This window comes from Burkholderia sp. WSM2230, from assembly GCF_000472445.1.
Taxonomy (GTDB): domain Bacteria; phylum Pseudomonadota; class Gammaproteobacteria; order Burkholderiales; family Burkholderiaceae; genus Paraburkholderia.
This window is the reverse complement of sequence record NZ_AXAJ01000014.1, coordinates 111258-167091: the sequence shown is the minus strand read 5'-3', so window position 1 is coordinate 167091 and position 55834 is coordinate 111258. Positions and strand designations below refer to the sequence as shown.

The window sequence follows — 55834 nt, the reverse complement described above, 5'->3', positions numbered from 1 at the left end:
GCTCACTCAACGTACTGACGAATGATCTCTCCATCTTCCGACAGAAAAACCTTCCTTTCATTACTGTGTGAGACTTGATACTTTCGCTTTAACGCCCGGCTCCGAAGAACCCGGCTCGCGTCGCGCATCAAGCGCCCACACTTATCGGCTGTTAGTTTTTAAAGATCGGTCCGCATACTCCGCAAGCGCCTGTTTCAAACTACCCGGCACTGCTTCGTTCTGCGTCGCTGCATCAGCAGCAGAGAAGCGGGATTATGCAGAACTTCCGCTGCGCCGTCAACAGGTTTTTGCTACTGCCTGAACCTGCCGCCACCGCCGGAAGCCTTGCCACTACTGGCTTTCCCGCTTCCCGTGCCCCGGCGTCCGGAGCACGAAAGAGCGAGATTCTAGCGAGACGGGCGACGCCTTGCAAGCGTTATTTTGACAAGCGTATTAACGGTGCTTGAAAACCGGTTTGCGCTTCTCGACGAACGCCGCCATCCCTTCCTTTTGATCTTCCGTCGCGAACAACGAATGGAAAAGGCGACGTTCGAAATGCACACCCTCCGCGAGCGTCGTTTCGTACGCGCGATTGACCGACTCCTTCACCATCATGACCGCCGGCAGCGGGAACTCGGCGATCGTCGCGGCCGCGGCAATCGCCTCGTCAATCAAAGACGCCGCGGGAATAACGCGCGACACCAACCCGGAGCGCTCCGCTTCCACCGCGTCCATGAAGCGCGCGGTAAGGCACAGGTCCATCGCCTTCGCCTTCGACACCGCGCGCGGCAAGCGCTGCGTTCCGCCGGCGCCCGGCATGATGCCGAGTTTGATTTCCGGCTGTCCGAACTTCGCCGTATCTGCAGCGAAGATCATGTCGCACATCATGGCCAGCTCGCAGCCGCCGCCCAGCGCAAAGCCGGCCACCGCCGCAATGATCGGCTTGCGAATCGAGCGAACCGTCTCCCAATTGCGCGTGATGTAGTCGCCCTTGTAGACGTCCATATAGGAATAGGTCGACATCATGCCGATGTCCGCACCCGCCGCGAACGCCTTCTCGCTGCCCGTCACGACGATGGCGCCGATGTGGTCGTCGGCGTCGAACTCACGCAGCGCCGTCCCTAGTTCGTCCATCAAGGCATCGTTCAGCGCGTTCAGCGCCTTGGGACGATTCAACGTGACGAGGCCAACCCGCCCCCGCGTCTCGACCAGAATGTTCTCGTAAGCCATGCCGCCTCCTTGTGATAAATCGAGCGCGAAAAACGCTTCGCGCGGCTATCTTAATAATGCTAACATTCCCCAACCAACCGGTCGGTCAATTATTCGACGGGCTCCTTCCAACGTACAGCCAAGCCTCTGCCATGACACATCCGTTTTTCACCAAGCACGAAGACACGCTGCAAAAGGCGCTCGCCGCGGCGGAAACGCGCGGTTACTGGAGCCCGTTCGTCGAAATGCCCAGTCCGAAAGTGTACGGGGAAACCGCCAACGCGGACGGCGAAGCCGCTTTCAAGGCGCATCTGAACACCGCCTTCCAGCTGGACCAGCCTTCCACGGGAGAAACGGTTGGCGCGGAAGTGTCTCCATTCGGTTTCCCGCTCGGTATCCGTTACCCGCAATCCGCTCCCGACGCGCTCATTGCGGCAGCCGCGACTGCTCAACGCGACTGGCGCGCCGCTGGCCCGCGGGCCTGGATCGGCGTATCGCTCGAAATCCTGGCGCGGCTCAATCGCGCGAGCTTCGAAATCGGCTACAGCGTGATGCACACGACCGGCCAGGCCTTCATGATGGCGTTTCAGGCCGGCGGCCCGCACGCGCAAGACCGGGCGCTGGAAGCCGTCGTGTACGCGTGGGACCAATTGCGCCGCATCCCCGCCGAAGCCCACTGGGAAAAACCGCAAGGCAAGAACCCGCCGCTCGCTATGCACAAGCGCTACACGATCGTGCCGCGCGGCACCGGCCTCGTACTCGGGTGCTGCACGTTCCCGACGTGGAATGGCTATCCGGGCCTTTTCGCCGACCTCGCCACCGGCAACGCCGTGATCGTCAAGCCGCATCCCGGCGCGATCCTGCCGCTTGCAATAACAGTGCGAATTGCGCGCGACGTTCTGCGCGAAGCCGGTTTCGACCCGAACGTCGTCACGCTGCTCGCCACTGAGCCGAACGACGGTGCGATCGTCCAAAGCCTGGCCGTGCGTCCGGAGATCAAGTTGATCGACTTCACCGGCAGCACGCAAAACGGCACCTGGCTCGAGCGCAACGCGCACCAGGCTCAGGTCTACACCGAAAAAGCCGGCGTCAATCAAATCGTGATCGACTCCGTTGACGACATCAAAGCCGCCGCCCGCAACATCGCGTTCTCCCTCGCGCTTTACTCCGGCCAGATGTGCACCGCGCCGCAAAATATCTACATACCGCGCGGCGGCATCCGTACCGCGGACGGCACACTCACGTTCGACGAAGTCGCGCAGGCCATTGCCGGCGCCGTACAAAAGCTGGTGGCGGACCCCGCGCGTGCCGTCGAGCTGCTCGGCGCAATCCAGAATGAAGGCGTCAGCCAACGCATCGACGAAGCCGCGAGGCTCGGCCGCATTCTTGCCCCGAGCCAGACATTGGAGCACCCCGTTTTTGCCGCTGCCCGCGTGCGCACGCCGCTCGTAGTCCAGCTCGATGCCGCAACCGACCGCGCGCAATTCACGCGGGAATGGTTCGGTCCCATCTCGTTCGTCATTGCTACCGACTCGACGGCGCAGTCTCTCGAACTCGCCGGCACGATCGCGGCCGAGCACGGCGCCCTGACTCTTTCGGTGTACAGCACAGATCAAGCCGTGCTCGAACAGGCGCACGAGGCGTCGTTGTGCGGCGGCGTCGCGCTTTCGATCAACCTGACGGGCGGTGTGTTCGTCAACCAGTCGGCGGCGTTCTCCGATTTCCATGGCACTGGCGCGAACCCGGCGGCAAATGCCGCGCTCACCGACGCGGCCTTCGTCGCCAATCGCTTCCGTGTAATCCAAAGCCGCGTTCATGTTGAACCGAAAGCGGTGCCGGCGGTAGTCAGCTGAACGTCATAAGACCGAAGCACGGTGTTCGGTTCGTCCTACGTCTTTTGGCCGAATAGACCCCGCCGTGCGCGCCAACTAACATGAGACATCGGATCGGCAGGCAACGCCGGTCCACCTCAGCAGGAACGGATATGAACGACGCCTTTATCTGCGACGCGATTCGCACTCCCATCGGCCGCTACGGCGGCGCCCTGAGAGACGTCCGGGCCGACGACCTCGGCGCCGTGCCGATCAAGGCATTGATCGAGCGTAACCCGGGCGTGGACTGGCGCGCCGTGGACGACGTGATCTACGGTTGCGCGAATCAGGCCGGCGAAGACAATCGCAACGTGGCCCGCATGTCGGCGCTGCTCGCGGGGCTTCCCACAGAGGCGCCGGGCGCGACCATCAACCGTCTGTGCGGCTCGGGCATGGACGCCGTCGGGACCGCAGCGCGCGCCATCAAGGCCGGCGAGGCCCGGCTGATGATCGCGGGCGGCGTGGAAAGCATGACTCGCGCACCCTTCGTGATGGGCAAGGCGGCGAGCGCGTTTTCGCGGCAAGCCGACATCTACGATACGACGATCGGCTGGCGCTTCATCAATCCGCTCATGAAGAGCCGGTACGGCGTCGATTCAATGCCGGAAACTGCGGAAAACGTGGCAGTCCAGTTCAGCGTTAGCCGCGCCGATCAGGACGCATTCGCACTGGCCAGCCAGCAGAAGGCAGCGCGCGCACAACGTGACGGTACGCTGGCGCAGGAAATCGTCGGTGTCGAGATAGCGCAGAAAAAGGGCGACCCCGTTCGAATCACACTCGACGAGCATCCGCGCGAGACTTCGCTCGAAAGCCTCGCAAAGCTCAAGGGCGTCGTTCGTCCCGAGGGCAGCGTCACTGCCGGCAATGCATCGGGCGTGAACGACGGCGCCTGCGCGCTACTGCTCGCGAATCAACAAGCGGCCGATCAATACGGCCTGCGCCGTCGCGCACGCGTCGTAGGCATGGCGACGGCCGGCGTCGAGCCGCGCATCATGGGTATTGGCCCGGCACCGGCCACGCAAAAGTTGCTCAAGCAACTTGGCATTAAGCTCGAGCAACTCGACGTGATTGAGTTGAACGAGGCATTCGCCTCGCAAGGGCTTGCGGTTCTGCGCACGCTAGGTTTGCGGGACGACGACCCGCGCGTCAATCCGAATGGCGGAGCGATCGCGCTCGGGCATCCGCTCGGCGCATCGGGCGCGCGCCTTGTCACGACCGCGCTGTATCAACTCGAGCGCTGCAACGGGCGCTTCGCGCTTTGCACCATGTGCATCGGCGTGGGCCAGGGCATCGCGCTCGTCATTGAACGGCTCTGACATAAAGCGCCGCAGTTCCGCGAAAAGTTTCGCGAACGGGACCTTGAGGAGACACCCGATGTCATACGAAGCGATCCGCCTGGAGTTTGACGAATCGAGCCGCGTGGCCACCATCACGCTGAACCGCCCCGACAAGTTGAACAGTTTCACGCGCGCGATGCACGAGGAACTGGCGGCCGCGCTGGGCGAAGTCGAGACGAACGGCGCTCGCGCTCTCGTCCTGACGGGCTCGGGGCGCGGCTTCTGTGCAGGACAGGATCTCGCCGATCTCGATTTCACGCCCGGCGCCATGACGGATCTTGGCGAGTTGATCGACGCGCATTTCAACCCGCTGATTCGCCGCCTGCAGTCACTGCCGTTGCCCGTGATAGCAGCAGTCAACGGCACGGCGGCGGGCGCTGGCGCAAACCTCGCGCTCGCTTGCGACATCGTGCTGGCGGCACGTTCGGCCAGCTTTATCCAAGCTTTCGTGAAGATTGGCCTCGTGCCGGATTCTGGCGGCACGTGGTTCTTGCCGCAGCGCGTCGGCATGGCGCGCGCAATGGGGCTCGCCATCACCGGCGACAAGTTGAGCGCGGAGAAAGCCGAAAGCTGGGGGCTCATCTGGCAGACCGTCGACGATCAGGAGCTCGCGGAAGCCGCGGCCAGACTGGCGGCACAGCTCGCGCAGCAACCCACACGCGCCATCGCTGCGATCAAGCAGGCCATGCGCGCGGGCACGACGCAAACGCTCGATGAGCAACTCGACCTCGAGCGCGACCTGCAACGCGAACTGGGTGCATCGCACGACTATGCGGAGGGCGTGCAAGCTTTCGTAGAGAAGCGCGCGCCGCGCTTCGAAGGGCGCTGATATGTCGACGCAACCTCTCTACCCTTCGGACATGATGCCCGACGAACTCGCCCGCGCAACCGCCGCCGCCATGTACGAGAACGACGCGTGCAGCCGTGCGCTGGGCATCGAAATTGTGGAAGTGCGCGCGGGCTATGCGCGTCTGCGGATGCCTGTACGTGCCGATTTTCTCAACGGCCATCAGATCTGTCATGGCGGCCTGATATTCACGCTCGCTGACTCGAGCTTCGCGTTCGCTTGCAACTCGCGCAACCTCAACACGGTGGCATCGGGTTGCTCGATCGAGTTCCTCCGTCCGGCGCATGGCGGCGATGTGCTCACCGCAGAGGCTGTCGAGCAGACATTGAACGGCCGCACAGGAATCTACGACATTCGCGTCACTAATCGCGCCGGCGAGACAGTCGCGATGTTTCGCGGCAAATCGGCGCAAATCAAGGGCAACGTGATTCCGCTTGCACCGTCGACCACGAAACCGGATTAAGACAAAGACTGCCGCGTCAAAAGCGCCCAAAGAAGGCTCACGGCAAGCGCTCCACGCGAGAGTCGCAAGTCCGTGGCAGTCATGAGCGGTGAGCCGGCAAACGGTCCACCGCATGGCGGCAGCCCGCAGTTCCAGCGCCGCCGCTCGAAGTTTTGCGCGCAAGCGCAGCCCATATCAGACCCAGCATTGAGGCAGCAAGGAGACAATCAATGAGCCCCGCCCTTCCGCTCGATCCAATCGAGACCGCCAGTCGCGACGAACTGGCCGCGCTTCAGCTTGAACGGCTCAAATGGTCGCTCAACCACGCGTACGAAAATTCACCCGTCTATCGTCGCAAGTTTGAGGAAGCGGGGATTCATCCGAGCGACCTGAAGACGCTTGCGGACCTCGCGCGCTTCCCGTTCACGACAAAGAAGGATTTGCGCGACAGCTATCCGTTTGGAATGTTCGCCGTGCCGCAAGAGCGGATCTCGCGCATCCACGCTTCATCGGGTACGACAGGCAAGCCGACCGTGGTGGGCTACACCGCGCGCGATATCGACACGTGGGCGAATCTCGTCGCGCGTTCCATCCGCGCGGCCGGCGCCAAACCCGGCGACAAAGTACATGTCAGCTATGGTTACGGCCTCTTTACGGGCGGTCTGGGCGCGCACTACGGCGCGGAGCGCGCGGGCCTGACCGTGATCCCGTTCGGCGGCGGCCAGACGGAAAAGCAGGTGCAACTGATCCAGGACTTCCGGCCCGACATCATCATGGTGACGCCGAGCTACATGCTCTCGATTGCCGACGAGCTGGAACGCCAGGGCGTCAACCCAGCCGATTGCTCGCTGCGCATCGGCATCTTCGGCGCGGAGCCGTGGACCAACGACATGCGTCGTGCTATCGAACAGCGCATGGGCATCGACGCGGTCGACATTTACGGTTTGTCGGAAGTGATGGGGCCGGGCGTGGCGTCGGAATGCGTCGAGACGAAAGACGGCCCGACCATCTGGGAAGATCATTTTTATCCGGAGATCATCGACCCCGAAACCGGCGAGGTCCTTCCGGACGGAGAACTCGGCGAACTGGTGTTCACGTCGCTCACCAAGGAAGCGTTGCCGATCGTTCGTTACCGCACGCGCGATCTCACGCGTCTCCTGCCGGGCAGCACCCGCAACATGCGCCGCATGGAAAAAATCACCGGGCGCTCGGACGACATGATGATCGTGCGTGGCGTCAACGTGTTTCCCACGCAAATCGAGGAACTGCTGCTCAAGCAACATGCTCTCGCTCCTCACTATCAGATCGTGCTGACCAAGGAAGGTCCGCTCGATGTGATGACGCTGAACGTGGAGCCCTGCCCGGAAACGGCGCCGGACGTTGCCGCCCTGAGCGCGGCGAAGCAGGCGCTGGCCTATGACATCAAGGCGCTTATCGGTGTAAGCGCGGTCGTCAATGTGCTGGCGGTGAACGGAATTGAACGTTCGGTGGGCAAGGCGCGCCGCGTCGTCGACAAGCGCAAGTCGGGGCAGTGAATAGAAGCTGCGGGTGTTTTGAGAGGGGCGCGCGGAAATTGGGCGGCCGGGGCGCTAGCTTGGCCGTGGCCTTGACTCGCCAGTGGCACTAACTTGGCCGGGGCGCTAGCCGGGGCGCTAACTTGGCCCGGGTACTAACTTGGCAGTGGCGATAACTTGGCCGGGACGCTAACCCGGCCGTAGTCTTGACTCGGCCGTGGCGCCAACTCGGCCGTGGCGCTAAACCGGCCGTCACGCGAGCTCGCCGTGGCCCCCAGCCCGGCCGTGTGGCGAACTCGGCCGTGTCTTTAGCTACTAGCGGTGGCGTCCCGCGCAAACGCCGCAGCCACGCCACACAGCGCCCCCCCCCCCCGCAATCCCGCACGCGCCGCCGCGCCTACGCGCGCAATGCGTCGTAGCTTCCGTCAGGAATTCGGCAGCAGCAACCACATCCGGCCGCCCTGCTTCATCTTCCCCGCAAGATCGCCTGCGTCGTCGCCGAGACCCCAGAAATAGTCGGCGCGTACTCCACCCTTGATCGCTGAGCCTGTGTCCTGCGCAAACACGAGACGGTTCATCGGCGAGTTCGTCAGCGGCCGGGTGGTCTGCAAAAAGACAGGCGTGCCGAGCGGAATCGAGGCCGGATCGACGGCGATCGAACGCTCCGGCGTCAACGGCACACCAAGCGCGCCGATCGGGCCGTCCGCGCCGCCCTTGGGCACAGTTTCCGCCGACGGCATCTCGCGGAAGAACACGAAGCGCGGATTCGTATCGAGCAGCGCATCCACGCGGCCGGGGTTCGCGCGCGCCCACGCCTTGATGCCTTGCATGGTGGCTTGCGCAGGAGTGAGCTCGCCGCGATCCAGAAGCCACCGTCCGATGGACTTGTATGGCTGGTTGTTCGTGCCGCCAAAGCCCACGCGCATCACGCTGCCGTCTTCCATGACGATCCGGCCGGAACCCTGCACTTGCAGGAAGAACGCCTCGATGGGGTCGTCCACCCAGACAAGCTCGTTGCCGTTCAACACGCCCATGCGTTCGAGCTGTGCCCGCGGCGGCATTGGCGTGCCGGGGCGATAGCTCGACGGCCAGCGATACAGTGCAGTCTGATAAACGCCATGCCGCGTGCGCGAGCCGCGCAACAACGGCTCGTAGTAACCGGTGACGAGACCGTCGAGCGTGCCGTCGTTGTTGGCTAGCTGGAAGGGCGTGAAATAGGCTTCAAAAAAAGCACGGGCGCTAGTGACGTCGAGATCGTCCAGTTGCGCCGCCGCAGCGCATGCCCGCGCCCAGTTCGGCTGGCGCGCAAGCCTCATGCAGTTCTGCCGCAACGCGGCCGTCGCGCCGATCAGCGAATCGTCCTGCCAGCCGGGAACCTGCTGCCACGCTACGGCCGTGAGCCGCGTAGCGGCGATCTGGCCAGGAATGATCGCGGCGCCGGTGGGCGGCGAAGCCACCGGCCGGACCGCGCCGCCGCCACCGCAGGCAGCGAGGATTGCCGCCACCGAAAGCGCGCCGAGCCAGGCTCCGGTCGCGCGGACAAAACGCATACAATGTTCGTTCTTGATGGAAACCGCCATGTCTGATCTGTTCGACGAATACCCAATGCTCATCTTCGCGCTGGAATCGCTTCTCGCGCTGTTCCTGCTCGTGTTCATCGTGGTGTGGACGTCGTCCGGTAAAAAGAAAGCGGCGCGCGCCAACAGCCGCGAGGCACCAAAGCCGCACACCCCCCGAAACCCCCAAAACCCGCAAAAACCGCTCTGACGCAGTGCCGTTCGCGCATTCCACGGCGCGCATTGCCCCGTTAAAGACCGCGGACCGCGCCCACGGTTCAATGCAGCGTACGCGGCATGCGCAGAATGAACTCGGGCACTGGCGCGTCGAAACGCTCGCCGTCCTCGGCCACGCAGAAATACTCTCCTCGCATCGTGCCGACCGGCGTGGCGATGACCGCCCAGCTCGTATATTCGAACTGCTCGCCGGGCTTGAGCAGCGGCTGGTGGCCGACTACGCCTAAGCCCTTCACTTCCTGCACGGCCTTTTCACTGTCTGTGATCACCCAATGCCGAGCGATCAATTGCGCGGGCACCTGACCGGTATTGCGGATGGTCAGCGTATAAGCGAACGCATACTGACGACGCTCCGGGTCCGACTCCTCGGGCAGGAACTGCACCTGCGCCGACACGCTGAATTCGTACTGGCTCATCCTGATTCCAATCTGCTGAAACGGGTGCGAGAAGATTGCTGGAAAGCCCGAACGCCAATGGCTTGAGGCTCATTGACGCCGCAGCGCCATGGTTTGGCATTCTGCGGCATGAGCGAGGCGCCCGCAACCGGACATAACCTTTGGACAAGGACACGTAAGACGCTGCGGACGCTTGCGGCTCGTCTCCGGCGACTTCCTGACGGGACGCCAATGAGCGCCGCGGCTTTGCAGGACGAAGAGCCGCGACCCGGATTGGGCGTAACGCCGCCAGGCTGCCCGCTTCGCACCGCTCAGCGTTCACTGCGCATCTTGCCCACCACCGCCAGGCCGCTCGCGCCCACCGCCTGCCTCCCCCTGCCACCGCGCTCACCGCGCTCACCGCGCTCACCCGCTCACCCGCACACCCGCACACCCGCACACCCGCTCACAAAAGGTAAAATACCGCTTTCCCGCTTGCATCCGCCCGCCGCCATGACGCAATTCCGCATCGCTCCCAGCATTCTGTCCGCCGACTTTGCCCGCCTCGGCGAAGAAGTCCGCAATGTCGTCGCCGCCGGCGCCGACTGGATCCATTTCGACGTGATGGACAACCATTACGTGCCGAACCTCACCATCGGTCCGCTCGTGTGCGAAGCCATTCGTCCGCATGTGGACGTGCCCATCGACGTGCATCTGATGGTGCGCCCCGTAGACCGCATCGTGCCGGACTTCGCGAAGGCAGGCGCGAATCTGATCAGCTTTCACCCGGAAGGCTCCGACCACATCGACCGCACGCTGTCGCTGATCCGCGATCACGGCTGCAAGGCCGGCCTCGTTTTCAATCCGGCCACCTCGCTCAATTATCTGGACCACGTGATGGACAAGCTCGACCTGGTGCTGATCATGTCGGTGAATCCCGGTTTTGGCGGCCAGTCGTTCATTCCGGAGGCGCTGAACAAGCTGCGCGAAGCCCGCAATCGGATCGACGCGTACAAGGAACGCACCGGCCGCGAGATCCATCTGGAAGTGGACGGCGGTGTGAAGGTCGACAACATCGCGGAAATTGCCGCGGCGGGCGCGGACACGTTCGTGGCGGGCTCGGCGATATTTGGCCAACCGGACCACAAGGTCGTGATCGACAAGATGCGCGCCGCGCTCGCCAACATCCAGCACTGAGACCGCGCCACATGACCGCTCCGTTCCCCGCCCCGACTTTCACCGGCCCGCGCCTGCAAGCCGCGATCATCGATCTCGACGGCACGATGATCGACACCGCCGACGACTTCACCGCCGGCCTGAACGGCATGCTCGCGCAGCTCGACGCAGAGGAAACCTCGCGCGAGGAAGTGGTCGGCTATGTCGGCAAGGGCTCGGAGCACCTGATCCGCAGCGTGCTCGCGCCGCGCTTCGAAGCGGAAAACGCGCAAGACCGTTTCGACGAAGCGCTCGCCATCTATCAGGCGGAATACGCGAAGATCAACGGCCTGCACACGCGCCTTTATCCCGACGTGGAAGCCGGCCTCGCCGCCCTGCGCGACGCCGGCGTGAAGCTCGCGTGCGTTACCAACAAGCCGCATCGCTTCGCGGTCGAACTGTTGCGGCAATATGGGCTCGAGCAATACTTTAGCGTTGTGCTGGGCGGCGACAGTCTGCCGAAAAAGAAGCCAGACCCGCTGCCCATGCTGACCGCTGCGGCGCAGCTTGGCGTCGAACCGCGCGCCACGGTGGCTATCGGCGATTCCGAAAACGACGCGCTGGCGGGCCGTGCGGCGGGCATGTCGACGCTCACTGTGCCGTACGGCTACAACCATGGCCAAGCTATACAAACAATAAAATCCGATGGTATAGTTGCCTCGCTGCTGGACGCCGCCAAGGCGATCGCAGCGCACCAATCCACGACTTGAAAAGTCCTTCATCCTCATGTTTCTGAATAAAAAACGGAGTCTGATTAGCATCGACCGGGGAGCCTGGCCCTGGCGTCGCTGGTCGCGCTAACCTCGCCTGAGGTACGCTGAAGCTCGTCTTCGGCAACCGTTTTTTACTTCGCTGCGCTCACGCGTTTTTCCATCTTTTCGGTTCGCTGCATCGGTTGGTTCGGCCTGTGTACTGGCAAAGTACATCTGTGCGCCGGAACTCCGTGCTTGCGTCGATGGGAAAATCGCGCCGGTCGGTTCATCATCGCAAATGTCGAACCAACGCCTGACCGGCTGCGCCATGCCCCGCTTTGTCCGACGCACGCTGCCGCCGGACCTATGAACAGGATCGGAACATGACCGAACTCGAATTCCAGTCCCTCGCCAACGAGGGTTTCAATCGCATCCCGCTGATCGCCGAAGCGCTCGCCGACCTTGAAACGCCGCTTTCGCTGTATCTCAAGCTCGCGCAGACCGAGCGCAACGGCGCAAACTCCTTTTTGCTCGAGTCGGTGGTGGGCGGCGAGCGCTTTGGCCGCTATTCGTTCATCGGCCTGCCGGCGCGCACGCTGGTGCGCACCCGCAACGGCGTGTCAGAAGTGGTGCGCGACGGCAAGGTGATCGAAACACATGAGGGCGATCCGCTCGAGTTCATCCAGCAATTCCAGAGCCGTTTCAAGGTCGCGCAGCGTCCGGGCTTGCCGCGTTTCGCTGGCGGCCTCGCGGGTTATTTCGGCTACGACGCGGTGCGTTACATCGAGAAAAAGCTGGCACACACGGCGCCCAAAGACGATCTGAACCTGCCGGACATCCAGTTGCTGCTGACCGAGGAAGTCGCGGTAATCGACAACCTCGCGGGCAAGCTGTACCTCGTGATCTATGCCGATCCGACGCAGCCCGAGGCGTACACGAAGGCGAAGCAGCGTCTGCGCGAGCTGCGTCAGCGTTTGCGCGCGACCGTTGAGCCGCCGGTCACGTCGGCGAGCGTGCGCACCGAAACCTACCGCGAGTTCGCAAAAGACGATTATCTGGCGGCCGTGCGCAAAGCGAAGGAATACATCGCCGCCGGAGAGCTGATGCAGGTGCAGGTCGGCCAGCGTCTGACGAAGCCGTACCGCGACAATCCGCTGTCGTTGTATCGCGCGCTGCGTTCGCTGAATCCGTCGCCCTATATGTACTACTACAACTTCGGCGAATTCCATGTGGTCGGCGCGTCGCCGGAAATTCTGGTGCGCCAGGAAAAACGCGGCGAAGACCGTATCGTCACCATTCGTCCGCTGGCCGGCACACGCCCGCGCGGCAACACGCCGGAACGCGACGCCGAGCTCGCCACTGAACTGCTGAACGACCCGAAGGAAATCGCTGAGCACGTGATGCTGATCGACCTTGCGCGCAACGACGTGGGCCGTATCGCGCAAATCGGCTCGGTGGTTGTGACCGACAAGATGGTGATCGAAAAGTACTCGCACGTGCAGCACATCGTGAGTTCGGTGGAAGGCAAGCTCAAGCCGGGCACGACCAATTTCGACGTGCTGCGCGCCACCTTCCCGGCCGGCACCCTGTCGGGCGCGCCAAAGGTCCGCGCAATGGAACTGATCGACGAACTGGAGCCCGTGAAGCGCGGCCTCTACGGCGGTGCGGTCGGCTATCTGTCGTTCACCGGCGAAATGGACCTCGCCATTACCATCCGCACCGGCGTGATCGCAAACGGCAATCTGTATGTGCAGGCGGCAGCGGGTGTCGTCGCGGATTCGGTGCCCGAATCCGAATGGCAAGAGACCGAGAACAAGGCGCGCGCCGTGTTGCGCGCGGCCGAACAGGTTCAAGACGGCCTCGATAGCGACTTCTGACCGGAGACCCACCATGCTGCTCATGATCGACAACTACGACTCGTTCACCTACAACCTGGTGCAGTACTTCGGCGAACTCGGCGAAGACGTGCGCACCTATCGGAACGACGAAATCACGCTAGACGAAATAGCGAAGCTGAACCCCGAGCGCATCTGCCTGTCGCCCGGCCCGAGCAATCCGCAACACGCCGGCATCACGCTCGACGTGCTGCGCGAGTTTTCCGGCAAGACGCCGATTCTCGGCGTGTGCCTCGGTCATCAGGCCATCGGCGAAGCATTTGGCGGGCGCGTGGTGCGCGCGCAGACCATCATGCACGGCAAGGTCAGCACGATCGAAACGGATTGCAAAGGCGTGTTCGCCGACCTGCCGAAGCACTTCGTCGTCACGCGGTATCACTCGCTCGCGATCGAACGCGAGTCGCTGCCCGACTGCCTCGAAGTGTCCGCCTGGACCGAAGACGGCGAAATCATGGGCGTGCGTCACAAGGAACTGGCGGTTGAAGGCGTGCAGTTCCATCCCGAGTCGATTCTTTCCGAGCACGGCCACGCGCTACTCGAGAACTTCGTGCAGCAGTCGAAAGCGAAGACGGCCCAACGCACCGCCTGATGAAGCGAGACAACATCATGACCATCACGCCCCAGGAAGCGCTGCAGCGGACCATCGAGCACCGCGAAATTTTCCACGACGAAATGCTGCATCTGATGCGGCTCATCATGCGCGGCGAACTCTCGCCCGTCATGGCCGCCGCGATCATCACGGGCTTGCGCGTCAAAAAAGAGACCATCGGCGAAATCACCGCCGCCGCCACGGTGATGCGTGAATTTGCCCGGCACGTCGATGTGCAGGACAACTCCAACTTCGTCGATATCGTCGGGACCGGCGGCGATGGTTCGCATACCTTCAACATCTCCACGGCCACCATGTTCGTGTCCGCCGCGGCCGGCGCGAAAGTCGCGAAGCACGGCAATCGCGGCGTGTCGAGCAAGTCGGGCAGCGCGGACGTGCTCGAAGCGCTCGGCGTGAATATCGACCTGCAGCCGGAACAAGTGGCGGCCTCAATTGCCGAAACCGGCATGGGCTTCATGTTCGCGCCGAATCATCACCCGGCCATGAAAAACATCGCGCCGGTGCGCCGCGAACTCGGCGTGCGTACCATCTTCAACATTCTGGGTCCGTTGACGAACCCAGCGGGCGCGCCGAATCAGTTGATGGGCGTATTCCACGCAGATCTCGTGGGCATTCAGGTTCGCGTCATGCAGCGCCTCGGCGCGAAGCACGTGCTGGTGGTGTACGGTATGGACGGCATGGACGAAGTGTCGCTCGGCGCGGCCACGCAAGTCGGCGAACTGCGCGACGGCGAAGTCCACGAATACGAGATTCATCCGGAAGACTTCGGCATGCAGATGGTGTCGAACCGCACGCTGAAAGTGGCGGACGCTGCCGAATCGAAAGCGATGCTGCTCGAAGCGCTCGACAACAAGCCGGGCGTCGCGCGCGAGATCGTCACGCTGAATGCGGGCACCGCGCTTTATTCTGCGAACGTGGCGTCATCGATTGCGGATGGCATTCAGCTTGCGCGTGAGGCCATCGCTAGCGGCAAGGCTCGCGCAAAAGTCGACGAACTCATCCGCTTCACGCAGCAATTCAAGCACTGATCACGTAGCAACCAACGTAGCGAGACACCTATGAGCGACATCCTCGACCGTATCATCGCGGTCAAACGCGAAGAAGTCCGCGCGGCCGAACAAAGCGCGCCGCTCGAAGAACTGCGCCTCGAAGCGTCGTCACGCGACATTCGCGATTTTGTCGGCGCGTTGCGTGCGAAGCACGCGGCGGGCCTCGCCGCGGTGATCGCGGAAGTGAAGAAGGCGAGCCCGTCCAAAGGCGTACTGCGCGAGGACTTCGTGCCCGCGCAAATCGCGCGTTCTTATGAGAAGCATGGCGCGGCCTGCCTGTCGGTGCTGACCGATGTACAGTTCTTTCAGGGCAGCGTCGCGTATCTCGAACAGGCGCGCGCCGCCTGCCAGTTGCCGGTGCTGCGCAAGGACTTCATTGTCGATCCGTATCAGATCGTCGAGGCTCGCGCGATGGGCGCCGACGCGATCCTGCTGATCGCCGCCGCGCTCGAAACTTCGCAGATGCAGGACCTCGAAGCGCTTGCGCATTCGCTCGGCCTCGCCGTGCTCGTCGAAGTGCACGACAGCGACGAGCTCACGCAGGCGCTCACGTTGAAAACGCCGCTGATCGGCATCAACAACCGCAATCTGCGCACGTTCGAAACCTCGATCGAAACGACAATCGGCATGCTGGAAGCGATTCCCGACGACCGCATCGTGGTGACCGAATCGGGCATTCTGTCGCGCGCGGATGTTGAACGGCTGCGCGCGAACAACGTGAATACGTTTCTCGTGGGCGAGGCGTTCATGCGCGCCGAGGAGCCGGGCGTGGAACTTGCCCGCATGTTTTTTCCAGGCGCGGCGTGAAGGGAGCGCCGCGCAGTTAGCGAATAAGCAGCGGAGCAGACAGGAGAGCAGCAATGGGCATGGAACGCGAGATCAAGTTGCTGCTGCCGGCCGCACAGGTCAAGGCGGCCTCGGCGTGGTTCGTCGCTCGTACCGGCGACGAAGGCCGCGCGATCAAGCTGTCGAACATCTATTTCGACACGCCGCAACTTGCGCTGGCAGCGTCGAAGAGCGCGCTGCGTTTGCGCCATACGCCGGACGGCTGGCTGCAAACCTTCAAAACCGTGGGCAAGGCGACGAACGGTTTGCATAGCCGTCACGAATGGGAAATGCCGGTTGCGGGCGAGGCGCTCGAAATCGACGCGTTGCTGCGCGAATGCGATGAGCCGGCCGCCGCGAAGGCGCTGCGCGACGCGGCGCCGCAGTTGACCGAACTCTTTCGCACCGACTTTACGCGCACGCTGTGGCATGTGAGCGTCGACGGCTCCCAGGTTGAGGCCGCGATTGACCAGGGCAACGTGCTTGCCGAAGTGAACAGCGAGCTGCGCCGCGCTCCGATCTCTGAAATCGAACTGGAACTCAAGTCCGGCGACGAAGCCGCGCTGCACGCGCTCTGCGCCGAACTCGGCAAGCAGATCGCCGGCCTTGCGCCGGAAAACATCAGCAAAGCGCAGCGCGGGTATCAATTGCGGGCGGGCTGAGAGCGGTGCCGTTTCATCGTTGCGCCATGTGGGCGCGCCGCGCCGTCACGCCGTCGCGCCGTCACGCCATCGCGCCGCCCCAAACTTGAGTCACGTCGCGTTTGCTGCGACACTTCTGCGCCATGACTTCCTCGCACCGTACTCGCCGTTCGCCCTCGCAGGCATCGCTATTTGGCGACGCCGCGGCGCCGGCCAGCGCCACGCGCGCCACATCCGCCGCGCCTGCTACGTCGCACCAGCCGCATCGAGCCGGCGGCGCACCGCTTACGCTCGAAGCACAGTTCGCCGCGTTGCCGGCTGCATGGCGTGCACATCTGAAGCCGTTCATAGAAAGCGACGCCTATGCGCCGCTGTGCCGTTTCGTCGACGGTGAGCGCGCGGCCGGCAAAACCGTTTATCCCGCCGACGTGTTCCGCGCGTTGCGCCTGACGAGCCCCGACGAAGTGAAAGTCGTGATCCTCGGCCAGGACCCGTATCACGGTGAAGACCGCGGCACGCCGCAAGCTCACGGGCTTGCGTTTTCGGTGGCGCCGAACGTGCGTACGCCGCCGTCGCTGCGCAATATCTTCAAGGAAATTGCAGCCAGTCTCGGCCACGAACCGCCCAGCCACGGCTGCCTCGACACGTGGGCGAAGCAAGGCGTGCTGCTGCTGAACACGGTGCTGACGGTGGAGCGCGATGCGGCGGCCAGCCACGCAAAACGCGGCTGGGAAAAGTGCACGGACACGCTAATTCACGAACTGGCGATGCGCCACGACGGTCTGGTGTTCATGCTGTGGGGCGCGCACGCGCAAGCCAAGCGCGCGCTGCTCGGCGGCAAATCGCATTACGTGCTGGAAGCGCCGCATCCGTCGCCGTTGTCGGCACATCGCGGCTTTCTCGGCTGCGGGCATTTCGCGAAGGCAAACGAGTATCTCGTCAAGCACGGCCGCGCGCCGATCGACTGGCGTCTGCCCGACGAAGCGCAAATGCTGGCTTAGGTCAAATCAAACACATCAAAACAAAAAACGCCACGTGAGCCAAAGTCACGTGGCGTTTCTTATTGCACCGCTGCAAGGGCGCCGCGGCGAAGCGGCGCGAATCCGCAAATTCAACCTAGCGGCCAGTTCAGGCACTCACTGAAGCCGCGCCTCGAACAGCGTCTCAAGCAGCGGCGATCGCTTCGCGTGCTGCGGCCAGCGCGGCGCTCGCTGCATCCGGGCCCATGTTCAGGCCTTCGGCATAGATGAAGTTGACGTCGGTCATGCCGAGGAAGCCGAGGAAGCTCTTCAGATACGGCGTCTGGCTGTCGTTCGGCGTACCGAGATACTTGCCGCCGCGTGCAGACACGACATACACCTTCTTGCCCGTCACCAGACCTTCCGGACCGTTCGCGGTATAGCGGAAGGTGATGCCGGCGCGCGCGATGAAGTCGAAGTACGTCTTCAGTTGCGACGAGATGCCGAAGTTGTACATCGGCGCGCCGATCACGACGATGTCGGCGGCTTGCAGCTCCGCGATCAGCGCTTCGCTGCGGGCGGCAATCGCGGCCTGCTCGGCGGTGCGCTGGTCGGCCGGCGTGAAGAACGCGCCGAGAACGGCGTCGTCCAGGTGCGGCAGCGGCTCGGCTTGCAGATTGCGGACGACGACTTGCGCGCCCGGATTCGACTGTTGCAGCTTTTCGGTCAGTTCGTTCACCAGCAGCGTGGAATTCGCGCCTTGCGAGCGGGCTGCCGAGTTGATTTGCAGGATCGTGGTCATGGTTGACTCCAGTAGGGGCGCGCAGTGTTGCGCGAGTGGAGCCATTGTGTTTTTTTACCGATCCGGGAAAAAGCCATCCGGCAGCGACGGATTGTTGCATTGGTAGAACAATCCGCCGCCGACAAAGTCAATTGAGGCCACCGCGGATTACAGTCAGCCTGCGAGCCAGCGTTCGCGCGCCTTTCGGGTGGCGGGCCGCTTGTCGCCGGCGGTGAGCTTGTAGCGCGACACTTCTGGGCCGTCCAGCTTGAGTTGAGCGGTGCGCAGTTCGTCGCGGCGGAACGCGTGCACTTCGACCTTTGCGCCCGGTTGATAGCGCGCGAGCAGCGCGTCGAGATTCGAGCCCGTCACGCGCAGGCCGTCGAGCGCGATCAGCACGTCGCCGGCCGAGAGCCCGGCTTTCTGCGCGGCGCTGCCCTCGTGAACCGCCGCAAATGTGCACTCCGCGCCGCCGCGCACGCGCGCGCCGAGCGACGGCTTGCCATTCTTGTCGGGTTCCGGCGCGATCGCCACACCGAACGGCGCGAGCAGCGTATCGAGCGGCAAATCGCGGGTGCCGTGTACGGCTTGCGCGAACAGTTCGCCCAATTCCACGCCAGTGGCCTCGGTGAAAAGCGCCTCGATTTCACTCTCTTCGACACCGACTGGCTTGCCGCGGTAAAAGTCGCGGCCAAAGCGCTGCCACAGCAGACGCATCACATCGTCAAGCGACTTGCGATGATTGGTTCGCGCGCGAATCGCGAGATCAAACGAAAGTGCGACGAGCGAGCCCTTGGTGTAATAGCTGACAATCGCGTTCGGCGCGTTCTCGTCCTGCCGGTAGTATTTGACCCACGCGTCGAACGAGCTTTCGGCGACGCTCTGCCGGGTCCGGCCGCTGCCGCGCAGCACGCCGCCAATCACCTTGCCGAGCATGCCCAGATAATCGTCCTGAGAGATGAGGCCGCTGCGCACGAGAATCAGGTCGTCGTAATAGGACGTGAAGCCTTCAAAGAGCCACAGCAGCGACGTGTAGTTCTCCACGGCAAGGTCGTACGGCGCGAACACCGCCGGCTTGATCCGCTTCACATTCCACGTGTGGAAATATTCGTGGCTGCACAAGCCGAGATAGGTCCGGTAGCCTTCCGTCAGCGCCTCGCGGCCTTGCACCGGCAGATCGCCGCGATTGCAGATAAGCGCCGTCGACGCCCGGTGCTCGAGCCCGCCATAACCGTCGGTCACGGCTTGCGTCATGAAGACGTAGCGGTCCACGGGCGCTTTCTTCGACTTTGGCTCGAAAAGCGCGATCTGCGCTTCGCAGATGCGCTTGAGGTCGGCGCACAGGCGTTCCATGTCGAGCCCGATCACGCGCCCCGCGATCACGACGTCGTGCGGCACGCCGTGTGCCTTGAAAGTCGCGAGCTCGAACTCGCCGAGCGTCACCGGATGGTCGATCAGCTCGTCATAGTTCTGCGCGCGATATTCACCGAAGCCGTAGCGCTTCGTGCCGCGCGCTTCCGGCAACGCGGTGGCGACGCGCCAGCCGCGATACGCCGCGCCTTCCGGCTTCTGAATGTCGACCACACACGGTGCTTCTTCGTGACCGAGCGGCGACAGGAACACGCTCGTGCCGTTAAAAAAGCCGGTGGTGTCGTCGAGATGCGCGGCGCGCACCGACAGATCCCACGCGTAGACCTCGTAGCGCAGCGTCAGCGCGCCTTTCACGGGCGCGGCTTGCCACGTGTGCTTGTCGGTTTTCTCGACACGCACCTTGCGGCCCGCGTCGTTGAACGCGCGCAGCGTGACGATGTTGCGCGCGAACTCGCGCACCATGTAGCTGCCCGGAATCCACACCGGCAGCATGAAACGCTGGCCGTCCGGATCGGGATCGACGACGGTCACGGTGACTTCGAACAGATGAGCGGCGGGTTGCTTGGGAACGATGGTGTAGCGGATCGGCTTCATCGGCGGCGCGTGGTTTTTTGAGCTTGAATGTCTGGATGCTTGATGCGAAAGGAGGCGCCCGTTGCGCCTCCTTTGCCTGATGTCAGCCGTGTGCTCAGTGCACCGCGGCCATTTCCTTGTCGAGCCGGTCGGCCGGCACTGCGCCCGGCAGGCGGCGGCCGTCGGCGAGAAATACGGTCGGCGTGCCTTCCACGTTCATCGCGTGGCCGAGCGCGAGGTTCTTGTCGATCGCGGCGGTGTCGCAAGTGGCGGCGGCCGTGGGCGCCTGATGGTCCTGCATCCACGATTCCCAGGCCTTCGCGCGGTCCGCCGAGCACCAGATCGACTTCGACTTGGCGGTCGAATCCGGCGACAACACCGGGTACAGGAACGTGTAGACCGTCACGTTGTCGATCGACTTCAGCGTGGTTTCGAGCTGCTTGCAATACGGGCAGTTCGGATCGGAGAACACGGCGATCTTGCGCGAGCCGTTGCCCTTCACCACCTTCACCGCGTTCCCAAACGGCAGGCTCGCAAAGTCGATACGGTTGGTTTCCGACAGACGCGCATCCGTCAGATTCTTGCGCGTTTTCGTGTCGACCATATCGCCGAGCAGCAGATAGTCGCCATTGGCGTCGCTATAGACGATCTGATTGCCGAGGTTCACTTCGTACAGGCCGGCAATCGGCGACTTCGTTACGCTCTTGATCGTCACGTCCGCGAGACGGGATTGCAGCGTGGCCTTGAGTTTGTCGGTCGACTGGTCGGCCTGCGCGGAGCAGCCGATGGTGACGGCGGCGATCGCGAGCACGGCAGCCGCCATGCGGAAGGTTTTTTTCATGCTGAATTCCTGGTTCAAGCGCGCGCTTTGCGCACGCATTGGCGTTTTGCGAGGTTTGGGTCCGAAGTGAACCGCCTCCACTGTGCGTTCATGATACCCGTCTCACCGGCCGCGCACGCCGCGCGGCATGTTGGTGGAGATCTCAGCCGAGGGCCGCCGACACCAGCCAGCGCTTGATGAACGGCTGTGCGCCGACGAAAGCCATGCCGCTATTGCGCACGATCTTCGCGAGCGGGCCGGGTACGGAGAACAGTTTCTGTAGACCGTCCGTCGCGATCATCAGCGCGCGAATGTCTTCGCGGCGCGCGCGTTCGTAGCGCCGCAGCAGCACCATGTCGCCGAGATCGCGGAACGACTCCTTGCCGGCGACCGTATCGGCCAGCGCCGCGACGTCGCGCAGACCGAGGTTCATGCCCTGTCCCGCGAGCGGATGGATCAGATGCGCGGCGTCGCCCACCAGCGCGACGCGCGGCGCAACGAGCCGGTCCACCGTTTGCAGCGCGAGCGGAAACCCCTGCGCGGGCGTCACGCAATCGAGCCCGCCGAGCTGGCCGCCCGTCACGCGCTCCACTTCCGCCGCGAGCTGGGCCGGATCGAGCGCGATCAGTTGCTCGGCGTGCTCGGTGCGGGCCGACCAGACGAGCGACACGTGGCCGTCGGGCATTGGCAGCAGCGCGATGATTTCGCCGTCCTTGAACCACTGGAAGGCAGTCTCGCCGTGCGGCTTTTCCGCCTTGAAGTTCGCGACCACGCCGGTTTGCCGGTAGTCGCGCCGGTTCATCTTCGAGCCGATTTGCGCGCGCACCCACGAGTGAGCGCCGTCCGCGCCGACCACGAGATCCGCCACGAGCACGCTGCCATTCGCGAGACCCACGCTCGCGCTGTCGGCGGTGAAGTCGAGCGCCTGCGCGCGGCTGTCGATCCATGTGAGATTCGGCTGAAAGCGCAGCGCCGCGTCGAGCGCCCGCTCGATCACCGACGATTCGACGATCCACGCGAGTTGCGGCACCGAAGCCTGAAACGCGGAAAAATGCAGTTCGGCATGCGCGTCGCCGTAGACGCGCATGTCGTAGACCGGACCGAGCCGCGACAGATCTAGCGCCTGCCAGACGCGCAAACGCTCGAGCAACGCCTGCGAACTCGACGACAACGCGTACACCCGCGAGTCGAAGGAAGCGCCGGCGGGCAGCGGCGCGCAGGCCTGCGCGAGCAGCGCGACGCGCAGTCCGGCTTGCGTGAGCGCAAGCGCCGCGGTCTTGCCGACCAGCCCGCCGCCGATCACGGCGGCATCGAAAGTCTGATGGTGTGCGTTCATCCGCGCATTATAGCGGCGGGGTTGCGGGCGGCGGACCGCGCGTGCAGCTTTCTGAAGCCACGTCAAGAAGCCGGTTGGAACGGGTTACAATTACGTTTTCCGTGACAAAACCGCCCAGAATCGTCGAGGCAATGCCCGCTCTGGTGTCGTGTCCCGCTCCGCTGCGTTTTCCTTTGCCGCGTCTGGCGCAAAGGCTTTCCGAATCCTGCACACAGCGTCGAGCGCATCACGCAATTTACTGAATCACTGAAGGATTTCCATGAGCCTCAAATGCGGCATCGTCGGCTTGCCTAACGTCGGCAAGTCCACCCTCTTCAATGCGTTGACCAAGGCGGGCATTGCTGCCGAAAACTATCCGTTCTGCACGATCGAGCCGAACGTCGGCATCGTCGAGGTGCCGGACGCGCGCCTGAAGGCGCTCGCGGAAATCGTCAAGCCCGAACGCATCCTGCCTGCGGTCGTGGAATTCGTCGACATCGCCGGTCTGGTGGCGGGCGCGAGCAAGGGCGAAGGCCTCGGCAACCAGTTCCTCGCGAACATCCGCGAGACGGACGCCATCACGCACGTCGTGCGCTGTTTCGAAGACGAGAACGTGATTCACGTCGCCAACAAGATCGATCCGCTGTCGGACATTGAAGTCATCAACACCGAACTCGCGCTGGCCGATCTTGCAACGGTCGAAAAGGCGCTCGCGCGCTATTCAAAGGCCGCCAAGTCGGGCAACGACAAAGAAGCCGCCAAGAATGCCGCCGTGCTCGAAAAGGTGCGCGCGCAACTGGATCAGGCAAAGCCGGTGCGCGCGCTGGATCTCTCGGACGAGGAAAAGGCGACGCTCAAGCCGTTCTGCCTGATCACCGCCAAGCCGACCATGTACGTCGCGAATGTGAAGGAAGACGGCTTTCAGAACAATCCGCACCTTGACGCCGTGACGAAGTTCGCGGCGTCGGAAAACGCGCCGGTCGTCGCCGTTTGCGCGGCAATTGAAGCGGAAATCGCCGACTTGGACGAGGCGGACATGGAAGTCTTCCTCGCCGACATGGGCATGGAAGAGCCGGGGCTGAACCGCGTGATCCGCGCCGGCTTCAAGCTGCTGGGCCTGCAAACGTACTTCACGGCGGGCGTGAAGGAAGTGCGCGCGTGGACCATCCATATCGGCGACACGGCGCCGCAAGCGGCGGGGGCGATTCACACCGACTTCGAGCGCGGCTTCATTCGCGCGCAGACCATTTCCTTTAACGACTACATCACCTACAAGGGTGAGCAAGGCGCGAAGGAAGCCGGCAAGATGCGCGCGGAAGGCAAGGAATATGTGGTGCACGACGGCGACGTGATGAATTTTTTGTTCAACGTGTAAACCGCGTACCGCAGCGCCGACTGCAGTAGAACCCGTCGGCTCAACGCAGCCCTTCAAAAGCCCGCCTCGTGCGGGCTTTTTGCATTACCGAACCCCACTATTTCAGTTTCATGACACACGATGTTAAATTGCCGCATTCGGCGCCCGTCAAAAGCGGTAAAAGCGAAGCCTGAAAAGCCGCGCGCGCCGCCGCCGGCCGACGCCGGACTGTCATCGAACACAAATAGAATCGCGCGATTCGCGTTCGCGCACCTTCCGTCAGGAGACAAATCGATGAGTTTGAAGCCGCTGTTCCGTTCGCTTTCCGTTGCCGCCGTGCTGAGCGCGGGCATTATCGGCACCAGCCAGACGGCTCAGGCCGCCACTGAAATCCAGTTCTGGCACGCAATGGAAGCCGCGCTCGGCGAGCGTCTGAACGACATCGCCAACGCGTTCAATGCGTCGCAGTCCGACTACAAGATCGTGCCTGTCTTCAAAGGCACCTACGACCAGACGTTGGCAGCGGGCATCGCCGGTTATCGCAGCGGCAACGCGCCGGCCATCCTGCAAGTCTATGAAGTCGGCACCGCGACCATGATGCAGGCGAAAAAAGCCGTCGTGCCGGTATCGGACGTGTTCAGGCAGGCCGGCCTGCCGCTCGACGAAAAAGCGTTCGTGCCGACCATCGCAAGCTATTACAGCGACGCAAAGACCGGCCACCTGATCTCGATGCCGTTCAATAGCTCGACGCCCGTCCTCTACTACAACAAGGACGCGTTCAAGAAAGCCGGCCTCGATCCGAATCAGCCGCCGAAAACGTGGGCGGAACTGCAGGCCGACGCGCAGAAGCTGAAAGCGTCCGGCATGGCGTGCGGCTATTCGTCGGGCTGGCAAAGCTGGATCCAGTTGGAGAACTACAGCGCGTGGCACGGTGCGCCTTTTGCATCGAAGAACAATGGTTTCGACGGCGCCGACGCGCAGCTCGAATTCAACAAGCCGCTACAGGTCGCGCATATCCAGTTCCTGCAGAACATGCAGAAGGAAGGAACGTTCAGCTACGTCGGCCGCAAGGACGAACCGGTCTCCAAGTTCTATAGCGGCGACTGCGGGATCATCACGAACTCGTCGGGCTCGCTTGCCACCATCAAGAAGTACGCGAAGTTCAACTTCGGCACCGGCATGATGCCCTACGACACGAACGTGAAGGGCGCGCCGCAGAACGCGATCATCGGCGGAGCGAGTTTGTGGGTGTTGTCGGGCAAGGATCCGGCTGTCTACAAAGGCGTGGCGAAATTCCTGTCTTATCTGAGCTCGCCCGAAGTCGCCGCGAAGTGGCATCAGGATACGGGCTATCTGCCGGTCACGACCGCCGCGTATCAGTTGACGCAGCAACAGGGCTTTTACGAGAAAAACCCGGGCAGCGACACCGCGATCAAGCAGATGCTCAACAAGCCGCCTCTGCCGTACACCAAGGGCTTGCGCCTTGGCAACATGCCGCAGATCCGCACGATCATCGACGAAGAGCTCGAGCAGGTGTGGGCTGAAAAGAAGACGCCGCAACAGGCGCTCGACTCGGCGGTCTCGCGGGGCGACGAGCTGCTGCGACGCTTCGAGAAAGCCGGCAGTTAATCCCTTGCGCGAGTCGGCAGGATTTCGGCGCTCGCGCCGGAATCCGCCTGCAGCACCACTCTTGAGATTCCCCGATGGAAAAGCGCTCCCGCTTTGGCACCAGCCCGCTGCCCTATCTGCTCGTCGCGCCGCAACTGGCAATCACGGCGCTGTTCTTTCTATGGCCCGCTGGCGAAGCGCTGTGGCAATCCACGCAGAGCCAGGACGCGTTCGGCACGTCGAGCGAATTCGTCGGGCTCTCGAACTTCAAGCAGCTATTCGCCGATCCGCTCTACCTGTCCTCGTTCAACACGACGATCCTTTTCTGCGCGCTCGTCACCGTGTCAGGGCTCGTGATTTCGCTGCTGCTTGCCGTTTGCGCGGACCGCGTGACGCGCGGTGCGAAGGCTTACCAGACGCTTCTGATCTGGCCGTATGCGGTCGCGCCCGCTATCGCCGCCGTGCTGTGGTCGTTTCTGTTTAATCCGAGCATCGGCCTCGTCACCTTTGCGCTCGCAAAGTACGGCATCGTATGGAATCACGCGTTGAACTCGGGGCAGGCGATGTTTCTCGTCGTGCTCGCCTCGGTGTGGAAGCAGGTCAGCTATAACTTCCTGTTCTTCTACGCGGGCCTGCAGGCCATTCCGCGCTCGCTGATCGAAGCCGCGGCCATCGACGGCGCGGGTCCCGTGCGCCGCTTCTTCGGCATTGCACTGCCGCTGCTGTCGCCGACCAGCTTCTTTCTGCTCGTCATCAACATCACCTACGCGTTCTTCGACACATTCCCTGTGATCGACGCCGCGACCGGCGGCGGGCCCGCGCAATCCACGCGCACGCTGATCTACAAGATCTTCGCCGAAGGCTTTCAGGGACTCGACATCGGCAGCTCGGGCGCGCAATCCGTGGTTTTGATGGTGATCGTCGTTGCGTTGACGGTCGTGCAATTCCGCTTCATCGAACGCAGGGTTCAATACTCATGATCGAGAACCGCCGCGGTTTCGACCTCTTCTGCCACGCGGTGCTGATACTGGGCGTCGCGCTGGTGGTGTTTCCCGTGTACGTCGCGTTCTGCGCGGCGACCATGAGCGAGCACGAGGTATTCAGCGTGCCGCTCTCGCTCGTGCCCAGTTCGCATCTGCTCGAGAACATCGCGACCGTATGGGCGCACGGCAGCGGCAACGCGGCGGCGCCGTTCGGCCGCATGCTGTTCAATAGCCTTGTGATGGCACTCGCCATTTCCATCGGCAAAATTGCCGTGTCGATGATCTCCGCTTACGCGATCGTGTTCTTCCGCTTTCCGTTTCGCAACCTGTCGTTCTGGCTGATCTTCATCACGCTGATGCTGCCGGTCGAAGTGCGGATTTTCCCGACCGTGCAAGTCGTCTCGTCGATGCATTTGAGCAATACGTATAGCGGTTTGACGTTGCCGCTGATCGCGTCGGCCACCGCCACGTTCCTGTTTCGCCAGTTCTTCATGACGCTGCCTGACGAATTGATGGAAGCGGCGCGCATCGACGGTGCGAGCGCAATGCGTTTCTTCTGGGACGTGGTGTTGCCGCTCTCGAAGACGAACATGGCGGCGCTTTTCGTGATCACCTTCATTTACGGCTGGAATCAGTACCTGTGGCCGATCCTGATCACGAGCCAGCAGTCGCTGACGACAGCCGTGGTCGGCATCAAGAGCATGATCGCCTCGGGCGATACGGCAACCGAATGGCATCTCGTGATGACGGCCACGCTGCTCGCCATGCTGCCGCCGCTCGCCGTCGTGCTGACCATGCAGCGCTGGTTCGTTCGCGGACTCGTGGACGCAGAGAAATGATGCGCGCCGCGCGAAGCACGCATGACCGACATGCATACCAATCGTCAAAAGACACGCAAAAGAAGGGCTAAAACCGCATGGCTGCACTGACACTGCAAGGCGTTAAAAAAACTTACGACGGCAAACAGTTCGTGTTGCACGGCATCGACGTCGATGTGAACGACGGCGAGTTCGTCGTGATGGTCGGGCCGTCTGGTTGCGGCAAGTCCACGTTGTTGCGGATGGTCGCGGGGCTCGAGCGCATCTCCGAAGGCAGCATTTCGATTGCCGGCAAGGTGGTGAACGAACTGGAGCCGAAAGACCGCAACATCGCGATGGTGTTTCAGAACTACGCGCTCTACCCGCACATGAGCGTGGCCGAGAACATGGGCTATGCGCTGAAAATCGCGGGCGTGGACCGGGCACAGATCGCGCAGCGCGTGAACGCGGCCGCGCAGATTCTCGAACTTGAAGCGCTGTTGCAGCGCAAGCCGCGCGAGTTATCGGGAGGGCAGCGTCAGCGCGTGGCGATGGGCCGCGCAATCGTGCGCGAACCCGCCGTGTTTCTGTTCGACGAGCCGTTGTCCAATCTCGACGCGCGTCTGCGCGTGCAAATGCGGCTGGAGATCCAGCGTCTGCATGCGCGTCTTGCGACCACGAGCCTGTATGTGACGCACGATCAGATCGAAGCCATGACGTTGGCGCAACGCGTGATCGTGATGAACAAGGGACACGTGGAGCAGATCGGCGCGCCGACCGAAGTGTACGAGCGGCCGGCGACCGTGTTCGTCGCGGGCTTCATTGGCTCGCCTGGTATGAATCTGCTGCAAGGCCGCGTGTCCGACGATGGCTCGACCTTCGACGTCGCGGGCAACGGTCCGCAACTGCCGCTTGTGGGCGTGGCGTCGATTGGCCGCGAAGTCGCGAAGGGCTGCGAGTGGACGCTCGGCATTCGTCCCGAGCATATGAGCCCGGGGCAAGCCGATGCGCCGCACGCAACTCTCACCGTCGATTCCTGCGAACTGCTCGGCGCGGACAACCTTGCGCACGGCCGCTGGGGCAACCACGATGTGACCGTGCGTTTGCCGCACGCGCACCGGCCCGCGGCCGGCGAGGCGTTGCAGATTGCGCTGCCCGCGCGCCATCTGCATTTCTTCGATCCGGCGAGCGGCCGGCGGGTGAACTGAACGCGCGCGCCTCGCCCTGCCGCGGCGCCGTCACGTCGAAGTACAATGCCATCTGCACACGGCCCGCGCGCGCGTCGTCGCGCTGAAACGGCGTTCGACTCCGCGCCGGCCGGCGCCGGGCACGTCGCCCCGGCATGACACCGATTACCCATCCACCCACGACTGCCCGCCCCAACGCGGCCGGCGTCGTCAACGTCTACCAAGCACACAAGCAAATGGCCCAATACGTCTTCACCATGAACCGGGTCGGCAAGATCGTGCCGCCCAAGCGTCAAATCCTGAAAGACATCTCGCTGTCGTTTTTCCCCGGCGCGAAGATCGGCCTGCTCGGCCTGAACGGCTCGGGCAAGTCGACGCTGATCCGCATCATGGCCGGTGTGGACAAGGACATCGAAGGCGAAGCCACGCCGATGCCCAATCTGAACATCGGCTATCTGCCGCAGGAGCCGCAGCTCGACCCGAACAAGACGGTGCGCGAAACCGTCGAGGAAGGTCTCGGCGACGTGTTCAACGCGCAGAAGAAGCTCGACGAAATCTACGCGGCCTACGCGGAACCGGACGCGGACTTCGACGCGCTCGCCGCTGAGCAGGCCAGGTACGAAGCGATCCTCGCAACCACCGACGGCGGCAGCGCCGAACAGCAGATCGAAATTGCCGCCGACGCGCTGCGCCTGCCCGCCTGGGACGCGAAGATCGAGCATCTGTCGGGCGGCGAAAAGCGCCGCGTCGCACTCTGCAAGCTGCTGCTCGAAAAGCCTGACATGTTGCTGCTCGACGAGCCGACCAACCACCTGGACGCGGAATCGGTCGACTGGCTGGAGCAGTTCCTCACGCGCTTTCCGGGCACCGTCGTCGCAGTTACGCACGACCGCTACTTCCTCGATAACGCCGCCGAATGGATTCTCGAACTCGACCGCGGCCACGGCATTCCGTGGAAGGGCAACTACAGCAGCTGGCTCGATCAGAAGGAAGAGCGCCTGAAGCAGGAAGAAGCGTCCGAGTCGGCGCGTCAGAAGGCGATCAAGAAGGAACTGGAATGGGTGCGCCAGAATCCGAAGGGCCGTCAGGCGAAGTCGAAAGCGCGTATCGCGCGCTTCGAGGAGCTGAACAGCCAGGACTACCAGAAGCGCAATGAAACGCAGGAAATCTTCATTCCGGTCGGCGACCGCCTCGGCAATGAAGTGATCGAATTCAAGAACGTCAGCAAATCGTACGGCGACCGGCTGCTGCTCGACAACGTCAGCTTCAAGGTGCCGGCGGGCGCGATCGTCGGCATCATCGGTCCGAACGGCGCGGGTAAGTCCACGCTGTTCCGCATGCTGACCGGCCGCGAACAGCCGGATTCCGGCGAGATCGTGATGGGACCGACCGTGAAGCTCGCTTATGTCGACCAGAGCCGCGATGCGCTCGATCCGTCGAAGACCGTGTTCGAAGAGATTTCCGGCGGCGCAGACGTGCTGACGGTCGGCAAGTACGAGACGCCGTCGCGTGCCTACATTGGGCGCTTCAACTTCAAGGGCGGGGATCAGCAAAAGATCGTCGGCAATCTGTCGGGCGGCGAGCGCGGCCGCCTGCATCTGGCAAAGACGCTGATTGCAGGCGGCAACGTGTTGCTGCTCGACGAACCGTCGAACGACCTCGACGTCGAAACGCTGCGTGCACTCGAAGACGCGCTGCTCGAGTTCGCCGGCTCGGTCATGGTCATCTCGCACGACCGCTGGTTCCTCGACCGGATCGCGACGCACATTCTCGCGTTTGAAGGCGATTCGCAAGTCACGTTCTTCGACGGCAACTACCAGGAGTACGAAGCCGACAAGCGCGCCCGCCTCGGCGAAGAGGCGGCACGACCGAAGCGTCTGCGATACAAGCCGATTACGCGTTAAGGTTCGCAGCCTTCAAAGCAGGCTCACAAGCAGCCCGCTCGTCGGAAGACGAGCGGGCTGCTTGTCATTCAGTCCTTCTTTTCGGGCTTCTCAAGCGGTTGCCCCCAACTTCGCGGCACGCGCAGCCGTTCTTCACAGCCACTTCATACCATCCGCAGCCGCCAGAGGTCGGCGGCATCGCGACACGGCACACGCATTGCTGCCGTGCGCGTGCTATACGTCGTCCGCGCAACGCGCATGAGGACGGCGCGTAACCCAATCGCGGCCGCGCCGCGCACTGCGACGACGAGGGGACAAGCATGGCGATGTCGAGAAGCCAACGCTGGATCGTTGCCGCGTGCAGCGTGCTGGTGGTGTTCGTCGTCATTGCATTCGGCCTGCTGCAATACGCGCAGCGCGAAGTGAAAGCGCGCGTGGCGGCCGCGCTCGGTCCGCTAGGCAGCGCGCAAAGCATCGACGTCGGACTGACCTCCGTTCATCTCACCAACGTTCTGCTGAAGCCGCCACCCGGCTGGCCTGCCGGCGATCCATTGAAGGCCGACGAGATCACCCTCACGCCGGACGTTCGCGATCTGCTTGCGCACCGCATGCATATTCGCAGCGTGGTAGTGCGCGGCTTCGACATGGCGGTGCTGCGCACGCAGAACGGCACGATCCGTTTGCTGCCGAATCTGCGCCAATCGGTGAACAGCGCCAACAACGAAGCGCGCGGCGCATCCGCGAGCTCGATACCGCGCGACAAGCGGGTCGACCACATCAGCTTCGAGCAGGGCCGCTTTCATTTCTACGACATGACGGTCGGCCCGCCCGCCTACAAGGTGACGGTGAGCGACGCCCACGCGACCGTCGACAACATCCGTCTACCCGCGCTCACCGAGCCGACCAACGTCGACGTAAAAGGCTCGATCAAAGGACCGTCGCACATCGGCACGGTGACCTTCAGCGGATGGATCCGGATCGCCAGCAAGGATTCGCAGACTACGAGCACGCTACGCGGCGTCGACGTGGTGATGCTCGATCCGTATCTCGTGAAAAAGGCCGGCGCGAGGGCACAAGTGAAAAGCGGCACGCTCGACATGAGCATCCAGTCGACGGTGCGCAATTATCAGTTGCACGCGCCGGGCACGATCACGGTCCATCAGCTGCAACTCGCGGACACCGGCAATCCGCTGGACACGTTCATGTCCATTCCGACCAAAGCCGCGGTTGCCGCGTTGAAGACCCACAACGGCGACATCACGCTGCACTTCGTGCTCGACGGCAATTTGCGCGACCCGAAATTTTCCGTGCAGGAAGGGCTGACGACGCGCATCGCCGCGGGCTTCGCCAAAGCGCTGGGCGTCAGCGTGGAAGGCGTGGCGAAGGGCACGGGCGAAACCGTCAAAGGGCTCGGCAATGCCTTGAAGAATCTACTCGGCCAGTGAGCGTAAGCGGCTTGGGCGCGCGCTGCGAGGCAGTGCGTGGACGCCACCCTCCTGCTGAATCCCGCCCGCCCCGCACGCGCGGCATGCTTCGCGTCAGACAGGCAAGCCCAGTCCGCGCAGTTGCGCTTCGGTTTGAGTGGCGCTCGTGTGAAGCACGCCATGCCAGCCGAGGGCCGTGGCGGCTGCGGCGTTCTTCGGGTTGTCGTCGATAAAGACAAGTTCGGAAGGCTGGACGCCCGGCATCTGCGCGTCGATCCGCTCGTGCATGGCCGCGAAGATCGCCGGGTCCGGCTTCACGAGACCCACGCGCCCGGACACGATGATGTCCCGAAAGCGCCGCAACACCGGATAGTTTTCCCATGCATACGGAAACGTCTCCGCCGACCAGTTCGTCAGGCCGAAAAGCGGCACTTGCGCGGCCTCGAGCTTTTCCATAATCGCGACGCCGTCGTCGAGCACGCCGGCCACCATTTCGTGCCAGCGCTCATAGAACGCGCGGATCAAAGCTTCGTGATCGGGAAACTGCGCGACCAGTTCCGCGGTTGCCTCGACGATCGGCTGGCCGCCGTCCTGACGCACCACCCAATCCATCGAGCAGACGTGAGTGAGGAACCAGCGGCGCTCGGCTTCGTCCGGAATCAGTTGCCGGTAAAGGTACTCGGGACTCCAGTCGATCAGCACGCCGCCGAAATCGAACACGACTGCCTTGATGGCCATGCGCTCTCCGTCGCTATCCGATTACGGTTTAGATGGGCTGCGTGCGCAGTTCCAGCCACGCCTTTGCGTCGCCGGAAACATGCGGCGCGAGGCGCGTGCGCACGGTCTGGTGATAGTCGTTGAGCCACGCGCGTTCGTCGTTGCGCAGCAAAGACAGGTCGAGGCAACGCGTGTCGATCGGGCACAGCGTGAGCGTCTCGAACTTCAGGAAGTCGCCGAATTCCGTCTGGCCGGCGGGCACGTTCAGCACCAGATTCTCGATGCGCACGCCCCACTTGCCCGGCCGATAGATGCCCGGTTCGACCGAGGTGATCATGCCTTCTTCCATCGCCGTCCACGGTTCGGCCGGCGCGTAGTGCGAGATCACTTGCGGGCCTTCATGCACGTTGAGGAAGTAGCCGACGCCGTGGCCGGTGCCGTGACCGTAGTCGGCACCGGCTTCCCAGATCGGCGCGCGGGCGATCGCGTCTAGCATCGGCGAGCGGATGCCGCGCGGAAACTTCGCACGCGACAGCGCCATGGTGCCCTTCAGCACGATGGTGAAGTCGCGCCGCTGTTCGTCGCTGATCGTGCCGATGGGCACGACGCGCGTAATGTCGGTCGTGCCGCTCAGATACTGCGCGCCCGAGTCGATCAGCAACAGGCCGTTGCCTTCGATCACTGAATGCGATTCCTTTGTGGCGCGGTAGTGCGGCATAGCGCCGTTCGCGTTAAAGCCGGCAATGGTCGCAAAGCTCAGCGACACAAAGCCCGGACGACGCGCGCGCGCGGCCGTCAAACGTTCGTCGATAGTCAGTTCGGTGATCGTTTCGCGGCCGAGCGCGCTCTCGAACCAGGCGAAGAATTCGGCCAGCGCCGCGCCGTCCTGCTCCATTGTCTCGCGCACATGCTGCGCTTCGGCTTCGGTCTTGCGCGACTTGAAAAACGTGGACGGGTTCACCGCCTCGACCACCTTCACCGTCGACGGAACCGACTGCAGCGAGCCGTACGTGATGCGGCGCGGGTCGATCAGGAGCGTGCTGCCGGCGGGCAGCGCGGCGAGCGCCTCGGCTGCTTGCGCATACGGCTTCACGCTGACGCCGTCGCGCGTAAGCGCCTCAGCGAGCGCGGGCGGCACCTTGCCGTTGGCAACGAAAAGCGACGCGCTGTTCTCGCCGATCAGCGCATGGGCGACAAACACGGGGTTAAAGCTGACGTCGGCGCCGCGCAGATTAAGCAGCCACGCGAGGTCGTCGAGCGTGGAAATGAAGTGCCACTGGGCGCCCTTTTCCGCCATGACACGGCGAACCTGCGCGAGTTTATCTGCACGCGCGACGCTGGCATGCGGCGCGGTGTGTTCGAACACCGCGGCATCCGGCAGCGACGGACGCTGCGGCCAGACGGCGTCGAACAGATCGATGTCGGTGCGCAGCTTCACGCCGCGCGCCGAGAGCGCCTGATTCAGGGCCCGCGCCGCCGCGACGCCGAGCACGGCGCCGTCCACACCCACCGTGCCGCCGGGCGCCACGTTTTCAGCGAGCCAATCGAAATGCGGCGCGGTTTGCTGGCCGCCCGTCATCTTCATGAGCTGAACGCCGCTGCCGGCCAGTTGCGCGTTGGCCTGCTCCCAGTAGCGGCTGTCTGTCCAGACGCCCGCGAAGTCGGCAGTGACCACGAGTGTGCCCGCTGAGCCGGTGAAACCGGAAAGCCATTCCCGCCCTTGCCAACGCCCCGGCAGATATTCGGACAAGTGCGGATCCGCAGACGGCACGAGGTAAGCAGCGACGCCTTCGCGCGCCATCGCGCTGCGCAAGCTCGCAAGCCGTTCGGGAATGGAAGAGGTTTCGGGAAGTCGGGCATTCATGGAAGTCACCTGCAAGTATTCATCGACGGGAAAGCAAGCCGACCGTCACGGCGACGGCGATCGTCGCGACGGCCGTGCATACGGGCCATTCGAGCGTCTCGCCGTCATGGAAAAGACCGAGCACGTTGCCGGCCATGTGCGCCACGCTGGCGCCCAGCACTCCGGCTACGAGCGCCACCCATAAGCGGGCGCGGCTCGAGCGGTTCACGCGGCGCAGCGGATGCAACCACCATCCCACCAAGCCGATTGCCGCTCCCAGCACAACGATTCCTGGCCAGCCCATCAGTGGGTGATCTCGCGCAATTTCGGATTTGTCTCATGTGCGCGAGGCTCAACGACAGCTAGCATTTTTGTCTCTTTCTTAAAAGATCAGCACGGCGCTTTCCGCACAGCGGTTGAGTTTAGGGGTCGGGGTAAGGTTAGGCAAGCTGGAGGCCTTACGGAAAAGCCTGGTTCCTGGCCGTCGTCAAGTGGAACGCGCGCATGCGAATCGCCCTTATCGAGCCGGACACGCGTCACGCCAAACTGGTTACCCGGCTGATTTTTGCCGGCGGCCACGTCTGTCAGCACTTCACCACCAGCGCTCCGTTCCTGGAGCAGGCTGCCGATCAATTCTTCGATCTACTGCTTACCGAAAACTGGGCCGGCGACCATTCCGCCGAAGATGTCATTGCGCGTGCCCGCGCCGTGCTGCCGAGCCTGCCTGTCATCGTGATGATGGCCGAGCCGCGCGAAAGCCAGATCGTCGCGGCACTTCACGCGGGCGCCGACGACTGTCTGACCAAACCGGTGCGCGGCCCGGAGACGCTCGCCCGCGTGGACGCGCTGCTGCGGCGCGCGGCCCTGCGGCGGCCGGCCAATCGTCGGCACGACGTGATTCGCGGTTATGCGTTCGACGCCGCCAACTTCGCCGTCACGTTTCGCGACCGCACGGTTGCGCTCACGCCGAAAGAATTCCGCTTCGCGCTGCTGCTGTTCAGCAACCTGTCGCGGCCGGTGTCGCGCGCGCACATCATGGAAACGGTGTGGGCGCGCCGCCGCGACGTAAAGTCGCGCACCGTCGACACCCACGCGTCGCGCGTGCGCTCCAAGCTCGAATTGCGCCCGGAAAACGGCTATTCGCTTGCGCCGCTGTACGGCTACGGCTATCGCCTCGACGTGTTTTCCGCGGAAGCCGCTGCCTCATCGGCCTGATGCCCGGCATAAGCGGCAGCTCGCGAGCGGGCAATGTAAGAATCGTGGAAACGCTATAATATGGGGCTAAACCATAGCCCCCAGCATGCAGCTTCTAACGATCGGAATCAATCACCACACTGCGCCTGTCGCCTTGCGCGAACGCGTGGCGTTTCCGCTCGAACAGATCAAACCCGCACTGGACACCTTCAAAAGCGTCTGGCTCGGCACCACGGCCCGCTCGGCGCCTGAAGCGGCGATCCTCTCCACCTGCAATCGCACAGAACTCTATTGCGCGACAGACGAAGAGGCCGCGCGCGAAGCCGCAATCCAATGGCTTTCGCGGTATCACAACCTTCCCATCGGCGAACTCGCGCCGCACGTCTATGCGCTGCCTCAGTCCGAAGCCGTGCGCCACGCGTTTCGCGTCGCATCCGGCCTCGATTCTATGGTGCTCGGCGAAACACAAATCGTCGGACAAATGAAGGACGCGGTGCGCACGGCTTCAGAAGCGGGTGCGCTCGGCACTTATCTGAACCAGCTGTTCCAGCGCACTTTTGCCGTCGCAAAAGAAGTGCGGAGCACGACCGAAATCGGCGCCCAGTCGGTTTCCATGGCAGCCGCCGCCGTGCGGCTCGCGCAACGGATTTTCGACAAGGTGTCGAACCAGCGCGTGCTGTTCATCGGCGCGGGAGAAATGATCGAGTTGTGCGCCACGCACTTCGCCGCGCAGCAGCCGCGCGAACTGGTGGTCGCCAATCGCACCGCGGAGCGCGGCATGCGTCTCGCCGAACGGTTCAATGGCCGCGCCATTCCGCTGTCGGACCTGCCCACTCGCATGCACGAATTCGACATCATCGTGTCGTGCACGGCGTCCACGTTGCCGATCATCGGTTTGGGCGCGGTCGAGCGCGCGGTCAAGGCGCGCCGCCATCGCCCGATCTTCATGGTCGATCTGGCGGTTCCGCGCGACATCGAACCGGAAGTCGGCAAGCTGGAAGACGTGTTCCTGTATACCGTCGACGACCTCGGCGCGATCGTCCGCGAAGGCAATGCGTCGCGCCAGGCCGCGGTAGCGCAGGCCGAAGCGATTATCGAAACGCGCGTGCAGAATTTCATGCAGTGGCTCGAGGCGCGCAGCATCGTGCCGGTGATCCGCCATATGCATACGCAAGCCGACGTGCTGCGCCGGGCCGAGGTCGAACGCGCGCAGAAAATGCTCGCGCGCGGCGACGATCCAGCCGCTGTCATCGAGGCGCTGTCGCAGGCGCTCACCAACAAGCTGATCCACGGTCCGACCCACGCGCTCAATCGCGCGAGCGGCGAAAACCGTGACACGCTCATAGAGCTGTTGAGCGGCATCTACAAACACTCCGGTTCCACGGAGCGTTAGCGGCGCCCACGCCGCCGGTTTGCGCGACCCGCCGGTGGCCGCGCAGTGGCCCGCCACGTGCTTCTGTCCCGGGCATCCGCCCATTTTCCTGGTTGCCGTCCTTGCCGGAGTCCGCTCCGATACCCGCCCGATGAAAACGAGCATGCAACACAAGCTCGACCAGCTGACTACGCGGCTGGCCGAACTGAACGACCTGCTGAGCCGAGAGGACATTACCTCGAACCGCGATCAATATCGCAAGCTCACGCGCGAACACGCCGAGCTCGATCCCGTGGTCGAACATTACGCGCTGTGGCGTCAGGCCATGCACGACGCCGCCACCGCGCAGGAACTGCTGGCGGACGCGTCCATGCGCGAGTTCGCAGAAGAAGAAATTCGCGCGGCACGTGAGCGCATGGATCAGCTCGGCGGTGAACTGCAGAAAATGCTGCTGCCGAAAGATCCGAACGACGACCGCAACATCTTCCTCGAAATTCGCGCGGGCACCGGCGGCGACGAGTCTGCGCTTTTCGCCGGCGACCTGTTGCGCATGTACTTGCGCTACGCCGAGCGCAACCGCTGGCAGGTCGAGATGATGTCGGCGAGCGAATCGGATCTGGGCGGCTATAAGGAAGTGATCGTGCGGATCGCGGGCGAAGCCGCGTATTCGAAGCTCAAGTTCGAGTCCGGCGGTCATCGCGTGCAGCGCGTGCCGGCAACCGAAACGCAGGGCCGCATTCACACGTCCGCTTGCACGGTCGCGGTGATGCCGGAGGCCGACGAAATCGGCGAAGTGGAAATCAATCCGGCCGATCTGCGCATCGACACGTTCCGCGCATCCGGCGCGGGCGGCCAGCACATCAACAAGACGGATTCGGCGGTGCGCGTCACGCATTTGCCGACGGGCATCGTCGTCGAATGTCAGGACGACCGCTCGCAGCACAAGAACAAGGACCGCGCGCTGAAGGTGCTCGCGGCCCGCATCAAGGACAAGCAGTCGCACGAGCAGCAAGCGAAGGAAGCCGCGACGCGCAAGAGCCTGATCGGCTCCGGCGATCGCTCGGAGCGCATTCGCACCTACAACTTCCCGCAAGGGCGTCTGACAGACCACCGGATCAATCTGACGCTGTATCGCCTCGACGCGATTATGGACGGCGATCTCGACGAGCTGATCGGGGCGCTCGTCAGCGAGCATCAGGCCGAGTTGCTCGCATCGCTCGGCGACGCGGATTAAGCGCCGATGACCACTCACGCGCCAGCCAAAAGCGACGCCGCGGCGACACCGGCGGCATTGTTGCGCGCCTCGCCGCTGCCGCCGCTCGAAGCGCGGATTCTGCTCACGCACGTGCTCGGCTGGCGGCAAACGCAGCTGATTACGCGCGCGGACGAAGCGCTCGACAGCGCATGCGTCGAACGCTATCTGGTGTTGCAGGCGAGGCGCGTGGCCGGTGAGCCGGTCGCGCAACTGGTCGGCGTCCGCGAGTTTTTCGGGCTGGAATTCGAGGTGACGCCGCACGTGCTGATTCCGCGGCCCGAGACCGAACTGCTGGTCGAGACGGCGCTCACGGCAATGGAAAATCTCCAGCGCCCGCGCGTGCTCGACCTGGGCACCGGCACGGGCGCGATTGCGGTGGCGATCGCGTCGATGCGGCCGGACGCGCAAGTCAGTGCGCTCGACCGTTCGGCGGAAGCACTTGCTGTCGCGGCGCGCAACGCCGCGCGCCTGCTGGATGCAAAGCGGCCCGGCGGCGCGGTAACCTTCGCGCAAAGCAACTGGTACGGCTCGTTGGACAAAGCGCTGCGCTTTGACGTGATCGTCAGCAACCCGCCGTATATTGCGAGCGGCGACCCGCATCTGGCGCAAGGCGATTTGCGCTATGAGCCGCGCGGCGCGCTCACCGACGAAGCCGACGGCCTCAGCGCAATCCGCGCGATCGTGGCGGGCGCGCCCGCGCACCTTGGCCCACACGGCGTGTTGTGGATGGAGCACGGTTACGATCAGGCGGAAGCTGTCCGCGCACTTCTGACAGCGCAAGGTTTCGCGGACGTCAGATCCGAGCGCGATCTTGCAGGCATCGAGCGAATCAGCGGCGGGCGGCTTGCCGGCTGAGCACACCGACTCGCCACCACGCCACGCCCCCCTGCCTCGCCGGCTGACACAAGCCGCAGGAATAGCCGCAATCAGCGGATGGACAAAGCGTCCGCCGGCCGATGCGAGCGAAATCCGCTATCATTTCAGCCTATTCCCTACACATATCGGAACCGCAAGGTCAGTCATGGATACGCAACAACGCATCAAGCAAATCGTCGACGAAAACAACGTCGTGCTCTTCATGAAGGGCAGCGCCCAGTTTCCGATGTGCGGCTTCTCCGGCCGCGCCGTCCAGATTCTGAAGGCGTGCAATGTCTCTGACTTCAAGACGGTCAACGTGCTTGAAGACGACGAAGTCCGGCAGGGCATCAAGCAGTTCTCGAACTGGCCGACCATTCCGCAGCTGTATGTGAAGGGCGAATTCGTCGGCGGCTCGGACATCATGATGGAAATGTACGAATCGGGCGAACTGCAGCAACTGTTTGCCGCGGCCTGACCGGCCACTGCAAAGCTGCTCCCAGGACACAGCAAGGCGCCGCCGGCCATGGAAACACGCGCTGCGGCACCGCGCCGTCTGATTGTCGCGATCACCGGCGCGACCGGCGCCATTTACGGCGTCCGTTTGCTGCAGACGCTGCGCAAGCTTGGGGGCGTCGAAAGTCATCTGCTGATTTCGAGCGCCGGCTGGCTCAACATCCAGCACGAACTCAAGCTCGGTAAAGAAGACGTGCATCCGCTCGCGGATGTCGTGCATTCGGTGCGCGATGTCGGCGCGAGCATCGCATCAGGTTCATTTGCGACCGACGGCATGATCGTCGCGCCGTGCTCGATGAAAACGCTCGCGAGCATCGCGCATGGTTTCGCCGACAACCTCATCACCCGCGCCGCCGACGTCACGCTCAAAGAGCGCCGCCGGCTCGTGCTGCTCGTGCGCGAAACGCCGTTCAACCTCGCGCATCTGCGCAATATGACGGCCGTGACGGAAATGGGCGGCGTGATCTTTCCGCCCTTGCCTGCTTTTTACAATCAACCGGCGAGCATCGACGAAATGGTCGATCACACCGTCGCCCGCGTGCTTGATCTGTTTGCGCTGGGGCCGACGCTGTCGCCGGCCTGGCCAGGGTTGCGCGGCGCCGACGAGTAACTGCTCACCCGGTTGCGGGCTGCCTTGCTCGCAACGGTTAGCGCCCAGGTTGGTTGCCTGCATTACCAACTGCCGCAACACAATCAATTCCGCTTTCGCCCGTTTATCAAAGAGCGGTGCGGTTCTATATTGGCAGTAACCGAACTTCCGATCCGCCTCGCGGGCGCGTCGCCGCCATGAACCGCTTGCCCTCGCTTTTCCTTTCCCACGGCGCGCCGACGCTGCCGATCGACCCGTCGCTGCCGTCCGCTGAATTTGCGGCGCTGAGTGCGCAACTGCCGCGTCCAGCGGCCGTCTTGATGCTCTCGGCGCATTGGGGCACCGCGCAGCCTGTCGCGAGTACGTCCACTCAACCGGAAACCATCCACGATTTCTACGGATTTCCGCGCCAGCTCTATGAGATCCAATATCCGGCTCCGGGCGCGCCCGACCTCGCGCGACGCGCGGCCGTGCTGCTCCGCGACAGCGGCCTGCCCGCCGAAACGCAGCCGCACGGGCTCGATCACGGCGCGTGGGTGCCGATGCTGCTGATGTTTCCCGAGGCCGACGTGCCCGTCGCGCAGTTGTCGATTCAGCCTCGCCTCGACGCGGAGCATCATTTTCGCGTCGGCCGCGCGCTGCGTCCGTTGAGAGAAGAAGGCGTGATGGTAATCGGCTCTGGCCAGATCACGCACAACCTGCGCGCCGCGGACTTTTCCGCACGGCGCGAAGATGCAGACCCGCGCGTCGCCGAATTCACCGACTGGTTCGAAGCAAGGCTCGCCGCAGGCGACATCGACGCACTGCTCGACTATCGCCGCCAGGCGCCGCATGCGGTGCTGATGCATCCGACCGACGAGCATCTGCTGCCAATTTTCGCCGCGCTGGGCGCCGCCGACGACGATTTCTCGCTGACGGTTCAGGCGCTCGGCACCTATCAGCGTGCGCTCGCGATGACGAACTACGTGTTCGGGACCGCCTGAGCGCGGACCCGGCATCGGCGCGGCGCCCGGCACGCGGGCCATGCGCGGCGCGCGGCAAAAAGTACCCGCAAAAATCCGCGACAAAAAGAGAAAAGCCCGCCTGAGCAACCACTCAGGCGGGCTTTTCAATAGCAGCCGGGCCTTGCCTCACCCGGCCGGCGCGGCCACTCAATGCACGGCCATACCTTCGAGAACTTCGTCGTGCGTCTGACGCTCTTCAAGATACTCCGAGCGGTAGCCGCTATGGACGCCCCAGTAATAGAAGACGAGCGAGAACGCGATCACCACCAGCATGTCCCAGCCGTACGGCAGCAGGCCGTGGCCGCCGAACTCCTTGCTGCCGATCAGCGACAGAAGCGCCATCACCGGCAGATAGGCGACCAGCCACCACGCGGCCTTCAGGTCGCGGCCCCAGCCGCCAAAGCCCGACTTTGCCTGGAAGTAGAAGTACACCGGCAGCGCGACAACCATCAGCAGAATGATTTCACCCGTCAGAGGCCATTTCGCCCAGTACAGGATCAGCGACGCGCACACGAACGCGAACGGCGCAATCACCTGCATGCCGGGAATGTGCAGCGGGCGCTCGAGGTCCGCCGCCGCGCGGCGCAGCGCCATCAGGCTGATCGGGCCGGTCAGGTAGGAGATGACGGTCGCGACCGAAATGACCGCCGCGAGCGAACTCCATCCGCGGAAGAAGAACAGGAAGATGAACGAAACCAGCAGGTTGAACCACATGGCCGGACGCGGCACGCCGTAGAACGGATGCACGCTGCCGAAAATCTTCGGCATGGTGTTGTTGCGTTCCATCGCGTAGATCATGCGCGTGGTGGTCGCCATGTAGGTCGTGCCGGTGCCGCTCGGGCTCACGAACGCGTCGATGTACAGCAGCATGGCCAGCCAGTTCAGGTTCAGCGCGATCGCCAGTTCTGCGAACGGCGAAGCGAAGTTGAAGTGGCTCCAGCCCTTCATCACGTCGCTCGGGCTCACTGCGCCGATATACGCGATCTGCAGCAGCACGTAGATGACCAGCGCGAGCAGAATCGAGCCGATCACCGCGAACGGCACGCTCTTCGCCGGATTGCGAGCTTCACCGGCGAGGTTGATCGGGCTCTGGAAACCGTTAAACGCAAACACGATGCCGCTCGTCGCGACCGCGGTCAGCACAGCCGACCAGCCGTACGGCGCGAATGTGCTCACTTCGCCGAAGTTTTCCTTGTGAAAACCGGTCAGCATCAGGCCGAGGATCGTCGCGCCGGGAATCAGGAACTTGAAGATCGTGATGGCCGAGTTGGCGCGCGCGAAGAGCTTCACGCCCCAATAGTTCAGCAGGAAGTAAATGATCACGAGGGCCGCCGAGAGCAGCAGCCCGTTTGTAGTTAGAGATCCGTCCACAAATAACGCATGCGCCCAGTCATACGGCCACGTGCTCATGTATTGAATCGATGCCTCGGCCTCGATTGGAATCACCGAAACAATGGCGATCCAGTTGGCCCACGCGCTGATGAAGCCCACCAGCGCGCCGTGCGAATAGCGCGCGTAGCGCACCATGCCGCCCGATTCCGGGAACATCGCGCCCAGCTCGGCGTAGGTCAGCGCAATCGCGAGAATCACGACCGCACCGATGATCCACGCGCAGATCGACGCCGGACCCGCGATTTTCGCGGCCTTCCACGCGCCGAACAGCCAGCCGGAGCCGATGATCGAACCCAGGCCGGTCAGCATGAGTGCGAACGGCCCGATGTTCCGTTGTATAGAACTTTTCACGTCTTCTCCTGTTTCAGAACCATGTCGGCACCCACGACTAGCGCTTATGGCGCTGAGAACGGGTGACGCGCATGTATGCGCGGCGGTTATCCCTATGGTGCAACCGGCGCGGGCGCGTAGTTTAACGGTTGCACCCGTTGCCTGCAGCGAAACTAAGGGTTCTCCCTAGCAAAAAAACCGCCCCTCCAGCAAGCTTTGTAAGCAACTTTTTGGGGCGCCATCGCGAATTTTTGTAAAGTTGCCGACCGAGTGTTGACCTTCTCTCGAAATCGCCGTATAACGTTCGGGCAGGATTTCAAGCGGCGAGTGAATTGGTCTTTCGTAGTTCGCCCATCAACGGTACTCCGGTTGGTCCCATTACCCCCTTCCTTGATTTTCATGCACTCATTGGGCTTCGGCCTTATTCACCATCTTTAGGAACAAGTAATATGGAAACCGGTACCGTCAAGTGGTTCAATGACGCAAAGGGCTTTGGCTTCATCACCCCGGACGGCGGCGGCGAAGATCTGTTCGCGCATTTCTCGGAAATCCGCACGGAAGGCTTCAAGACGCTGCAAGAAAACCAAAAGGTTACGTTTGAAGTGAAGACGGGCCCGAAGGGCAAGCAAGCTGCTAACATCAAGCCGGTGTAAGCGCTACGCTGCTTCCTTCTGGACGCAAAAAACCCCGCCACGGCGGGGTTTTTTTATTGGTGGACATCGTGCGCGGCGATTAACTTCGCACTATGCGAGCGGTGGCGGGCGCTTATGCAAACACGCGACGCGCGTGAATACCCAGTCCCGTCGCCACACTCGCGAGACGGTCGCCGAATACCGCTTCGGCATCCGGAAATGCCGCCGCCAGCGCGCCGGAGAGAAACGCGAGGCCGGTTGAGCCCCCCGTAAAGTAAATCGCGCTCACGTCGCGAATCGGAACGCCGGCTGCCTGCACGGTGTCGCGCGCCGCCGCCACGATCCGGCGCGTCTCTTCCTGTCCGGCCTCGATGAGCTGCGCCTCGTCGAACGCCAGACGCAAGTCGTCTTCTACTTCGTCCAGATCGATTACGGTCTCGCCGCCCGCGGCGACGCCGATCTTCGCCTCTTCCGCGTGCGCCGCCAGCGCATGGCCGAGGCGCCGCTCCACCACGCGCATCAGACGGTCGTGGTGCTTGACGTCAGTAAACAGGTGCCGCATGAGAGCCAGTTCGCTGACGCGCTTCGGCGCGTAGACGGTGTTGATCAGATGCCAGGTCGCGAGGTCGAAATAGACGCGGTTCGGAATCTCGCGACCTTCCGGGTCAAGCGATTGATAGCCGAGCTCGCGCAGGATGGTCGCCAGTTCCACGCGGCGGTCGAAGTCCGTGCCGGCGACGTGCACCCCGTGATGAGCCAGCACGTCGTCCTTGCGCTCGACGCGCTTCATCCGCTCGGGCCCCACTCGCACCAGCGAAAAGTCCGACGTGCCGCCGCCGATGTCGGCCACCAGCACAAGCCCTTCCTGGGTCAGGCGCGATTCGTAGTCGAAGGCGGCCGCGATCGGCTCATACTGAAAGCGGATGTCGCGCAAACCTACCGCGCGCGCCGCCGTTTCGAGCTGCTTTTGCGCCATCTGATCGGCGCGCGGGTCGTCGTCGACGAAAAAAACCGGGCGACCGAGCACGGCGCGGTCAATCGGCGCCCCCACGCTTTTTTCCGCCGAACGCTTCAGATGGTCCAGGAAAATCGCGATTACGTCCGTGTACTTGATTGCAGTGCCATCGCCCAGATCGGTTGAATTGTCGGCAAGCGGCGAGCCGAGAATGCTTTTCATCGAGCGCATCAGCCGGCCGTCGAAACCGTCGATGTATGCCGCGAGCGCCGCGCGCCCGAATTCGCGGGTGTCTTCGTCGGTATTGAAGAATACCGAGGTGGGCAGCGTCGTATAGGCGCCTTCGACGGGAGCGAGCTTGAGCGCGGCGCCGTCTGGAACGGCTACGGCCGAGTTGGAAGTACCGAAGTCAATCGCGCAATAGGTCATGGCAGGAATCGCCGCTCACGGCTGGCGCGCACAGGTAGGGGGAGCGGCTTTGTATCACGAAAGCCGGATCAGCATCAACTTGCCAATAGCGCGGCGGGCGCGAAGCAAGATCGACCGGCGCGGAACATGAATTGCTCCCGACGGCTACTCTAGCCCCGCATTTCAACGACTCAGGAGAGCATTAGCAATGAGCGCGCCGCCTGCCGCCGACGTCGAGCGAAACACCGCCGGGATCATCGAAACAGACTTGCCGTCGCGGCTCGATCGTCTGCCTTGGGGGCGCTTTCACACGCTGATTGTCGTCGCGCTGGGCGTGACGTGGCTGCTCGACGGACTGGAGGTAACACTCGCCGGGGCGGTCGCGAGCGCATTGAAGTCGAGTCCGTCGCTGCATTTCACCAACGCGGAGGTGGGCCTCGCGGGCAGTGCCTACATTGCCGGCGCGGTGCTCGGCGCGCTTGGCTTCGGCTGGCTCACCGACCGGCTCGGCCGGCGCAAGCTCTTTTTCATCACGCTCGCGCTCTATCTCGCGGCTACCGCCGCGACCGCCGTGTCCTGGAATCTGGCCAGCTTTCTGCTGTTCCGCATTTTGACCGGCGCCGGCATCGGCGGCGAATACACGGCGATCAATTCGACGATTCAGGAGTTCACGCCGCCTCGCGTACGCGGCTGGATCGATCTCGCGATCAACGGCACGTTCTGGGTCGGCGCGGGGCTCGGCGCGGCCGGCTCGCTGATTCTGCTCGATCCGCAGCTGCTGCCGGGCGACTGGGGCTGGCGAGCGTGTTTTTTCATCGGCGCCGCGCTTGCATTGACCGTACTGCCCATGCGCATCTGGGTGCCCGAAAGCCCGCGCTGGCTGCTCACGCACGGCGACGAGCGCGACGCGCGCGCGATTGTCGAAGGAATCGAAACGCGCTTTCGCAGCGAAGGCCACATGCTGCCTGCCGACGGCTTCACGCGCCTGCGCCTGAGGGCGCGCGGACACACGCCGCTCGGCGAGGTGTTCCACACGCTTTTCAGTCTGCATCGGCGGCGCGCGCTGGTCGGCCTTTCGCTGATGACCGCGCAGGCGTTCTTCTACAACGCGATTTTCTTCACCTACGCGCTCGTTCTGACGGATTTTTACGGCGTGCCTGGCGAGCACATCGGCTGGTATCTGCTGCCCTTCGCCTTAGGCAATTTTCTGGGTCCACTGGTGCTGGGCCGCCTTTTCGACGTGATCGGGCGACGCAAGATGATCGCGTCGACTTACGCGATCTCGGCGATTCTGCTGACGGTAAGCGGCTACCTGTTCGAGCAGCACATGCTGACGGTCGTCACGCAAACAATCGCGTGGATGGTGATTTTCTTCTTCGCGTCGGCCGCGGCCAGTTCGGCTTACCTTACGGTCAGCGAATCGTTCCCGCTGGAAATCCGCGCGCTTGCCATTGCTGTGTTCTACGCGTTCGGCACGGCGCTCGGCGGGATCGCCGGCCCGGCTTTCTTTGGACGGCTGATCGACACGCATCAGCGCGGCGAGGTGTTTTCGGGCTATCTGGTCGGCTCTGCGCTGATGCTCGCGGCGGCGGTGATCGCGGCGATCTGGGGCGTGGACGCGGAGCGCAAGTCTTTGGAGCATGTGGCCGCGCCGCTTTCCAGCGTAACCGACGACGCGCTTTGACGAACTCCAATAAAAAACGCGCGGCCGCTTCGCTGCGCCGCGCGTTTTTCTGCTGATGTGCGCCTGCTCGACCGGCTCAGAACGCCTTCTTCCAGCCCCCGCTGTAGGCAATCTCCGCCAGCGGCAGCCGCTGACGGGCCGACTTCTCACGTTCGCGCAGAACGGGGTCCAGCTTGTCGACCTCGCCGTAATGGCCGAGCGAAATGATCGCGATAGGTTCCACGTCGTTCGGCAGATCAAAGGCGGTGCGAAACGCGTTCTGGTCGAAGCCGCTCATCTGATGCGCGGCGAGTCCGAGCGCATGCGCCTGCAACACCAGCGCCATGGCGGCGGCGCCGGCGTCGTATTGCGCACAGCGATTTACTTCGCCCTTGGCGGTACGCGTTTGCGTGGTCACGGCGATCAGCACGGGCGCGGGTGCATTCCAGCCCTGGTTGAACGGCACGAGTGTGGTGAACGCCTGCTTGAACGCGACTTCATCGACGCTGCGGTCGAACACTATAAACCGCCACGGCTGCGCGTTATACGACGAGGGCGCCCAGCGCGCCGCCTCGAGCACGGCGTGCAGGTTTTCGCGGCTCACCGGCTCGCTGGAATACGCGCGCGGGCTCCAGCGACCAGCGATCAGCTCGTGAATGGCAACTTCGGTTGGGGCAGGTTTGTGGGTCATGCGCTTCTCTCGGTGGAAATTCATGATCGCGGGCGGCTGCCCGGGGTCACATAGCATACCGAAGGTTCGGCGCGCCCGCTGTGCGAAGCCTGCAGTTCGTTTTTCCATAGCGAGGAAAGACGCGTGCTATCGCTGCGCGTCTTTCCTCGCGTCGCGCTAGATGGCTTGCGGCTCCGGCACCTTGGCAGGCCGGTTGATCCGCAGCACGATGACCGCGGCCACGAGGCACAGGCCGCCGGAAATCATCGACGCCACCGTGTAGGTGCCAAGGCTCGCGCGCAGCATGCCCGCGCCGAGCGCCGCAAAGGCAGCGCCGAGTTGATGCCCGGCCACCACCCAGCCGAACACGACGGGCGCCGATTCCTTGCCGTAGACGTCCGTGGCGAGACGCACGGTCGGCGGCACGGTGGCGATCCAGTCGAGCCCGTAGAACACGGCGAAAAGCGGCAGCCCGAAGAAGTCGATGCCGAAAGCGTGCGGCAGATACATCAGCGACAAGCCGCGCAGTCCGTAATACCAGAACAGCAGCACACGGCTATTGAAGCGGTCCGAGAGCCAGCCGGAGAGCGTCGTGCCGAACAGATCGAAGATACCCATCGCGGCGAGCAGCGACGCGCCCTGCACTTCGGTCATGCCGTAGTCGCCGCACATCGCGATCAGATGTGTGCCGACGTAACCGTTCGTGCTCGCCCCGCAGATAAAGAAGCTGAAAAACAGCAGCCAGAAATCGCGAGTCTTGCTCGCCATCGCGAGCGTGCCGAATGCAATGGCGAGCGGATTCTGCTTCGTGGCGGTGGCCGCCACGGGCGCGTCGTGCGGTTCGCCGTACGGACGCAGTTGCACATCCGCAGGGCGCTCGGGCAGCAGAAACGCCACCAGCGGCAGCACGATCGCCGCGGCCGCCGCGACCACCCACACCACCTGGCGCCAGCCGTAATGTTCGGCGATGGCCGCGAGCATCGGCAGAAACACGAGTTGGCCGGTCGCCGAACTGGCCGTGAGAATGCCCATGACGAGCCCGCGATGCGTGGTGAACCAGCGCGTCACCACCGTCGCCGACAAAGACAGCGCCGCGACGCCCGTTGCGCCGCCGACCATCACGCCCCAGACGAGAACCATCTGCCACGGCTGCGTCATGAGCGACGACAGCGAGACGCCCGCCGCCATCGTGCCCAGCGCAACGAGCAACGTAGGCCGCACGCCGAAGCGCTGCATGGCCGCCGCCGCGAATGGTCCCATCAACCCGTAGAGCGCAATGTTCACCGAGATCGCCAGTGAAATCGTCGCCCGGCTCCAGCCGAACTGGTGCTCCAGCGGCACCATCATCACGCTCGGCGTGGCGCGCGTGCCGGCCGCCGCGAGCAACACCAGAAACACGACGGCGACCGTCAACCAGCCGTAGTGAAAACGCCTGCCTATCAGTTTTGCTGCCCAGTTCATTGGCTCTCCTTTTGGGTGGACGCAAATATCCGCACCGCTCGTACTATTACCGTTTCCGTAAAGCACTTGTGACAGATCAGTCACAATGGTGTTGCGATCTTAGTTACCGGTCGGTAACATGTCAAGGCGTCGATTGAATTTGAGGCTGTCCATGTCTGAAAGCGAAACCTCCAAGCGAGCCGGTTCCCGGGCTGAGTCAACGCCTGCGCCGGCCAACCGGCGCGGGCGCGGCACGCATACGACCGGACCTGAAGCGCAACAGCATCTGCTGCGCGCCGCCTCCGAGCTGTTCTACCGCGAGGGCGTGCGGGCGGTCGGCGTGGATGCGGTGGTCGAGCGCGCCGGCGTCAACAAAATGAGCCTGTACCGCCAGTTCTCGTCGAAAGACGATCTCGTCATGGCGTATCTGGACCGCAAAGACGCGCAGTTTTTCGACTACGTCGAGAAGAGCTTCGCGAAACATCCCGGCGACCCGGCGCGGCAACTACAGCAATATTTCGACGACCTCGCCGCGCGAGCATCGCTCGAAAGTTATCGAGGCTGTCCGTTCGTGAATGTCGCGGTCGAGTTTGCGGACACCGAACACGCCGCCCGGCAATTCGTGTTTCGCAACAAGGAGCGTCTGCTGGCGCGCCTGACGGAAATAGCGACAGCCGCCGGCGCCGACGATCCTGAGACGCTCGCCAACTCGCTGGCTTTGCTGATCGAGGGCGTGTACGCGGCGAGCCAGACCTATCGCGCGGGCTCGGGGCCGGTGCTGGCCGCGCCGAAAGCGGCGGCCCAGCTGATCGCGGCGGCATGCGGCGGGAAGCCGGCGCGTTAGGTTTCTGGCGGCCCACTGAGCGCAGCGCAGCCCAGCCGACCGTGCCGCCGTCAGCACTCACGCACGCGCCGTTACAATGACGCTTTGCCTGTCCTGCCGCCTGCCATGCCGCTGTCCGCTCAATCGCACGACACTGTCGTTGCCGCCACCCGTCACTGGCTGACCGAAGCCGTTATCGGCCTCAATCTGTGTCCGTTTGCGAAGGCTGTCCACGTCAAGGGGCAAATTCGCTACGCGGTTAGCGAGGCAACTGATCTGGAAGGCGTGCTCGCAGATCTCGAAACCGAGCTCAACGCGCTAGTCGCCGCGGACCCCGCCGCCGTCGACACGACGCTGCTGATCCTGCCGCAAGCGTTACCTGATTTTCTCGACTACAACGACGCGCTGTTTTTCGCCGAGCGAATGCTGAAGCAACTTCGCCTTGAAGGCATTATCCAGATTGCGAGCTTTCACCCGTTGTATCAGTTCGAAGGCACCGAAGCCAGCGACATTGAAAATTACACGAATCGCGCGCCGTATCCGATTCTGCATTTACTGAGAGAAGACAGCATTGAACGCGCGGTTCAGGCTTTTCCCGACGCCGAGCAGATTTACGAGCGCAATCAGGAAACGCTCCGCAGAATCGGACTGGCCGGCTGGAATAAACTGATGAAGAGCTGATTCACGCGATTCACGCGGAAACGAAAAACCGCTCTTTCAGTTCCTCGATACCCAGTGTTTGCATCACCTCGTTGAGCCGCTCGGCTGGGCGCCGCCGCGGCAGGTCCTTGAACTGGGCGATGATGAGCTCGTTTTTCATCGAATGCTCCCAGCCGACGAGCTCCGTTACGCTCACCTGATAGCCATGCGCCTCCAACTGCAGACAGCGCAGCACGTTGGTAATCTGACTGCCGAATTCGCGCGTATGCAATGGATGTCGCCAGATTTCCGTCAACGCATTACCCAGCGATTTACCTTTGTTTTGACGTAAAACCCCCGCCACTTCGGCCTGGCAACATGGCACGACCACAATGTATTTCGCCTTCTTTTCGAGAGCGAAGCGAATTGCGTCGTCGGTTGCGGTGTTGCATGCATGCAGCGCGGTAACAATATCGATCTGCGCCGGCAGACGGTCCGAGGTAATCGAATCCGCTACCGACAGATTCAAAAACGACATTCCCTTGAAGCCGAGCCGAGCCGCCAGTTCCTCCGAGCGGGCCACCAGCTCCTCGCGGGTTTCAATGCCGTAAATGTGCGACGCCCCACCCGCGGCATCCTGAAACTCCTTGAAGAACAGGTCGTACAGGATAAAACCTAGATATGACTTGCCCGCGCCGTGATCGACGAGGGTGACCGTGCCCTTCTGGTCCTTCAGGTCCTTGAGCAGCGGCTCGATGAACTGGAACAGATGGTAGACCTGCTTCAGCTTGCGGCGGCTGTCCTGATTCATCTTGCCGTCGCGTGTCAGGATATGCAGTTCCTTGAGCAACTCGATGGACTGGTTCGGGCGGATTTCGTGAGTTTTGCTGGACATCGTGGGGAGCCGTCGGCAATTGCAGCGCGAACGTGCGTCAGGTGACGGAAAAAAACAGAAGTTGCTGCCAGTTTACCCAAACGGCGGCCCGCTCACCGAAGTGCTCGCGAAAACCGGCAGGAAGTTCCGCATTCCTGGAACAGTTCCTGCTCTTTCCGGCTCGACTTAGTGAGCCCGGCGCGCGCAGCGAACCGTTTTGCGCCGCCAGGGTCCCAAGGGCGTAGACATGGTGCCCATAACAACAAGCTGTCGGCCGTGTTTGGCACACACGGCCCCAATGCATGTGGGGAGGACGGCTCGTAACACGAGCCGAACGTTACGTAACCGGCAGCGCGCCGCGATCTCTACTGGATGCGCGCCCGGCCAATAGAAGAGGCAGCAATGGATACGGTACCCAACGGAAACGTCGAACAGAAGTTCCAGGAAATGATGGCGAAGCTCACCGCCATGCCCGCCTGGACCGAAAAGCAGCAACTCGAACTGGAGATGGCCCGCGACATCTCCACGGAAATGCTTCGTCTCGCCGAAGTCATGCGCGACGGCAGCGTCGACATGGAAACCTGCCTGACGCTGCTCAAATACGCGAAAGTGCTGGACTTCGTGATGACGACGCTCGCTTCGCGGCGCGACATCAAACCGCAAACGCTGCGCGTCATTTTCAAGCTTGCCGGACTCAAGGTCGACGAAGCGTACCCGACCTGAGACCGTGGGCAACGCGCCGGGACGTCGACTTCACGCCGCGACTCGCGCGAGCGGTCAAGCGCCGCTCGCCTCCCCCGCGAGTCAGCGCGGCGGCTCTTATTCTGTCGTGCCACGGCCCAGGTCTGAGACCCGGGTCCGAGGCTCATGCCCAACGCACGAATTCGTAACTCACATGCGCGGTGATTCCACAGGCGGAGTGCCTTCGTGGAAGAGCGTCCGCAATTGCGAGCGCAACTCCGGCGAATCAGCATGCTTGTGCACGCTGACGGCGTGCTGGACGGCTGCGTCGAGCAGTTCGTCCTCGCTGTCGGCCGACAGAGCGACTGTGCAGTTCGTTTCGCTCGGGAACTCGCGGCAGTCAATGTAATGGCGGGTCATGGCAGTCTCCTTGATCGGCATGTTGGGACATCCACGCGGGACATCATGCGCGAACCCGCAGCTCACCTGCCATGCGCTGGCACGTGGTGCAGCAAGAACGTGGTGAGTGGAATCGACGCGGCAACGACGCAAAGTGCGCCCGATGGAAGGTGTCCAAAAATTATAGTTCGCGATGCTGAATAACCCAGCGGCAGGCCACTGACGCCGCGCGGCTGAAGGCGCCGAAATGTAGCGTTCTCGCGTCGGTGGCGGCGCAAGGCGCGTTTGCTCCGCGCCGCATGCGGTGTGAAAATAGCGCCCTTTGCAGCGCCGGCATCGTTCCTTGCCGTCCTTGTCCGCGTTTCGCGCGGTTGGCCGTCAGTCGCGGCGGCGCGCCCCGCCTTTTCGCTTATCCGCAGGCCCGCATGTCATCTTCGTTCGATTCCGCCCGCGTCGCCGTCATCGGCGGCGGACCCGCCGGCTTGATGGCCGCCGAGGCGCTGTGCCAACAAGGCGTGCAGGTCGACGTCTACGACGCGATGCCTTCCGTCGGCCGCAAATTCCTGATGGCTGGCAAAGGCGGCATGAACATCACGCATTCCGAGCCGCTTGAGCCGTTTCTCGACCGTTATGGCGCGCGCCGCGAATCGCTCGCGCCGCTGATCGGCGCGTTCGGGCCCGACGCCTTGCGTGCCTGGTTGCGCGGGCTCGGCGTGGAGACCTTCGTCGGCAGCTCGGGACGCGTTTTTCCGACCGACATGAAGGCCGCGCCGATGCTGCGTGCGTGGCTGCATCGGTTGAGGGAAGGCGGAGTCAGGTTTCACATGCGGCACAAGTGGCACGGCTGGAGCAGCGGGCCGCAGGACGAAGCGGCTGCCACGTCGATTCACGCCGCGCCGGCCTTGCGTTTCGCGACACCCGAGGGCGAACGGCTCGTCGATTGCGACGCCGTCGTGCTGGCACTCGGCGGCGCAAGCTGGCCGCGCCTCGGGTCCGACGCCGCCTGGGTGCCCTTGATCGCGTCGCGCGGCGTGCCGGTTCGCCCGCTCCAACCGTCGAACTGCGGCTTCGACGCCGACTGGAGCCCTTACCTGCGCGAGCGTTTCGCGGGCGAACCGGTGAAGTCCGTGGCCATTTCACTGACCGACGTAGACGGAAAAGTCCACAATCGACAAGGTGAAATACTTCTGACAGAAACGGGCCTTGAAGGCAGTCTGATCTACGCGCTTTCGGTGCCGATTCGCGAGCGGATTCTGGCTGACGGCGAGCTCACGATCTCGCTGGATCTGGCGCCAGGCTTGGCTCTTGAGCGGGTGGTCGCCGAAGTGGCAAGGCCGCGCGGCTCGCGCTCGATATCGAGTCACCTTCAGGGAAGAGTCGGCATTAGCGGCGTCAAACTGGCGCTACTCCATGAAATCCTGCCGAAGGAAGTTTTCGCCGACTCAGCCCGTCTCGCGCACGCCATCAAGAAGTTGCCGGTGCGGCTACTGCGGGCACGGCCGATTGCCGAAGCGATCAGCAGCGCCGGCGGCATTCCGTTCGAGGCGCTGGACGCGCACCTCATGATCGAGCGTTTGCCCGGCGTTTTCTGCGCGGGGGAGATGTTGGACTGGGAAGCGCCCACGGGCGGCTATCTGCTGACGGCTTGTTTTGCCAGCGGCCTGGCGGCCGGCTGCGGCGCGGCGGCGTTCGTCAAGGCGCGGGGCGCGGCGTAGTGAAGTTGGCGCGGGCGGCTCGGTGCCGCGCTGCGCGGGGCGCGGCGTAGCCAGGCGCTACGTGGCGTGGCGTGGCGTGGCGCGGCGCGGCGCGGCGCTCGCGCAGCGTGCGTGGGGACAGGTCACGCCGTTGAGTGCCGCCGAGGTCGTACGCCGCCCCGCTCTTCCACCAGCTATAGACTCTCAGATCCCGTCGCTTCTCAACCTGCCTCACGAACGCGCCTTCAGCCGCCACAGCGAAGTGAGTTCCGCCACCCGCGCCTTATGCAGCGGATCGGTTTCGTCGGTCGACTTGGGATGCCTTGGGCGAATATCCTCGCGCCCCGCCACCGTCAACCCCGCATTCCCGATGGCGGCAAGCAGCCAATCGCGAGTGCGCAGCCCGAGATGCTCGGCAAGGTCCGATAGAATCAGCCAGCCTTCGCCGCCCGGCGACAGATGTTCCGCTAGGCCATTAAGAAAGCCGAGCAGCATCCGGCTTTCGGGATCATAGACGGCATACTCGATTGGCGAAGCCGGCCGCGCCGGCACCCACGGCGGATTACAGACGACGAGCGGCGCCCGTCCCTCCGGAAACAGATCGGCTTGTACGACCTCGACTTGCTGTTCGTATCCGAGGCGCGCAAGATTCTCGCGCGCACACGCAAGCGCCCGCGGGTCCTGGTCGGTCGCCACGATCTTTCTGACTCCGCGTTTAGCCAGCAGCGCGGCGAGCACGCCAGTGCCGGTTCCGATGTCGAACGCCTTGTTGAGCGACGGCAGCGGCGTGCGCGCGACGAGATCCACATATTCGCCGCGCACCGGCGAAAAAACACCGTAATGCGGATGAATCCTGTCGCCGAGCGCGGGAATCTCCACACCCTTCTTGCGCCATTCATGCGCGCCGATCAGGCCGAGCAGCTCGCGCAGCGACACGACCGACGCCTCGTCGGCCGGCGGGCCGTAGGTTTCGATGCATGCCTGCTGCACGTCGGGTGCGCGGCGCAGCGGAATCGCGTAGCTGGCGTCGAGCGGAATCAGGATCATGCCGAGCGTACGCGCGCGCTGCGACTGCGTCTGCCGGTGCAGATTGAATGCTTCGAGGGGAGTCGCCCCCTGCTTGCGCGGTTTGCGTTCGAGCCGACGCGTGACCGCCTGCAACAATTGCCGGGCGTTCTGGAAGTCGCCGTTCCACAGAAGCGCGGTGCCTTCGCACGCGAGCCGATAGGCCGAATCCGCGGTGGTCCGGTCGTCGGCGACGATCACGCGCCTGGGCGGCGGCACCGCCGCTTCGGAGCGCCAACGCGCGGTGCGGGGGCCGTCGGCTTCGGGCCAGGTGATGCTTGCGGGGGTGGTCATGGTGAGGTCTTTTGGCGAAAGCGCGGCGCGATGTGGCGCGCTTTCAGTGGTCAGGCTTCACAAAAGTAGACAGTTTTGTCCACAATCGACAAGGTGAAAGAGATATGGTGATTTTAGCCTTCACCTGCGCTCACCGTACGTATGCAAAGCGCTGATTGGCCAATAAAAAACGGGGTTCCTGACTGAACAGAAACCCCGTTTCGCACTACTGGTGCCGGCTGCAGGACTCGAACCCGCCACCTCATGATTACAAGTCAAGCGCTCTACCTGATGAGCTAAGCCGGCATGAGGCCGTGATTCTACTTCATTTTACGAGCTTGAGGCGAGCCCTCCCGCCACCTTTCGAACCGTCGTCGTCGGGCGGCTCGCCCTCCGGCGCGGGCTCGGCTTTGGAGGGCGCGTCAGCAGCGGACGGGCTGTCGACCGCGCGCGGTGCGGCCGGCGTGGCCGGCGCGACCGGTTCCGCGACCGGCTCGACCGTTTCAGCGTCCGCGCCTGAATCGCGCGCCTCGCCGCCGGTCGACTCGACCGGGAATGCCATACCCTGCCCGTTTTCGCGCGCGTAGATCGCGAGAACATTGGCGACGGGCACCTCGATCTTGTGCGACTTGCCGGAGAAACGGGCGCTGAACTCGATCCACTCGTTGCCCATCTGCAATTGGCTCGTGGCCTCGAAACTGATGTTCAACACGATCTCGTTTTCGCGCACGAACTGGCGCGGCACACGCGTGTGATTATCTACGCGCACGGCGATGTGCGGCGTGTAGCCGTTATCCGTGCACCATTCGTACAGCGCGCGCAACAGGTAAGGCTTGGTGGAAATCTCTTGCATCAGCAGTCCTCTTACCGGGCACGGGCGCGCGCAGTCAGCCGCGCGGCGCCCGAGCCCAAAGCCCAACTCAACGACGCATCACCTTTTCCGAAGGCGTGAGCGCCTCTATATAAGCCGGACGGCTGAAAATGCGCTCGGCGTACTTCATCAGCGGCGCCGCGTTCTTCGACAGCTCAATGCCATAGTGATCCAGACGCCACAGCAGCGGCGCGATTGCGACGTCGAGCATGGAGAACTCTTCGCCGAGCATGTACTTGTTCTTCAGGAAGATAGGCGCGAGTTGTGTCAGGCGATCGCGAATCGCGAGACGCGCCTTCTCGTGGTTCTTCTCGGCGGCTTTGCCCTTTTCG

The 55834-nt window shown here is 63.3% G+C and carries 53 protein-coding genes and 1 tRNA gene (1 of these 54 running past the window's edge); 34 read left to right on the top strand and 20 right to left on the bottom strand.

Annotation, left to right across the window (positions count from 1 at the left end):
- Positions 1 to 432: 432 nt before the first annotated feature.
- Entirely contained in the window at positions 433 to 1209 is a 777-nt protein-coding gene (locus tag A3AC_RS0123800; protein WP_025601974.1) for an enoyl-CoA hydratase, read from the bottom strand.
- 131 nt (positions 1210 to 1340) lie between these two features.
- Here A3AC_RS0123800 and paaN point away from each other — a divergent pair, with 131 nt between their 5' ends.
- From paaN to paaK, 5 genes are all read left to right on the top strand, one after another.
- Positions 1341 to 3041 (top strand): phenylacetic acid degradation protein PaaN, encoded by a 1701-nt coding sequence (gene paaN, locus A3AC_RS0123795; RefSeq protein ID WP_025601973.1) that lies wholly within the window; start codon positions 1341 to 1343, stop codon positions 3039 to 3041.
- A 131-nt stretch (positions 3042 to 3172) separates the two neighbouring features.
- The gene (gene pcaF / locus A3AC_RS0123790) at positions 3173 to 4375 is read left to right on the top strand and encodes a 3-oxoadipyl-CoA thiolase (protein ID WP_025601972.1); all 1203 of its coding nucleotides are present in this window, start codon (positions 3173 to 3175) and stop codon (positions 4373 to 4375) included.
- Positions 4376 to 4433: 58 nt separating this feature from the next.
- A complete protein-coding gene (paaG, locus tag A3AC_RS0123785) occupies positions 4434 to 5225 on the top strand; it encodes a 2-(1,2-epoxy-1,2-dihydrophenyl)acetyl-CoA isomerase PaaG (protein ID WP_025601971.1) in 792 nt (263 codons plus the stop codon).
- A 1-nt stretch (position 5226) separates the two neighbouring features.
- Positions 5227 to 5706 carry a hydroxyphenylacetyl-CoA thioesterase PaaI gene (gene paaI, locus A3AC_RS0123780; RefSeq protein ID WP_025601970.1) on the top strand — a complete coding sequence of 160 codons (480 nt, stop codon included), beginning with the start codon at positions 5227 to 5229 and terminating at the stop codon, positions 5704 to 5706.
- A 209-nt stretch (positions 5707 to 5915) separates the two neighbouring features.
- Positions 5916 to 7220, top strand: coding sequence for a phenylacetate--CoA ligase PaaK (paaK, locus tag A3AC_RS0123775; protein ID WP_025601969.1), 1305 nt, complete (start codon positions 5916 to 5918; stop codon positions 7218 to 7220).
- 404 nt (positions 7221 to 7624) lie between these two features.
- Here paaK and mltA read toward each other — a convergent pair whose 3' ends face one another.
- Positions 7625 to 8857: a murein transglycosylase A gene (gene mltA / locus A3AC_RS0123770; RefSeq protein ID WP_198018031.1), complete on the bottom strand. Its 1233-nt coding sequence runs from the start codon at positions 8855 to 8857 to the stop codon at positions 7625 to 7627.
- Here mltA and A3AC_RS0123765 point away from each other — a divergent pair.
- On the top strand, positions 8778 to 8966 hold the full coding sequence (locus A3AC_RS0123765; protein ID WP_025601967.1) for a hypothetical protein: 189 nt from the start codon (positions 8778 to 8780) through the stop codon (positions 8964 to 8966). The genes mltA and A3AC_RS0123765 overlap by 80 nt on opposite strands.
- 67 nt (positions 8967 to 9033) lie before the next feature.
- On the opposite strand, the gene apaG is transcribed toward A3AC_RS0123765, so the two are convergent.
- The gene (gene apaG / locus A3AC_RS0123760) at positions 9034 to 9408 is read right to left on the bottom strand and encodes a Co2+/Mg2+ efflux protein ApaG (protein WP_025601966.1); all 375 of its coding nucleotides are present in this window, start codon (positions 9406 to 9408) and stop codon (positions 9034 to 9036) included.
- Positions 9409 to 9879: 471 nt separating this feature from the next.
- Here apaG and rpe point away from each other — a divergent pair, with 471 nt between their 5' ends.
- From rpe to A3AC_RS0123720, 8 genes are all read left to right on the top strand, one after another.
- Positions 9880 to 10563, top strand: a complete 684-nt coding sequence (gene rpe / locus A3AC_RS0123755; protein ID WP_025601965.1) for a ribulose-phosphate 3-epimerase — start codon at positions 9880 to 9882, stop codon at positions 10561 to 10563.
- Positions 10564 to 10574: 11 nt separating this feature from the next.
- Entirely contained in the window at positions 10575 to 11291 is a 717-nt protein-coding gene (locus tag A3AC_RS0123750; RefSeq protein WP_025601964.1) for a phosphoglycolate phosphatase, read from the top strand.
- A 365-nt stretch (positions 11292 to 11656) separates the two neighbouring features.
- Positions 11657 to 13150 carry an anthranilate synthase component I gene (gene trpE / locus A3AC_RS0123745; protein WP_025601963.1) on the top strand — a complete coding sequence of 498 codons (1494 nt, stop codon included), beginning with the start codon at positions 11657 to 11659 and terminating at the stop codon, positions 13148 to 13150.
- A 13-nt stretch (positions 13151 to 13163) separates the two neighbouring features.
- The gene (locus tag A3AC_RS0123740) at positions 13164 to 13757 is read left to right on the top strand and encodes an aminodeoxychorismate/anthranilate synthase component II (protein ID WP_025601962.1); all 594 of its coding nucleotides are present in this window, start codon (positions 13164 to 13166) and stop codon (positions 13755 to 13757) included.
- Positions 13758 to 13774: 17 nt separating this feature from the next.
- Positions 13775 to 14806 (top strand): anthranilate phosphoribosyltransferase, encoded by a 1032-nt coding sequence (trpD, locus tag A3AC_RS0123735; RefSeq protein ID WP_025601961.1) that lies wholly within the window; start codon positions 13775 to 13777, stop codon positions 14804 to 14806.
- 30 nt (positions 14807 to 14836) lie between these two features.
- Positions 14837 to 15634 carry an indole-3-glycerol phosphate synthase TrpC gene (trpC, locus tag A3AC_RS0123730; protein ID WP_025601959.1) on the top strand — a complete coding sequence of 266 codons (798 nt, stop codon included), beginning with the start codon at positions 14837 to 14839 and terminating at the stop codon, positions 15632 to 15634.
- 53 nt (positions 15635 to 15687) lie between these two features.
- The gene (locus A3AC_RS0123725) at positions 15688 to 16314 is read left to right on the top strand and encodes a CYTH domain-containing protein (RefSeq protein ID WP_025601958.1); all 627 of its coding nucleotides are present in this window, start codon (positions 15688 to 15690) and stop codon (positions 16312 to 16314) included.
- Positions 16315 to 16436: 122 nt separating this feature from the next.
- On the top strand, positions 16437 to 17294 hold the full coding sequence (locus A3AC_RS0123720; protein ID WP_025601956.1) for a uracil-DNA glycosylase: 858 nt from the start codon (positions 16437 to 16439) through the stop codon (positions 17292 to 17294).
- Between the two features lie 163 nt (positions 17295 to 17457).
- On the opposite strand, the gene A3AC_RS0123715 is transcribed toward A3AC_RS0123720, so the two are convergent.
- The 4 genes from A3AC_RS0123715 to A3AC_RS0123700 all read right to left on the bottom strand — a co-directional run bounded on the left by A3AC_RS0123715 (position 17458) and on the right by A3AC_RS0123700 (position 22133).
- Positions 17458 to 18054, bottom strand: coding sequence for an FMN-dependent NADH-azoreductase (locus A3AC_RS0123715; protein WP_013340610.1), 597 nt, complete (start codon positions 18052 to 18054; stop codon positions 17458 to 17460).
- A gap of 153 nt (positions 18055 to 18207) precedes the next feature.
- Positions 18208 to 19998 (bottom strand): M61 family metallopeptidase, encoded by a 1791-nt coding sequence (locus tag A3AC_RS0123710; RefSeq protein ID WP_025601955.1) that lies wholly within the window; start codon positions 19996 to 19998, stop codon positions 18208 to 18210.
- Between the two features lie 94 nt (positions 19999 to 20092).
- Positions 20093 to 20818 (bottom strand): DsbC family protein, encoded by a 726-nt coding sequence (locus tag A3AC_RS0123705; protein WP_025601954.1) that lies wholly within the window; start codon positions 20816 to 20818, stop codon positions 20093 to 20095.
- 142 nt (positions 20819 to 20960) lie between these two features.
- Complete coding sequence (locus A3AC_RS0123700) at positions 20961 to 22133, bottom strand: UbiH/UbiF family hydroxylase (protein ID WP_025601953.1); 1173 nt, start codon at positions 22131 to 22133, stop codon at positions 20961 to 20963.
- Positions 22134 to 22392: 259 nt separating this feature from the next.
- On the opposite strand from A3AC_RS0123700, the gene ychF reads away from it, so the two are divergent.
- The 7 genes from ychF to A3AC_RS0123665 all read left to right on the top strand — a co-directional run bounded on the left by ychF (position 22393) and on the right by A3AC_RS0123665 (position 31369).
- Positions 22393 to 23487, top strand: a complete 1095-nt coding sequence (gene ychF, locus A3AC_RS0123695; protein WP_025601951.1) for a redox-regulated ATPase YchF — start codon at positions 22393 to 22395, stop codon at positions 23485 to 23487.
- A 273-nt stretch (positions 23488 to 23760) separates the two neighbouring features.
- Positions 23761 to 25095: a sn-glycerol-3-phosphate ABC transporter substrate-binding protein UgpB gene (ugpB, locus tag A3AC_RS0123690; RefSeq protein WP_025601950.1), complete on the top strand. Its 1335-nt coding sequence runs from the start codon at positions 23761 to 23763 to the stop codon at positions 25093 to 25095.
- Positions 25096 to 25169: 74 nt separating this feature from the next.
- Entirely contained in the window at positions 25170 to 26054 is an 885-nt protein-coding gene (gene ugpA, locus A3AC_RS0123685; protein ID WP_025601949.1) for a sn-glycerol-3-phosphate ABC transporter permease UgpA, read from the top strand.
- Positions 26051 to 26896: a sn-glycerol-3-phosphate ABC transporter permease UgpE gene (gene ugpE, locus A3AC_RS0123680; protein WP_025601947.1), complete on the top strand. Its 846-nt coding sequence runs from the start codon at positions 26051 to 26053 to the stop codon at positions 26894 to 26896. The genes ugpA and ugpE overlap by 4 nt, the downstream gene beginning before the upstream one ends.
- Before the next feature lie 77 nt (positions 26897 to 26973).
- Positions 26974 to 28062 (top strand): sn-glycerol-3-phosphate import ATP-binding protein UgpC, encoded by a 1089-nt coding sequence (locus tag A3AC_RS0123675; RefSeq protein WP_025601945.1) that lies wholly within the window; start codon positions 26974 to 26976, stop codon positions 28060 to 28062.
- A 215-nt stretch (positions 28063 to 28277) separates the two neighbouring features.
- On the top strand, positions 28278 to 29945 hold the full coding sequence (gene ettA, locus A3AC_RS0123670) for an energy-dependent translational throttle protein EttA (RefSeq protein ID WP_025601943.1): 1668 nt from the start codon (positions 28278 to 28280) through the stop codon (positions 29943 to 29945).
- Positions 29946 to 30244: 299 nt separating this feature from the next.
- Complete coding sequence (locus A3AC_RS0123665) at positions 30245 to 31369, top strand: DUF748 domain-containing protein (protein WP_025601942.1); 1125 nt, start codon at positions 30245 to 30247, stop codon at positions 31367 to 31369.
- A 93-nt stretch (positions 31370 to 31462) separates the two neighbouring features.
- Here the strand turns inward: A3AC_RS0123665 and A3AC_RS0123660 are convergent, their stop codons facing one another.
- From A3AC_RS0123660 to A3AC_RS0123650, 3 genes are read right to left on the bottom strand one after another with little or no spacing between them, the layout of a single operon-like run.
- Positions 31463 to 32086, bottom strand: a complete 624-nt coding sequence (locus A3AC_RS0123660) for an HAD family hydrolase (RefSeq protein ID WP_025601940.1) — start codon at positions 32084 to 32086, stop codon at positions 31463 to 31465.
- Between the two features lie 28 nt (positions 32087 to 32114).
- Complete coding sequence (locus A3AC_RS0123655; protein ID WP_025601939.1) at positions 32115 to 33929, bottom strand: aminopeptidase P family protein; 1815 nt, start codon at positions 33927 to 33929, stop codon at positions 32115 to 32117.
- Positions 33930 to 33948: 19 nt separating this feature from the next.
- Positions 33949 to 34212, bottom strand: coding sequence for a hypothetical protein (locus tag A3AC_RS0123650; protein WP_025601938.1), 264 nt, complete (start codon positions 34210 to 34212; stop codon positions 33949 to 33951).
- A 200-nt stretch (positions 34213 to 34412) separates the two neighbouring features.
- Between A3AC_RS0123650 and A3AC_RS0123645 the strand changes: the two genes are divergently transcribed.
- The 7 genes from A3AC_RS0123645 (at position 34413) to A3AC_RS0123615 (ending at position 40672) form a co-directional block, all read left to right on the top strand.
- Positions 34413 to 35123 carry a response regulator transcription factor gene (locus tag A3AC_RS0123645; RefSeq protein ID WP_025601937.1) on the top strand — a complete coding sequence of 237 codons (711 nt, stop codon included), beginning with the start codon at positions 34413 to 34415 and terminating at the stop codon, positions 35121 to 35123.
- Positions 35124 to 35208: 85 nt separating this feature from the next.
- Positions 35209 to 36495 (top strand): glutamyl-tRNA reductase, encoded by a 1287-nt coding sequence (gene hemA, locus A3AC_RS0123640; RefSeq protein ID WP_025601936.1) that lies wholly within the window; start codon positions 35209 to 35211, stop codon positions 36493 to 36495.
- Between the two features lie 130 nt (positions 36496 to 36625).
- Positions 36626 to 37708 carry a peptide chain release factor 1 gene (gene prfA / locus A3AC_RS0123635; RefSeq protein WP_025601935.1) on the top strand — a complete coding sequence of 361 codons (1083 nt, stop codon included), beginning with the start codon at positions 36626 to 36628 and terminating at the stop codon, positions 37706 to 37708.
- A gap of 6 nt (positions 37709 to 37714) precedes the next feature.
- The gene (gene prmC / locus A3AC_RS0123630) at positions 37715 to 38584 is read left to right on the top strand and encodes a peptide chain release factor N(5)-glutamine methyltransferase (protein WP_025601933.1); all 870 of its coding nucleotides are present in this window, start codon (positions 37715 to 37717) and stop codon (positions 38582 to 38584) included.
- 166 nt (positions 38585 to 38750) lie between these two features.
- Positions 38751 to 39062, top strand: coding sequence for a Grx4 family monothiol glutaredoxin (gene grxD / locus A3AC_RS0123625; protein WP_013589742.1), 312 nt, complete (start codon positions 38751 to 38753; stop codon positions 39060 to 39062).
- A gap of 48 nt (positions 39063 to 39110) precedes the next feature.
- Positions 39111 to 39710, top strand: a complete 600-nt coding sequence (locus A3AC_RS0123620; protein WP_025601931.1) for a UbiX family flavin prenyltransferase — start codon at positions 39111 to 39113, stop codon at positions 39708 to 39710.
- A 176-nt stretch (positions 39711 to 39886) separates the two neighbouring features.
- Complete coding sequence (locus A3AC_RS0123615; RefSeq protein ID WP_025601929.1) at positions 39887 to 40672, top strand: DODA-type extradiol aromatic ring-opening family dioxygenase; 786 nt, start codon at positions 39887 to 39889, stop codon at positions 40670 to 40672.
- A gap of 168 nt (positions 40673 to 40840) precedes the next feature.
- Here the strand turns inward: A3AC_RS0123615 and A3AC_RS0123610 are convergent, their stop codons facing one another.
- A complete protein-coding gene (locus A3AC_RS0123610; protein ID WP_025601928.1) occupies positions 40841 to 42436 on the bottom strand; it encodes an APC family permease in 1596 nt (531 codons plus the stop codon).
- Between the two features lie 428 nt (positions 42437 to 42864).
- Between A3AC_RS0123610 and A3AC_RS0123605 the strand changes: the two genes are divergently transcribed.
- Positions 42865 to 43068, top strand: a complete 204-nt coding sequence (locus A3AC_RS0123605; protein ID WP_007180251.1) for a cold-shock protein — start codon at positions 42865 to 42867, stop codon at positions 43066 to 43068.
- Between the two features lie 112 nt (positions 43069 to 43180).
- Here A3AC_RS0123605 and A3AC_RS0123600 read toward each other — a convergent pair whose 3' ends face one another.
- On the bottom strand, positions 43181 to 44431 hold the full coding sequence (locus tag A3AC_RS0123600; RefSeq protein ID WP_025601925.1) for an Hsp70 family protein: 1251 nt from the start codon (positions 44429 to 44431) through the stop codon (positions 43181 to 43183).
- A gap of 187 nt (positions 44432 to 44618) precedes the next feature.
- Here A3AC_RS0123600 and A3AC_RS0123595 point away from each other — a divergent pair, with 187 nt between their 5' ends.
- Positions 44619 to 46094: an MFS transporter gene (locus tag A3AC_RS0123595; protein ID WP_025601923.1), complete on the top strand. Its 1476-nt coding sequence runs from the start codon at positions 44619 to 44621 to the stop codon at positions 46092 to 46094.
- A 76-nt stretch (positions 46095 to 46170) separates the two neighbouring features.
- Here A3AC_RS0123595 and A3AC_RS0123590 read toward each other — a convergent pair whose 3' ends face one another.
- Together A3AC_RS0123590 and A3AC_RS0123585 are read right to left on the bottom strand one after the other, a co-directional pair.
- Complete coding sequence (locus A3AC_RS0123590) at positions 46171 to 46764, bottom strand: nitroreductase family protein (RefSeq protein WP_025601922.1); 594 nt, start codon at positions 46762 to 46764, stop codon at positions 46171 to 46173.
- 156 nt (positions 46765 to 46920) lie between these two features.
- Positions 46921 to 48204: an MFS transporter gene (locus A3AC_RS0123585; RefSeq protein ID WP_025601920.1), complete on the bottom strand. Its 1284-nt coding sequence runs from the start codon at positions 48202 to 48204 to the stop codon at positions 46921 to 46923.
- Positions 48205 to 48355: 151 nt separating this feature from the next.
- Between A3AC_RS0123585 and A3AC_RS0123580 the strand changes: the two genes are divergently transcribed.
- Both A3AC_RS0123580 and A3AC_RS0123575 read left to right on the top strand, forming a co-directional pair.
- Positions 48356 to 49027, top strand: a complete 672-nt coding sequence (locus A3AC_RS0123580; RefSeq protein WP_025601918.1) for a TetR/AcrR family transcriptional regulator — start codon at positions 48356 to 48358, stop codon at positions 49025 to 49027.
- A 105-nt stretch (positions 49028 to 49132) separates the two neighbouring features.
- A complete protein-coding gene (locus A3AC_RS0123575; RefSeq protein WP_025601916.1) occupies positions 49133 to 49687 on the top strand; it encodes a DUF1415 domain-containing protein in 555 nt (184 codons plus the stop codon).
- A 10-nt stretch (positions 49688 to 49697) separates the two neighbouring features.
- Here the strand turns inward: A3AC_RS0123575 and A3AC_RS0123570 are convergent, their stop codons facing one another.
- Positions 49698 to 50540 carry a class I SAM-dependent methyltransferase gene (locus tag A3AC_RS0123570; protein WP_025601914.1) on the bottom strand — a complete coding sequence of 281 codons (843 nt, stop codon included), beginning with the start codon at positions 50538 to 50540 and terminating at the stop codon, positions 49698 to 49700.
- A 381-nt stretch (positions 50541 to 50921) separates the two neighbouring features.
- Between A3AC_RS0123570 and A3AC_RS0123565 the strand changes: the two genes are divergently transcribed.
- Positions 50922 to 51242 (top strand): hypothetical protein, encoded by a 321-nt coding sequence (locus A3AC_RS0123565; protein WP_013340655.1) that lies wholly within the window; start codon positions 50922 to 50924, stop codon positions 51240 to 51242.
- Between the two features lie 168 nt (positions 51243 to 51410).
- On the opposite strand, the gene A3AC_RS0123560 is transcribed toward A3AC_RS0123565, so the two are convergent.
- Positions 51411 to 51620 carry a DUF1059 domain-containing protein gene (locus A3AC_RS0123560; protein WP_025601913.1) on the bottom strand — a complete coding sequence of 70 codons (210 nt, stop codon included), beginning with the start codon at positions 51618 to 51620 and terminating at the stop codon, positions 51411 to 51413.
- A 404-nt stretch (positions 51621 to 52024) separates the two neighbouring features.
- Between A3AC_RS0123560 and A3AC_RS0123555 the strand changes: the two genes are divergently transcribed.
- A complete protein-coding gene (locus A3AC_RS0123555) occupies positions 52025 to 53314 on the top strand; it encodes a TIGR03862 family flavoprotein (RefSeq protein WP_025601911.1) in 1290 nt (429 codons plus the stop codon).
- A gap of 210 nt (positions 53315 to 53524) precedes the next feature.
- Here A3AC_RS0123555 and A3AC_RS0123550 read toward each other — a convergent pair whose 3' ends face one another.
- The 4 genes from A3AC_RS0123550 to A3AC_RS0123535 form a co-directional block, all read right to left on the bottom strand.
- A complete protein-coding gene (locus A3AC_RS0123550; RefSeq protein WP_025601910.1) occupies positions 53525 to 54652 on the bottom strand; it encodes a methyltransferase in 1128 nt (375 codons plus the stop codon).
- Between the two features lie 209 nt (positions 54653 to 54861).
- Positions 54862 to 54937 (bottom strand) — tRNA-Thr (locus tag A3AC_RS0123545).
- Positions 54938 to 54956: 19 nt separating this feature from the next.
- Positions 54957 to 55484: a ClpXP protease specificity-enhancing factor gene (locus A3AC_RS0123540; protein ID WP_025601908.1), complete on the bottom strand. Its 528-nt coding sequence runs from the start codon at positions 55482 to 55484 to the stop codon at positions 54957 to 54959.
- A 67-nt stretch (positions 55485 to 55551) separates the two neighbouring features.
- Positions 55552 to 55834 carry the 3' end of a glutathione S-transferase N-terminal domain-containing protein gene (locus A3AC_RS0123535; RefSeq protein ID WP_006052302.1) on the bottom strand. The gene runs 329 nt beyond the window's last position, so the window shows 283 of its 612 coding nt (coding positions 330-612); its start codon lies off the right edge, out of view — the gene reads right to left on this strand; the stop codon is at positions 55552 to 55554.

Coding starts and splice junctions, on each gene's coding strand:
- A3AC_RS0123700 (WP_025601953.1), bottom strand. CDS start 22,133: ATGAACGCACACCATCAGACTTTCGATGCCGCCGTGATCGGCGGCGGG.
- A3AC_RS0123645 (WP_025601937.1), top strand. CDS start 34,413: ATGCGAATCGCCCTTATCGAGCCGGACACGCGTCACGCCAAACTGGTT.
- A3AC_RS0123710 (WP_025601955.1), bottom strand. CDS start 19,998: ATGAAGCCGATCCGCTACACCATCGTTCCCAAGCAACCCGCCGCTCAT.
- A3AC_RS0123615 (WP_025601929.1), top strand. CDS start 39,887: ATGAACCGCTTGCCCTCGCTTTTCCTTTCCCACGGCGCGCCGACGCTG.
- A3AC_RS0123605 (WP_007180251.1), top strand. CDS start 42,865: ATGGAAACCGGTACCGTCAAGTGGTTCAATGACGCAAAGGGCTTTGGC.
- apaG (WP_025601966.1), bottom strand. CDS start 9,408: ATGAGCCAGTACGAATTCAGCGTGTCGGCGCAGGTGCAGTTCCTGCCC.
- trpC (WP_025601959.1), top strand. CDS start 14,837: ATGAGCGACATCCTCGACCGTATCATCGCGGTCAAACGCGAAGAAGTC.
- A3AC_RS0123660 (WP_025601940.1), bottom strand. CDS start 32,086: ATGGCCATCAAGGCAGTCGTGTTCGATTTCGGCGGCGTGCTGATCGAC.
- ychF (WP_025601951.1), top strand. CDS start 22,393: ATGAGCCTCAAATGCGGCATCGTCGGCTTGCCTAACGTCGGCAAGTCC.
- A3AC_RS0123720 (WP_025601956.1), top strand. CDS start 16,437: ATGACTTCCTCGCACCGTACTCGCCGTTCGCCCTCGCAGGCATCGCTA.
- grxD (WP_013589742.1), top strand. CDS start 38,751: ATGGATACGCAACAACGCATCAAGCAAATCGTCGACGAAAACAACGTC.
- A3AC_RS0123650 (WP_025601938.1), bottom strand. CDS start 34,212: ATGGGCTGGCCAGGAATCGTTGTGCTGGGAGCGGCAATCGGCTTGGTG.
- A3AC_RS0123655 (WP_025601939.1), bottom strand. CDS start 33,929: ATGAATGCCCGACTTCCCGAAACCTCTTCCATTCCCGAACGGCTTGCG.
- A3AC_RS0123705 (WP_025601954.1), bottom strand. CDS start 20,818: ATGAAAAAAACCTTCCGCATGGCGGCTGCCGTGCTCGCGATCGCCGCC.
- pcaF (WP_025601972.1), top strand. CDS start 3,173: ATGAACGACGCCTTTATCTGCGACGCGATTCGCACTCCCATCGGCCGC.
- A3AC_RS0123595 (WP_025601923.1), top strand. CDS start 44,619: ATGAGCGCGCCGCCTGCCGCCGACGTCGAGCGAAACACCGCCGGGATC.
- A3AC_RS0123800 (WP_025601974.1), bottom strand. CDS start 1,209: ATGGCTTACGAGAACATTCTGGTCGAGACGCGGGGGCGGGTTGGCCTC.
- A3AC_RS0123740 (WP_025601962.1), top strand. CDS start 13,164: ATGCTGCTCATGATCGACAACTACGACTCGTTCACCTACAACCTGGTG.
- paaI (WP_025601970.1), top strand. CDS start 5,227: ATGTCGACGCAACCTCTCTACCCTTCGGACATGATGCCCGACGAACTC.
- A3AC_RS0123725 (WP_025601958.1), top strand. CDS start 15,688: ATGGGCATGGAACGCGAGATCAAGTTGCTGCTGCCGGCCGCACAGGTC.
- A3AC_RS0123570 (WP_025601914.1), bottom strand. CDS start 50,540: ATGTCCAGCAAAACTCACGAAATCCGCCCGAACCAGTCCATCGAGTTG.
- A3AC_RS0123675 (WP_025601945.1), top strand. CDS start 26,974: ATGGCTGCACTGACACTGCAAGGCGTTAAAAAAACTTACGACGGCAAA.
- A3AC_RS0123565 (WP_013340655.1), top strand. CDS start 50,922: ATGGATACGGTACCCAACGGAAACGTCGAACAGAAGTTCCAGGAAATG.
- A3AC_RS0123550 (WP_025601910.1), bottom strand. CDS start 54,652: ATGACCACCCCCGCAAGCATCACCTGGCCCGAAGCCGACGGCCCCCGC.
- A3AC_RS0123580 (WP_025601918.1), top strand. CDS start 48,356: ATGTCTGAAAGCGAAACCTCCAAGCGAGCCGGTTCCCGGGCTGAGTCA.
- prfA (WP_025601935.1), top strand. CDS start 36,626: ATGAAAACGAGCATGCAACACAAGCTCGACCAGCTGACTACGCGGCTG.
- A3AC_RS0123585 (WP_025601920.1), bottom strand. CDS start 48,204: ATGAACTGGGCAGCAAAACTGATAGGCAGGCGTTTTCACTACGGCTGG.
- A3AC_RS0123600 (WP_025601925.1), bottom strand. CDS start 44,431: ATGACCTATTGCGCGATTGACTTCGGTACTTCCAACTCGGCCGTAGCC.
- A3AC_RS0123555 (WP_025601911.1), top strand. CDS start 52,025: ATGTCATCTTCGTTCGATTCCGCCCGCGTCGCCGTCATCGGCGGCGGA.
- ugpA (WP_025601949.1), top strand. CDS start 25,170: ATGGAAAAGCGCTCCCGCTTTGGCACCAGCCCGCTGCCCTATCTGCTC.
- paaN (WP_025601973.1), top strand. CDS start 1,341: ATGACACATCCGTTTTTCACCAAGCACGAAGACACGCTGCAAAAGGCG.
- mltA (WP_198018031.1), bottom strand. CDS start 8,857: ATGAACACGAGCAGGAACAGCGCGAGAAGCGATTCCAGCGCGAAGATG.
- ettA (WP_025601943.1), top strand. CDS start 28,278: ATGGCCCAATACGTCTTCACCATGAACCGGGTCGGCAAGATCGTGCCG.
- ugpB (WP_025601950.1), top strand. CDS start 23,761: ATGAGTTTGAAGCCGCTGTTCCGTTCGCTTTCCGTTGCCGCCGTGCTG.
- paaG (WP_025601971.1), top strand. CDS start 4,434: ATGTCATACGAAGCGATCCGCCTGGAGTTTGACGAATCGAGCCGCGTG.
- A3AC_RS0123560 (WP_025601913.1), bottom strand. CDS start 51,620: ATGACCCGCCATTACATTGACTGCCGCGAGTTCCCGAGCGAAACGAAC.
- ugpE (WP_025601947.1), top strand. CDS start 26,051: ATGATCGAGAACCGCCGCGGTTTCGACCTCTTCTGCCACGCGGTGCTG.
- A3AC_RS0123750 (WP_025601964.1), top strand. CDS start 10,575: ATGACCGCTCCGTTCCCCGCCCCGACTTTCACCGGCCCGCGCCTGCAA.
- A3AC_RS0123620 (WP_025601931.1), top strand. CDS start 39,111: ATGGAAACACGCGCTGCGGCACCGCGCCGTCTGATTGTCGCGATCACC.
- A3AC_RS0123540 (WP_025601908.1), bottom strand. CDS start 55,484: ATGCAAGAGATTTCCACCAAGCCTTACCTGTTGCGCGCGCTGTACGAA.
- A3AC_RS0123765 (WP_025601967.1), top strand. CDS start 8,778: ATGTCTGATCTGTTCGACGAATACCCAATGCTCATCTTCGCGCTGGAA.
- A3AC_RS0123715 (WP_013340610.1), bottom strand. CDS start 18,054: ATGACCACGATCCTGCAAATCAACTCGGCAGCCCGCTCGCAAGGCGCG.
- A3AC_RS0123665 (WP_025601942.1), top strand. CDS start 30,245: ATGGCGATGTCGAGAAGCCAACGCTGGATCGTTGCCGCGTGCAGCGTG.
- hemA (WP_025601936.1), top strand. CDS start 35,209: ATGCAGCTTCTAACGATCGGAATCAATCACCACACTGCGCCTGTCGCC.
- trpD (WP_025601961.1), top strand. CDS start 13,775: ATGACCATCACGCCCCAGGAAGCGCTGCAGCGGACCATCGAGCACCGC.
- rpe (WP_025601965.1), top strand. CDS start 9,880: ATGACGCAATTCCGCATCGCTCCCAGCATTCTGTCCGCCGACTTTGCC.
- prmC (WP_025601933.1), top strand. CDS start 37,715: ATGACCACTCACGCGCCAGCCAAAAGCGACGCCGCGGCGACACCGGCG.
- paaK (WP_025601969.1), top strand. CDS start 5,916: ATGAGCCCCGCCCTTCCGCTCGATCCAATCGAGACCGCCAGTCGCGAC.
- A3AC_RS0123575 (WP_025601916.1), top strand. CDS start 49,133: ATGCCGCTGTCCGCTCAATCGCACGACACTGTCGTTGCCGCCACCCGT.
- trpE (WP_025601963.1), top strand. CDS start 11,657: ATGACCGAACTCGAATTCCAGTCCCTCGCCAACGAGGGTTTCAATCGC.
- A3AC_RS0123590 (WP_025601922.1), bottom strand. CDS start 46,764: ATGACCCACAAACCTGCCCCAACCGAAGTTGCCATTCACGAGCTGATC.